At 67.2% G+C, this 55824-nt stretch carries 50 protein-coding genes, 2 tRNA genes and 2 pseudogenes (1 of these 54 only partly in view); 32 read left to right on the top strand and 22 right to left on the bottom strand.

The annotated features are described in order from the left end of the window. The 3 genes from C5F44_RS14720 to C5F44_RS14710 all read right to left on the bottom strand — a co-directional run. Positions 1 to 937: part of a tripartite tricarboxylate transporter permease coding region (locus C5F44_RS14720; RefSeq protein ID WP_107674306.1), annotated on the bottom strand (this coding region is incomplete at its 3' end). 379 nt of the annotated region lie to the left of the window's left edge; the window shows 937 of its 1316 annotated nt. 23 nt (positions 938 to 960) lie between these two features. After that, positions 961 to 1953: a type 2 periplasmic-binding domain-containing protein gene (locus tag C5F44_RS14715; RefSeq protein ID WP_146161960.1), complete on the bottom strand. Its 993-nt coding sequence runs from the start codon at positions 1951 to 1953 to the stop codon at positions 961 to 963. A gap of 24 nt (positions 1954 to 1977) precedes the next feature. Continuing rightward, positions 1978 to 3414: a class I adenylate-forming enzyme family protein gene (locus C5F44_RS14710; protein ID WP_107674304.1), complete on the bottom strand. Its 1437-nt coding sequence runs from the start codon at positions 3412 to 3414 to the stop codon at positions 1978 to 1980. A 148-nt stretch (positions 3415 to 3562) separates the two neighbouring features. Between C5F44_RS14710 and C5F44_RS14705 the strand changes: the two genes are divergently transcribed. After that, positions 3563 to 5002: an AMP-binding protein gene (locus tag C5F44_RS14705; protein ID WP_107674303.1), complete on the top strand. Its 1440-nt coding sequence runs from the start codon at positions 3563 to 3565 to the stop codon at positions 5000 to 5002. Between the two features lie 76 nt (positions 5003 to 5078). Here the strand turns inward: C5F44_RS14705 and C5F44_RS14700 are convergent, their stop codons facing one another. Continuing rightward, positions 5079 to 5678: an outer membrane beta-barrel protein gene (locus C5F44_RS14700; protein ID WP_164681883.1), complete on the bottom strand. Its 600-nt coding sequence runs from the start codon at positions 5676 to 5678 to the stop codon at positions 5079 to 5081. 181 nt (positions 5679 to 5859) lie between these two features. Beyond that, positions 5860 to 7347: a class I adenylate-forming enzyme family protein gene (locus tag C5F44_RS14695; protein ID WP_107674301.1), complete on the bottom strand. Its 1488-nt coding sequence runs from the start codon at positions 7345 to 7347 to the stop codon at positions 5860 to 5862. Positions 7348 to 7685: 338 nt separating this feature from the next. Here C5F44_RS14695 and C5F44_RS18180 point away from each other — a divergent pair, with 338 nt between their 5' ends. Further along, the gene (locus tag C5F44_RS18180; RefSeq protein WP_107674300.1) at positions 7686 to 9005 is read left to right on the top strand and encodes a divergent polysaccharide deacetylase family protein; all 1320 of its coding nucleotides are present in this window, start codon (positions 7686 to 7688) and stop codon (positions 9003 to 9005) included. A 227-nt stretch (positions 9006 to 9232) separates the two neighbouring features. Here C5F44_RS18180 and trpE read toward each other — a convergent pair whose 3' ends face one another. From trpE to fabI, 6 genes are all read right to left on the bottom strand, one after another. Then, the gene (gene trpE / locus C5F44_RS14685; protein WP_107674299.1) at positions 9233 to 10744 is read right to left on the bottom strand and encodes an anthranilate synthase component I; all 1512 of its coding nucleotides are present in this window, start codon (positions 10742 to 10744) and stop codon (positions 9233 to 9235) included. Further along, positions 10741 to 12609, bottom strand: a complete 1869-nt coding sequence (locus C5F44_RS14680; protein ID WP_107674298.1) for a peptidylprolyl isomerase — start codon at positions 12607 to 12609, stop codon at positions 10741 to 10743. Before C5F44_RS14680 ends, trpE begins: the two co-directional genes overlap by 4 nt. Before the next feature lie 111 nt (positions 12610 to 12720). Next, the gene (locus tag C5F44_RS14675; RefSeq protein ID WP_107674309.1) at positions 12721 to 13899 is read right to left on the bottom strand and encodes an aminotransferase; all 1179 of its coding nucleotides are present in this window, start codon (positions 13897 to 13899) and stop codon (positions 12721 to 12723) included. A gap of 78 nt (positions 13900 to 13977) precedes the next feature. Next, positions 13978 to 14502: a xanthine phosphoribosyltransferase gene (gene gpt, locus C5F44_RS14670; protein ID WP_107674297.1), complete on the bottom strand. Its 525-nt coding sequence runs from the start codon at positions 14500 to 14502 to the stop codon at positions 13978 to 13980. Positions 14503 to 14513: 11 nt separating this feature from the next. Next, a complete protein-coding gene (locus C5F44_RS14665; RefSeq protein ID WP_107674296.1) occupies positions 14514 to 15128 on the bottom strand; it encodes a LysE family translocator in 615 nt (204 codons plus the stop codon). Further along, a complete protein-coding gene (fabI, locus tag C5F44_RS14660; RefSeq protein ID WP_107674295.1) occupies positions 15125 to 15955 on the bottom strand; it encodes an enoyl-ACP reductase FabI in 831 nt (276 codons plus the stop codon). The genes C5F44_RS14665 and fabI overlap by 4 nt, the downstream gene beginning before the upstream one ends. Before the next feature lie 128 nt (positions 15956 to 16083). Between fabI and pdxH the strand changes: the two genes are divergently transcribed. The 5 genes from pdxH to C5F44_RS14635 all read left to right on the top strand — a co-directional run bounded on the left by pdxH (position 16084) and on the right by C5F44_RS14635 (position 18989). Next, positions 16084 to 16701, top strand: a complete 618-nt coding sequence (pdxH, locus tag C5F44_RS14655; protein ID WP_107674294.1) for a pyridoxamine 5'-phosphate oxidase — start codon at positions 16084 to 16086, stop codon at positions 16699 to 16701. 113 nt (positions 16702 to 16814) lie between these two features. Beyond that, entirely contained in the window at positions 16815 to 17384 is a 570-nt protein-coding gene (locus C5F44_RS14650; protein WP_107674293.1) for a cold-shock protein, read from the top strand. After that, complete coding sequence (locus C5F44_RS14645; protein ID WP_107674292.1) at positions 17381 to 17881, top strand: DUF192 domain-containing protein; 501 nt, start codon at positions 17381 to 17383, stop codon at positions 17879 to 17881. The genes C5F44_RS14650 and C5F44_RS14645 overlap by 4 nt, the downstream gene beginning before the upstream one ends. Before the next feature lie 78 nt (positions 17882 to 17959). Then, positions 17960 to 18036, top strand: a tRNA-Pro gene (locus C5F44_RS14640). A gap of 116 nt (positions 18037 to 18152) precedes the next feature. Beyond that, positions 18153 to 18989 (top strand): protein NO VEIN domain-containing protein, encoded by an 837-nt coding sequence (locus C5F44_RS14635; protein WP_107674291.1) that lies wholly within the window; start codon positions 18153 to 18155, stop codon positions 18987 to 18989. A gap of 48 nt (positions 18990 to 19037) precedes the next feature. Here C5F44_RS14635 and tdh read toward each other — a convergent pair whose 3' ends face one another. The 4 genes from tdh to C5F44_RS14615 all read right to left on the bottom strand — a co-directional run bounded on the left by tdh (position 19038) and on the right by C5F44_RS14615 (position 23442). After that, positions 19038 to 20063, bottom strand: coding sequence for an L-threonine 3-dehydrogenase (tdh, locus tag C5F44_RS14630; protein WP_107674290.1), 1026 nt, complete (start codon positions 20061 to 20063; stop codon positions 19038 to 19040). After that, positions 20063 to 21259 carry a glycine C-acetyltransferase gene (locus C5F44_RS14625; protein ID WP_107674289.1) on the bottom strand — a complete coding sequence of 399 codons (1197 nt, stop codon included), beginning with the start codon at positions 21257 to 21259 and terminating at the stop codon, positions 20063 to 20065. The genes tdh and C5F44_RS14625 overlap by 1 nt, the downstream gene beginning before the upstream one ends. Before the next feature lie 138 nt (positions 21260 to 21397). Continuing rightward, entirely contained in the window at positions 21398 to 21955 is a 558-nt protein-coding gene (locus tag C5F44_RS14620) for a helix-turn-helix domain-containing protein (protein ID WP_107674288.1), read from the bottom strand. Positions 21956 to 22011: 56 nt separating this feature from the next. Then, positions 22012 to 23442, bottom strand: coding sequence for a protein adenylyltransferase SelO (locus C5F44_RS14615; RefSeq protein ID WP_107674287.1), 1431 nt, complete (start codon positions 23440 to 23442; stop codon positions 22012 to 22014). Between the two features lie 422 nt (positions 23443 to 23864). Here C5F44_RS14615 and C5F44_RS14610 point away from each other — a divergent pair, with 422 nt between their 5' ends. From C5F44_RS14610 to hutX, 5 genes are all read left to right on the top strand, one after another. Then, positions 23865 to 25133, top strand: coding sequence for an OpgC family protein (locus tag C5F44_RS14610; RefSeq protein WP_235822639.1), 1269 nt, complete (start codon positions 23865 to 23867; stop codon positions 25131 to 25133). Then, on the top strand, positions 25130 to 26719 hold the full coding sequence (locus tag C5F44_RS14605) for an OpgD/OpgG family glucan biosynthesis protein (RefSeq protein WP_181318284.1): 1590 nt from the start codon (positions 25130 to 25132) through the stop codon (positions 26717 to 26719). Before C5F44_RS14610 ends, C5F44_RS14605 begins: the two co-directional genes overlap by 4 nt. Then, on the top strand, positions 26716 to 28455 hold the full coding sequence (gene mdoH, locus C5F44_RS14600) for a glucans biosynthesis glucosyltransferase MdoH (RefSeq protein WP_107674284.1): 1740 nt from the start codon (positions 26716 to 26718) through the stop codon (positions 28453 to 28455). Before C5F44_RS14605 ends, mdoH begins: the two co-directional genes overlap by 4 nt. A gap of 382 nt (positions 28456 to 28837) precedes the next feature. Then, positions 28838 to 30235: a heme anaerobic degradation radical SAM methyltransferase ChuW/HutW gene (hutW, locus tag C5F44_RS14595; protein ID WP_107674283.1), complete on the top strand. Its 1398-nt coding sequence runs from the start codon at positions 28838 to 28840 to the stop codon at positions 30233 to 30235. 2 nt (positions 30236 to 30237) lie between these two features. Continuing rightward, positions 30238 to 30747: a heme utilization cystosolic carrier protein HutX gene (gene hutX, locus C5F44_RS14590; RefSeq protein ID WP_107674282.1), complete on the top strand. Its 510-nt coding sequence runs from the start codon at positions 30238 to 30240 to the stop codon at positions 30745 to 30747. Between the two features lie 4 nt (positions 30748 to 30751). Here the strand turns inward: hutX and C5F44_RS14585 are convergent, their stop codons facing one another. Beyond that, entirely contained in the window at positions 30752 to 31537 is a 786-nt protein-coding gene (locus C5F44_RS14585) for an IclR family transcriptional regulator (RefSeq protein ID WP_107674281.1), read from the bottom strand. 147 nt (positions 31538 to 31684) lie between these two features. On the opposite strand from C5F44_RS14585, the gene C5F44_RS14580 reads away from it, so the two are divergent. The 7 genes from C5F44_RS14580 (at position 31685) to arsC (ending at position 36787) form a co-directional block, all read left to right on the top strand. After that, positions 31685 to 32449 (top strand): SDR family NAD(P)-dependent oxidoreductase, encoded by a 765-nt coding sequence (locus tag C5F44_RS14580; protein WP_107674280.1) that lies wholly within the window; start codon positions 31685 to 31687, stop codon positions 32447 to 32449. Beyond that, the gene (locus C5F44_RS14575) at positions 32446 to 33345 is read left to right on the top strand and encodes a 2-dehydro-3-deoxygalactonokinase (protein ID WP_107674279.1); all 900 of its coding nucleotides are present in this window, start codon (positions 32446 to 32448) and stop codon (positions 33343 to 33345) included. Before C5F44_RS14580 ends, C5F44_RS14575 begins: the two co-directional genes overlap by 4 nt. Further along, complete coding sequence (locus C5F44_RS14570) at positions 33342 to 33947, top strand: 2-dehydro-3-deoxy-6-phosphogalactonate aldolase (protein WP_107674278.1); 606 nt, start codon at positions 33342 to 33344, stop codon at positions 33945 to 33947. Before C5F44_RS14575 ends, C5F44_RS14570 begins: the two co-directional genes overlap by 4 nt. Further along, positions 33944 to 34798 (top strand): SMP-30/gluconolactonase/LRE family protein, encoded by an 855-nt coding sequence (locus C5F44_RS14565; RefSeq protein ID WP_107674277.1) that lies wholly within the window; start codon positions 33944 to 33946, stop codon positions 34796 to 34798. The genes C5F44_RS14570 and C5F44_RS14565 overlap by 4 nt, the downstream gene beginning before the upstream one ends. A gap of 224 nt (positions 34799 to 35022) precedes the next feature. Next, a complete protein-coding gene (locus C5F44_RS14560) occupies positions 35023 to 35346 on the top strand; it encodes an ArsR/SmtB family transcription factor (RefSeq protein WP_107674276.1) in 324 nt (107 codons plus the stop codon). After that, on the top strand, positions 35343 to 36362 hold the full coding sequence (gene arsB, locus C5F44_RS14555; protein ID WP_107674275.1) for an ACR3 family arsenite efflux transporter: 1020 nt from the start codon (positions 35343 to 35345) through the stop codon (positions 36360 to 36362). The genes C5F44_RS14560 and arsB overlap by 4 nt, the downstream gene beginning before the upstream one ends. Beyond that, positions 36359 to 36787, top strand: coding sequence for an arsenate reductase (glutaredoxin) (gene arsC, locus C5F44_RS14550; RefSeq protein WP_107674274.1), 429 nt, complete (start codon positions 36359 to 36361; stop codon positions 36785 to 36787). The genes arsB and arsC overlap by 4 nt, the downstream gene beginning before the upstream one ends. A 171-nt stretch (positions 36788 to 36958) precedes the next feature. Here the strand turns inward: arsC and C5F44_RS14545 are convergent. Beyond that, a tRNA-Ser gene (locus C5F44_RS14545) sits at positions 36959 to 37048 on the bottom strand. Positions 37049 to 37265: 217 nt separating this feature from the next. On the opposite strand from C5F44_RS14545, the gene C5F44_RS14540 reads away from it, so the two are divergent. The 8 genes and pseudogenes from C5F44_RS14540 to C5F44_RS14505 all read left to right on the top strand — a co-directional run bounded on the left by C5F44_RS14540 (position 37266) and on the right by C5F44_RS14505 (position 44961). Further along, a complete protein-coding gene (locus C5F44_RS14540) occupies positions 37266 to 38144 on the top strand; it encodes a DUF2059 domain-containing protein (protein ID WP_107674273.1) in 879 nt (292 codons plus the stop codon). A 235-nt stretch (positions 38145 to 38379) separates the two neighbouring features. Next, a pseudogene (gene rplU, locus C5F44_RS14535) lies at positions 38380 to 38751 on the top strand (50S ribosomal protein L21); the annotation flags it as partial. 147 nt (positions 38752 to 38898) lie between these two features. Beyond that, a complete protein-coding gene (gene rpmA / locus C5F44_RS14530) occupies positions 38899 to 39168 on the top strand; it encodes a 50S ribosomal protein L27 (RefSeq protein ID WP_107674271.1) in 270 nt (89 codons plus the stop codon). A 127-nt stretch (positions 39169 to 39295) separates the two neighbouring features. Then, the gene (locus C5F44_RS14525) at positions 39296 to 39853 is read left to right on the top strand and encodes a GNAT family N-acetyltransferase (RefSeq protein ID WP_107674270.1); all 558 of its coding nucleotides are present in this window, start codon (positions 39296 to 39298) and stop codon (positions 39851 to 39853) included. A gap of 150 nt (positions 39854 to 40003) precedes the next feature. Next, positions 40004 to 41029, top strand: coding sequence for a GTPase ObgE (obgE, locus tag C5F44_RS14520; protein ID WP_107674269.1), 1026 nt, complete (start codon positions 40004 to 40006; stop codon positions 41027 to 41029). Positions 41030 to 41040: 11 nt separating this feature from the next. Then, complete coding sequence (gene proB / locus C5F44_RS14515) at positions 41041 to 42159, top strand: glutamate 5-kinase (RefSeq protein WP_107674308.1); 1119 nt, start codon at positions 41041 to 41043, stop codon at positions 42157 to 42159. A gap of 79 nt (positions 42160 to 42238) precedes the next feature. After that, on the top strand, positions 42239 to 43498 hold the full coding sequence (locus C5F44_RS14510) for a glutamate-5-semialdehyde dehydrogenase (RefSeq protein ID WP_107674268.1): 1260 nt from the start codon (positions 42239 to 42241) through the stop codon (positions 43496 to 43498). A gap of 170 nt (positions 43499 to 43668) precedes the next feature. Beyond that, on the top strand, positions 43669 to 44961 hold the full coding sequence (locus tag C5F44_RS14505; RefSeq protein ID WP_107674267.1) for a DUF3422 family protein: 1293 nt from the start codon (positions 43669 to 43671) through the stop codon (positions 44959 to 44961). Positions 44962 to 44996: 35 nt separating this feature from the next. On the opposite strand, the gene C5F44_RS14500 is transcribed toward C5F44_RS14505, so the two are convergent. The 5 genes from C5F44_RS14500 to C5F44_RS14480 all read right to left on the bottom strand — a co-directional run bounded on the left by C5F44_RS14500 (position 44997) and on the right by C5F44_RS14480 (position 50802). Continuing rightward, positions 44997 to 45920 (bottom strand): ABC transporter permease, encoded by a 924-nt coding sequence (locus C5F44_RS14500; RefSeq protein ID WP_107674266.1) that lies wholly within the window; start codon positions 45918 to 45920, stop codon positions 44997 to 44999. After that, positions 45913 to 46920, bottom strand: coding sequence for an ABC transporter permease (locus C5F44_RS14495; RefSeq protein ID WP_107674265.1), 1008 nt, complete (start codon positions 46918 to 46920; stop codon positions 45913 to 45915). Before C5F44_RS14495 ends, C5F44_RS14500 begins: the two co-directional genes overlap by 8 nt. Before the next feature lie 96 nt (positions 46921 to 47016). Continuing rightward, positions 47017 to 48720 (bottom strand): peptide ABC transporter substrate-binding protein, encoded by a 1704-nt coding sequence (locus tag C5F44_RS14490; protein ID WP_107674264.1) that lies wholly within the window; start codon positions 48718 to 48720, stop codon positions 47017 to 47019. After that, positions 48717 to 49781: an ABC transporter ATP-binding protein gene (locus C5F44_RS14485; RefSeq protein WP_107674263.1), complete on the bottom strand. Its 1065-nt coding sequence runs from the start codon at positions 49779 to 49781 to the stop codon at positions 48717 to 48719. Before C5F44_RS14485 ends, C5F44_RS14490 begins: the two co-directional genes overlap by 4 nt. Further along, positions 49774 to 50802 carry an ABC transporter ATP-binding protein gene (locus C5F44_RS14480; protein WP_107674262.1) on the bottom strand — a complete coding sequence of 343 codons (1029 nt, stop codon included), beginning with the start codon at positions 50800 to 50802 and terminating at the stop codon, positions 49774 to 49776. The genes C5F44_RS14485 and C5F44_RS14480 overlap by 8 nt, the downstream gene beginning before the upstream one ends. Before the next feature lie 241 nt (positions 50803 to 51043). Here C5F44_RS14480 and argE point away from each other — a divergent pair, with 241 nt between their 5' ends. The 5 genes and pseudogenes from argE to C5F44_RS18175 form a co-directional block, all read left to right on the top strand. Next, the gene (gene argE / locus C5F44_RS14475; RefSeq protein ID WP_107674261.1) at positions 51044 to 52201 is read left to right on the top strand and encodes an acetylornithine deacetylase; all 1158 of its coding nucleotides are present in this window, start codon (positions 51044 to 51046) and stop codon (positions 52199 to 52201) included. Next, the gene (locus tag C5F44_RS14470; protein ID WP_107674260.1) at positions 52198 to 53541 is read left to right on the top strand and encodes an NAD(P)/FAD-dependent oxidoreductase; all 1344 of its coding nucleotides are present in this window, start codon (positions 52198 to 52200) and stop codon (positions 53539 to 53541) included. Before argE ends, C5F44_RS14470 begins: the two co-directional genes overlap by 4 nt. Positions 53542 to 53646: 105 nt before the next feature. Further along, a complete protein-coding gene (locus C5F44_RS14465) occupies positions 53647 to 54813 on the top strand; it encodes a M20 aminoacylase family protein (protein WP_107674259.1) in 1167 nt (388 codons plus the stop codon). Between the two features lie 65 nt (positions 54814 to 54878). Next, complete coding sequence (locus C5F44_RS14460) at positions 54879 to 55697, top strand: propanediol utilization protein (protein WP_181318282.1); 819 nt, start codon at positions 54879 to 54881, stop codon at positions 55695 to 55697. Next, a pseudogene (locus C5F44_RS18175) lies at positions 55697 to 55824 on the top strand (threonine-phosphate decarboxylase); the annotation flags it as partial. The gene C5F44_RS14460 and the pseudogene C5F44_RS18175, both read left to right, overlap by 1 nt.

Below are 55824 nucleotides of genomic sequence, written 5' to 3'. Positions count from 1 at the left end.
GCGATCCGCCTTCCTTGGCATTGTTGGCACTTTCGGGGGCGATCACGCCCCGGATATTGCCTTCGCCAAAGGCCGGCCCCTTGCCGGGGCGGCGGGCGGCATCGCCATAGGCCACCCATTCGATCACGGTCACGCCAATCCCCGGCACCGCGCCCAGCAAGGCGCCCAAGCCTCCGCTGCGCAAGACCAGCGGCAGGTTGCGCAACGTGTCGCCGATGCCGCGCCGCAACCCGCCGGGGTCTGTCGGCGCTCCTGCCGCCTGAATCCGGCCCTGTGCCAGCAGCCCGGCCAGTTCCGGCACCGCGAACAGGCCCAGAAACACAATCGCCGTCGGCACCCCGTCCCACAGATAGACCTCGCCAAAGGTCCAGCGCGCCACGCCTTCATAGGGGTCCAGCCCCGCAAAGGCGACCAGCGCCCCGACCAGCGCCGCCACCATCCCCTTCAGCGGGTCACGCCCGGCCAGCATCGCCACCAGCGTCAGGCCGAAGGCGGTGATGGCGAACAGGTCGGCAAAGTTCAGCAACAGCACCAGCGGCCGCATCACCGGCAGCGCCAGCGCCAGCAGCAGCGCCCCGAACAGCCCCCCGATGAGCGAGGCCGAATAGGCCGCCCCCAGCGCCCGCGCGGCCTGCCCCTGTTTGGCCAGTTGATGCCCGTCCACCACCGTGGCCGCCGCCCCCACCGTGCCCGGCACCCCGATCAGCACCGCCGGAATCGTGTCTGACGTGGTGGTGACAGAGGCCATGCCCAGAAGCAGCGCAAACGCCGCCACCGGGTCCAGCGTATAGGTCAGCGGAATCAGGATGGTCAGCCCGAACAGCCCGCCGATGCCCGGAATGACCCCGATCACCAGACCGAACACCACCCCGGCCACCAGCAACAGCAGCCGTGCCGGCTCCATCAACGCGCCAAGGGCGATCAGCAGCGCGTCCATCATCGGCCCCGCGCGGCCCGGCGCTACTGCACCAGCGCCCGCGCCCTGTCCTGCACCGCCGGATCGGTTGCCAGCAAGTCGCGGATCATCGCCTCGACCTCGGGGCCTTGCGTCATCATCAGCGTGAAGCCCTGCGCCTTGGCGGCGGCGATGAACGCGGCGTCGCCGGCCAGTGCCGCAAAGGCCGCGCGCAGATTGGCCAGCGCCTCGGGGCTGGTGGCGGGCGGGGCGATGAAGGGAATGTGGATCGTGCCCGAAGACAGCACCAGCGTCAGTGCCGCCCGCGTCGCCGCATCCGGGGCGCGGTCCAGCAGGAAGGGCACGCCCTCGATCTCATGCTTCGGTTCGGTCGCCAGTTCGACGATCACGTTGTAACGCTGCATCATGTCGCCCTTGAACAGCGTTGTCGTGCCAATGCCGCAGCGCGCCTGCACATCGCCGCGTTCCATCGCCAGATCAACCTCGGTCGCGCTTTCGAACCCGGTCACGATATCGAACTTCGCGCCCAGCCCGTTCCTGATCGCGGCCGGATAGGTATAGGTCGTGCTGTCCTTGCCTGTGGCGCCCACCTTGAAACTTTCGGTCAGGAACTTGTCCAGCGTGTCGATACCCGAAGCCTTGGGCGTGATGCAGTAGGACGCCGAATTGGTCATGCTGACCAGATAGGGCACCACCCGCGGATCAAAGGCGGTATTGTCGGGGTCGAACACCGGCAGCAGCGCCAGCGCCGAGCTGACGGTGGCAATCGTGCTGCCATCCGTCACCGGGCTTTGCATGATCATCTTCGCCAGCTTCAGACTGCCCGCACCGGGCACATTCTCGACCACCGCCGTCAGCGTGCCCGGCAGGTGGCGCCCGATATGGTCGGCCAGCAGCCGCGCCGCTTCGTCATAAGATCCGCCGGGCCCATAGCCAACCTGAAGGGTCAGCGTCTCGGCAGCGGCAAGGGTGGGCAATGTAATTGAGGGCAGGGCAAGGCAGAGGACACTGGCAAGAACCTTGGGGCCAATCGGCATGGTCGTTCCTCATCGGTTTGAAAATCAGCCCGGCGCAACACTCTCCGGGCTTTGTGAAACATGCTCGTCGCTCAATCGTCGCCGGTCGGTCTTGCCGGCGGGGGTGACGGGAATGGCGTCCCGCACCACCATGTCGAACGGGCAGCGGGCGCCCAGATGGACGGTCAGATGCGCGGCCAGCGCCGTGGCATCAAAGCCCGGGCCCGGCACCACCGCCAGCCCCAGCCGGTCACCGCCGCCCGGTTCGGGCAGCCGGAACGCCGCCACATCGGCCACGCCGGGAAAGCCGCGCGCCAGCGCCTCGAACAGATGCGGCGCGCGCTTGGTGCCGCCGATGTTCAGCAGCTCTGACCGGCGGCCCAGAAATTGCAGCCCGCCATCGGGCAGGATGCGGCACAGATCCCCGGTGGCCACCCAGCCTTCGGCATCGGCCAGCGGCCGGCCCGAGGGGAAATCGTGCAGCCGGATCGGCTCGGGCACCTGCAACCACAGCTCGCCCCCTGTCGCCGGATCGGCCGGACTGCCGTCCTCGGCGCACAGGCGGAACGCCATGTCGTCGTAAACCGGGCCCACATAGCCGGGCACATCACGATGCAGGGCAGGGCGGGTATGCGCGATCGACCCGGTCTCGCTGCTGCCATAGCCCAGCACCACCTCGGCCCCGAACAGCGCCTCGGCCCGCGCCGCCAGATCGGGCGCCACCTCGCCGCCGCCCACCATGATCCGCCGCAGGCTGCGGGGCCGCATCGCCCCCGCCTCGGCCGCCGCCACCATCCGGCGGAAGTTCCAGGGTGACAGGAACGCCGCCGTCACCCCCGCCGCCTCCATCAGCGCCAGCGAGGCCGCGTCATCGTCGCGCGGATGCACCTGCATCACCCCGCCCAGCAGCGCCCGCCCCATGTGGTTGAAGAACGGGCCTGATGGCGTGGCATAGCCGATGAAGACCGCGCCTTCCGGGCGACCGCGCCAGTCTGACCCGCGCGTGATGCGGGCCAGCAGCCCTTCATCGGTGATCCGCCGCAGCTTCGGCACCCCGGTCGTGCCCGAGGTGCTGCGGATCATCGCGCCGCCCGCCGTCGCCGGCACCCATCGCCGCGGCGACCGGACCCAGCTTCGCCCGACCGCGATGTCGCGCCCGCCGGTGGCGGCCGTGCCTTCGGTGATCAGGTGCCAGTCGGGGCGATAGCCTTCGCCGCCTTCGGGGGCGCAGCGCCCCATCGCGGTGGCGCCGATCCGCAGCAAGGCCAGCCGCAGCGCCGATCCGGCAATGGCATCGGTCACATGCACCGCCACCAGATCGCCCGGCCCGACACCCCGGTCCTGCAAGGCTTCGGCAAAGGCCATCATGGTGTAGAACAGGTTTTCGAAGCTGACCGGACCCCCTGCCGCGTCCAGCGTGGCGACACGGCCCGCATGGGCGCGGCTGCTCTCTTCAAAGGCCGTGGAAAAACTGGCGGTCATATGCCTCTTGCCTCGCGCGGCAGCTTAGGCGTGTCTCTTGCACGAAACAACACTTTCTGCGGGTGCATCGGCGGCCCCCGCAGGGGTTGACGCCTGTGCCCTGTCAGGCAACCTGTGCCTGCATGTCCCCTGCCGGAGCGCAACCGTGATGACCCTGATGTCCGCCTTTGCCCGCAGGGCGCGCGACAACCCGCAGAAGATCGCGCTGCTGACCGAGAAAAGCCAGATGTCCTATGATGACATCCTGCAACTGGTGCATCTTTTGGACGTTCAACTGACCACCCGCGGGCTGCGGCCCGGGCAGACGCTTGTCATGGCCAGCCGCCGGCCCGAACTGTGCCTTGCCCTGTGCCTGCTGCTGTCGCTGCGTGATCTGACCGTGATCTTTTCCGTGCCCGAACCCGTGCGGGCCGCCGGTCTGGCCTTCGACCGGGTGCTGACCACCGACCCCATCCCCGGCCTGCCCGAAGACCGGCAGTTCGTGATCGGGCCGGACTGGTTTTCCGACATGGGCACGCTGCCCTTGCCCGATTTCACCGCTGCCAGCGGGGGCGGGGGCATGTTCGTTTACCGCTCGTCCGGCACCACCGGCACGCCCAAGTTCATCCGCTCGACCGAGGCCGACCGGCTGGCCGATGCCGACCGCAGCGCCTTCTGGGGGGCGGTGGACCTGTCCTCGCGCCGGGTGCTGTCCACCCTGACTTGCCATTCGGGCTGGTCGATGTCGCTGATCTTGCAGACGCTTCTTTCGGGCGGCTCGGTCGTGGCGCTGACCGAAGGTTCGGGCAATGCGCTGCCCTGGATCGACCTTTACCATGTCGATACACTGGGAACCTCGCCCGCCGTGTTGCAGATGATGCTGGAACAGCCGCAGGTCGGCCAATACCTGCGCGGCCTGCGCGACATCCGCGTCGGCGGGGCGCAGGCCGGTGCGCAGCTTCTGGCCGCCTTTGCCGCGATCTGCCCCGCCCGGCTGCATCTGGGCTATGGCTCGGCAGAGCTGGGCCCCTGTTTCCGCTGGATCTACGATCCCGCCACCCCGCGCCCCGACAACTATCTGGGCGAATTCCGCCGCCCCGATCTGCAGATCGGCTTCTTCGACCATGACCTTACCCCCTTGCCGCAGGCCAGCGAAGGCGTTGTCGGGTTTCGTCCGGTCTCGGGCAGCCTGCCGCGCCAGTATCTCGCCGACAGCGACGACCGCCGCAGCGGCTTCATCGACGGCTGGTTCTTCCCGGGCGATATTCTGCGGCGGGAAGGCGACGCCTATTTCATCATCGGCCGCACCAAGGACATCGTGAATTTCGGCGGCAACAAGTTCTCGCTGGCCGCCGTGCGGCAGGTGCTGGCGCAGGCCTTTCCCGGCATGACGCCAGAGCCTGTGGTGCTGGCCGATGCCGGCGGTCTGGAACGTCTTGGCGTGGCCTATCGCGCGCCGCGCCCGGTGTCCGAGGCCGAGCTGACTGCCGCCCTGGCCCCCTTCAAGGGCCTGCGCGTCACCCGTGCGCTGCGCCTGCAGGAATTTCCGCTGACCGATACCGGCAAGATCGACAGCGCCCGGCTGCGGCGGCTGTTCCTGCAAGCCTAGGCGCGACGCGCAAGGAAAAGGGCCGCGCGAACCCCGCGCAGCCCTTCGATGTCATACCGCCCGCTTGTGGGGCAGGTCAGAAGCGGAAGCCCAGACGAACCGAGACGGTGGTCAGGTCAACGCCATCGACATATTCCGAAGTCGGGATTCCGTATTGACCGGACCCGGTCGGGTTCAGGTTGCGCTTGGTCACATCGCCGCCGATGAACCCGTTGTCGCTGATCGGCATTTCAAAGCCGGCCCCGATGCTGACGCCATCGACATCGCCATAGTCATAGCCGTATTCGTCCTCGATCGAGGTTTTCGAATAGCCAAGCGCGCCATAGACCAGCGTGGTGCCGAACACCTTGCCGACACGGGCCTTCAGGTCGATCGTGGTGCCCAGCTTGAACGTGTCGCTGTAATAGCTGTCGCCGCCAATGGTGCCGCCCTGGGTCAGCGCCAGTTCGCCGCCATAGACCAGACCGCTGCCGGTCACCACATTGTAGCCGCCGAAAATCGACCCCAGCGCGCCATTGTCGATGGAATAGGTATCGCTGCCGCCGTAGAACGTGCCGTCGCCCGAGGGCATGGAAATGCCCACACCGCCGTAAAAGCCACCCACATCCTGCGCCTGCGCCAGACCGGCAGAACCTGCAATCACTGCCGCGCCACTGGTGACAAGGCGCAGTGTCATTTCACTCTTTGACATCCTCAAACCCCTTTGTTTCTAAAAATATATTGGCAGCCTAGACCGCGAATCCGGTTCTGCAAAGGAAAATACCGTCAGGGTTGCGACAAGATCGCCCCACGCGACCCATGTGCAACAGCGCTTTTCCGGCCAAATTTCACACCGGAATCAGCTTTGATTTCACGGATCAAACTCCGGCCTCCGGTCTGCCGGCCCGGGCCTGCCGCAGCGCGCGCCCGCTTTCCACCATTGCCACGCAGGCGCGGCGGTCGGCCTTGCCATTGGCATTGCGCGGCAGCGTTTCGGCAAACAGGAACCGCTTGGGCACCGCCGGCAGCCCGCCCAGCTTCATCAGCGCCAGCCGCGCCCCGGCCAGAACCTCGGTCACATCCGCCGCCGGGTCGAGGCTGAGGAAGGCGCGCAGGGCCTCTGTCCCTTCATGGCCCGGCAGCATGAAGCAGATCGCATCGCGCACCCCCGGCACCGCCATCAGCGCAAAGTCCATCAGCGGCGCGTTCAGCTTCTGACCGCCAAGGTTGAACTGTTCGTTCACCCGCCCCGAAATGTGGAACCCGCCCGCCGCATCCCACAGCCCCAGATCGCCCGGATGGAACCAGCCATCGCGGAAACTGGCGGCCGTGGCTTCGGGCGCGTTCAGATAGCCCGGCGCCAGAAAGGGATTGCGCACCCGGATCTGGCCTTCCTGCCCGTCGGGCAGCGGCTGGCCCGCGGCATCGACCACCTCGATCCGCACCCCCGGCGCAAGCTCGGTGCGGCTTGCGATCTGCCCGTCCGGCCCCAGCGTCTTGATGTTCGACAGCGCATTGAACGCCTCGGTCGACCCATAGCCGACCCAGACCTCCTCGAACGACCGCAGCAGCGCCAGCACCAATGCCTCGGGGGCAGGCCCGCCCGAAAGCTGCACCTTCGGCAGCCGTCGCGGCAGCGTCAGCCCCGCCAGCATCCGCTGCGCCTGCGCGGGCGAGGCCAGCGCAAACCCCACCCCCGCCGCGGCCCAGCCCTCGGGCGGCGTGGCGGCCAGCACCGATCCGCCGTGCAGCAGCGTGGTCAGCGCATAGGTCAGCCAGATCGGCGCGGCGACCGGAAACAGGCTGGCCAGCCGCAGCCCGCGCCAGTCCAGCCGCGCGGCATTGGCCTCGATCCGCGCGACCAGCACCCGGTTCGGCAACCCCACCAGCTTGGGCGTGCCCGTGGTGCCCGAGGTCTGGCTGATCATCCAGATGTCCTCGGGGTCGCGGAAGCCGTCGAACGGCAACCGCCCGCCGCCGCCCGTCCGGGGCGCGAACCAGCCCGCCTCCAGCATCACCGCACCCTTCGGCGCTGCGCCCTCCAGACTGCCGTCATCCAGCACCATGTTGATCGGCAACCGCCCGCTTGTGACCAGATCGCCCTGCGCAAACACCCAGCGGGCCCCCAGCATGGCGGTGGCCAGCAGCGTGGCCAGCGCCACAGCGGGATCGGCGGTCCGCACCGCCAGCGTGGCGCGCGCGCCAAGGCCGCGCTCCTGCAGCCCCAGCGCCACCGCCAGCGCCGCCTCGGCCAACTGGCCATGGCTGACCGTCGCCTCGCCCCCCAGAACGGCGGGTGTCTCGGGGGCCGCCGCAACGGCGCGCAGATAATGCAGGCCGACATTGAAGCGGGGCGAAAGCGGCATGGCGAAATGACCTGTCTGCAACCGGAATGCGCCGTCAGCCTGACCCGCTTCCACCCCCGGCGTCAATCGCCCGTGCGGGCACGGCACAGGGCGGCGAATGCAACACCTCGGCGGAACCGCACCGTCCGGGGTGTCGCAGGGTGGGAAAGTGGGTGAAGCGGCGCCCGGCGCAGGCTATAAGGGGCTGTCGGTCTTGCGATGCCTGCGGCACAACCCGGCAACGCAGGCCCGGAACGGACCAAAGCCGATTCGGCGGGGCCAGCCCGCGGGTCAGGCAGGATCGCGGTAACAAGTGTCCGGCGCCGGGGCAGGCGCATCAGGCAGGAACGGAGGCAGGGGTGATCGGACGGTTTCTTCAGGGCGCAGCGCTTGGTGGCCTGCTGGGTGCGGCGCTTCTGGCGACCGCTTCGCTGACCTCGCCCCGTCCGGCAGGCGGGTCCGCGACCGCGACCACCCCGCCGGCCCCCCCGCTGCCCGATACGGCCGCCCTGACCGAAAGCCCCGCCGAAGCCCCCGCGGCGACGCCCCCCGCAACGCCGCCGCAGCCTTCATCGCAGCCCGCAGCGCAACCGGCCCCGCCTGCCGATCTTCCGGCCGCGCCCGTGCCTCCCGCCGCCGCTGACCCCGGCGTTCCGGTTCCCGACCCCGCCGATCCCGGTTCCATTGCCGCCACGCCGCCCGCCGGTCCGGCGTCGCCGCAGGCCGAAGTCGCGCCGCCCGCGCCCGATCTTCCGGCCCCGCCGCCCCTGACGCCCGAGGAAGAGAAGATGCTGGCCGATGGTGCGGCCCCCGAAACCGCCCCCGAACCGGCGCCTGAACCGGCACCCGCCGCAACCGACACGCCCGCCGACACCGCCCCTGTCGGGCAGGGCACCCTGGCCCCGGCACCAGCCTTGCCCGGCGCCGAGGGCATCGCGACCGACCGCCTGCCACGCATTGGCGATCCCGCGCCTTCCGCAGCCGCCGCGCTGGCGGACGGGCCGCAGCCGCCGGTCCGCGCCTTTGCCCGGCCCTTCGACAACCCCGCCGGCAAGCCCGCGCTGGCCATCATCCTGATCGACACGGGCGAACCCGGCCTTGACCGCGCCGCGCTGGCCGCGCTGCCTTTCCCGGTGACCTTCGCGCTGGACCCGATGGCCGAAGGCGCCGCCGACCGCGCCGCAACCTACCGCGCCGCCGGGCAAGAGGTGATCCTTCTGGCCACTGCCTTGCCCAAGGGCGCCGTGCCAAGCGATGTCGAACAGGCGTTCCAGGTGATGGGGCAGACGCTGCCCGAAGCGGTGGCGGTGATGGACCTGCCGGGCCGCAGCTTCCAGTCTGACCGCACCCTGGCCGCCGCCGTGGTGCCGGTGCTGGGCGCGCAGGGCAGGGGCCTTGTGACCTGGGACGAAGGGCTGAACGCCGCGGATCAGGTGGCCCGGCGCGAGGATGTGCCGGCGGCGGTGATCTTCCGCAGCCTCGATGCCGCCGGGGAACCCACCCCGGCCATCCGCCGCGCCCTTGACCGCGCCGCCTTCAAGGCCGCGCAAGAGGGGCGGGTCACGGTCGTCGGCCACACGCGTCCCGAAACCGTGGCCGCGCTGCTGGAATGGGCGGTGGAAGGCCGCGCCGCCACGGTGGCGCTGGCCCCGGTCACGGCCGTTCTGACGGTCGACTGACGGGCTGATCCTGCGGGGCGGCGCATCTGGCTGGCCTTCGCGGGGGGCGCTGCCCCCGCACCCCCGGGATATTTAAGGACAGATGAAAGGGGATGGTGCGCGCCCCGGTCTTTCATCTGTCCGAAAACATCCCCGCCGTAGGCAGGCCCGAGCCGGTTGCGCGCTTGCGCGCAGAGGCGAGATGAAAGGACTGCGGCCTACTGCGGCCGCGCATCAAGGATCACGGGTCAGGCGTTGCCGCGGCGGACGAACAGGCCCGCATCCTCGGCAGCGCGGCGCAGGGCGTTGGATTTGTTGACAGATTCCTGATACTCGGCTTCCGGGTCGCTGTCATAGACCACGCCGCCGCCGGCCTGGATATACAGCGTCTCGTCCTTCAGCACCGCCGTCCGCAGCGCGATGCAGAAGTCCATCTCGCCATTCGCCGCGAAATAGCCCACGCCGCCGCCATAGACGCCGCGCTTTTCCGGCTCCAACTCGTCGATGATCTCCATCGCCCGCACCTTGGGCGCGCCCGAGACGGTGCCCGCGGGCAGGCCCGCCAGCAGGGCCGATAGCGCGTCCTCGCCCTCGCGGATCTCGCCCACCACGTTCGATACGATGTGCATGACGTGGCTGTAGCGTTCGATGATGAATTTCTCGGTCGGCCGCACCGTGCCCATCTTCGCCACCCGGCCCACATCGTTGCGGCCCAGGTCCAGCAGCATCAGATGTTCGGCCAGCTCCTTCTGGTCGGCCAGCAGATCGGCCTCCAGTGCGCGGTCCTCTTCCTCGGTCGCGCCGCGTTTGCGGGTGCCGGCAATGGGGCGGATCGTCACTTGCCCGTCGCGCAGACGCACCAGGATTTCCGGGCTGGCGCCCACCACCTGAAAGCCGCCGAAGTTGAAGAAGAACATGAAGGGCGAAGGGTTGGTCCGCCGCAGCGAACGATAGAGCGCAAACGGCGGCAGGGCGAAATCCATCGCCCAGCGTTGGCTGGGCACCACCTGGAAGATATCGCCGGCGCGGATGTAATCCTTCGCCTTCTCGACCGCGGCCTTGTAGCCGTCATGCGTGAAGTTCGACCGCAGGTTGCCCACGCGCGACGATTCGCCCAGATCGCGGCTGGCGGCCGCAGGGGCGCGGTCCAGATCGCGCAGCGCGTCCATCACCCGTTCCGCCGCCTGCGCATAGGCCGCCCGCGCCGACAGGCCCGACCCGGCCCAGGCCGGGGCGACCAGCGTCACGTCGCCCTTCACCCCGTCCAGCACCGCAATGACCGAAGGCCGCATCAGCACCGCATCGGGCAGGCCGACCGGATCGGGGTTCACATCGGGCAGGTGTTCCACCAGCCGGATCATGTCATAGCCCAGATAGCCGAACAGCCCCGCCGATACCGCCGGCAGCCCCTCGGGCATGTCGATCCGGCTTTCGGCAATCAGCGCGCGCAGCGTGTCCAGCGGGTGACCGTCCAGCGGGCGGAAGGCGCCGGAATCGAACCGCGCCTCGCGGTTGATCTCGCTTTGCGTGCCGTTGCAGCGCCAGATCAGGTCGGGCTTCATGCCGATGATCGAATAACGCCCCCGCACCTCGCCGCCGGTGACGGATTCCAGCACGAAAGTATCGGCCCGCGCTTCGCCCAGTTTCAGCATCAGGCTGACCGGCGTATCCAGATCGGCTGCCAGCCGGGTCCAGACCAACTGGTTCTTTCCTTCGGCCCAGGCTTTTTCAAAGGCGTCGAAGGAGGGCAGCATCGTCATTGCAATCTCGCATTCACGGCGTTGATGGCGGTCTGGTCAAGGGTAATGCCGGCCTCTGCCGAAACAGCCGTGGCAAAGGCGGAAAAGGCATCCTGCGAGATCGCCTGTTCGATCTGCGCCCGCAGTGCTGCGCGCAGGGCATCGGCCTCTTCGCCGGTGGCCTCGGCCGGTTTCACGGTTTCCAGCCGCAGCAGCGCGATGAAATCGCCCTCTTCGATCACCCGTACCTCGCCTTCGGCCATGGTGAAAACCGCCGGCAGCAGCGATTGCGGCGCGCCTTCGACAAAGCCATCACGCGAAATTTCCGGCGTCTGGTCGACAATCCCCAAGCTGCCCAGGCTGGCACCGCCTTCCACCGCCGCCTTGAAGGCAATGGCCTGTGCCGATAGGGCCTTCTTCACCTCGGCCTCGCGCCAGCTTTCGGCAACCTTCTCTTTCGCCTCGTCAAACGGAATCGGCGCCGCCGGCACGGTTTCCAGGAATTCCAGCGCCACGACGCCGCCGTCTTCCAGAACCACGGCCTCGGCGAAATCGCCGTCCTTCACCTTGTCGGCCGCCGCCCGGAACGCCTGATACCCCTCCAGCGGGGCCTCGCCCTGCTGTCCGACCACATGGTCCAGCGTCGAATATTCCATGCCCGTCTCGCGGGCGAGGTCTTCCAGCGAGGTGCCGCCGGCCAGAAGGTCGTCGATCTCTTCCACCTTGTCCGAAATCGCCCGCCGCGCCGCATCCATCCGCAGCTCTTCCGACAGGCCGTCCTTGGCCTCGTCAAAGCTGGTCTCTTCGCCGTCCAGCACCCCGTTCACCCGGAAAAGCGCCGGGCCAAGGTCGCTTGTCGCCGGCACCACGCTGCCCACGGCCGCGGCAAACACCGCGTCGCCCGCCGCGCCAAGGTCCGGCTTCGACACATCGCCCATGTCGACCGCATCCATCGTCAGCCCGCGCTCGGCCACCAGCGAGTCGAAGGTGGCGCCGCCATCCAGCTTGGCCTTGGCCGCATCGGCCGCCGCCTGATCGGGATAGACCAGCCGTTCCACCAGCCGCCGCTCGGGGACCACGAATTCCGAAATCCGCTGGTCATACATCTTGCGCACCGCGGCCTCGTCCACCGGCTGATCCTTGGCGATCATCTCGGGCAGCAGCGCGGCATAGGCAATGCGCTTGGCCTCGGGGTGGGTGAAGGCCGCGATATTGGCGTCGTAATAGGCCTTGAGCTGGTCATCCGTCGGCGCCGGGACCGGGGCGGCCAGATCCGCCTCGGTCAGGCGGATCATCGCGAAGCCGCGCCGTTCGGCAATCCATTTGTACAGCGTTTCGGTCAGCGCCTCGGGCGCGGCAAAGCCGCCGGCGACCGCGCCCTGCAACAGGCTGCGCGCCACGTCGCGCCGCACGCTTTCCTCGAAAGCCGCCTCAGTCAGACCTTCGCGCTGCAACACCTGGCGATAGGCGGCACGGTCGAAGGTGCCGCTCGTGCCCTGAAAGGCGCTGATCTTCAGCACTTCGGCCGCAACCGTCTGGTCGCCAACCGACAGCCCCATCTTCAGCGCCGCGTCATCCAGCGCGGCCCGTGTCACCAGCCCCTGCAACGCCTTGCGGTCCAAGCCAAAGCCGATGGCCTCGGACACCGGAATCTGACTGCCAAGCTGGGCCGAGAAGGCCGCCACTTCCTGCCGCACCGCGCGGGCATAGTCATCGACCGACAGCGTGATGTCCCCGACCGACCCGATCGAGCTGACATTGCCGCCGAAATTCGTCACGCCAAAGCCGCCAAGGCCCAGGATCAGCATCCCGGTCATCAGCCAGGCCGCCGTTTTCTGGCCGCGGCTGACGGGTTTCTTGGCTTCGTCGTCGGTGGTCTTGGCCATGGGATGCGCCTGTGCGGGAAACTTTGCCCGCCTGTCTAGAGGGAAGGGGGGCGCGGGGCAAGATGGCCGGGCGGCGCAATCCCGGCCCCGTGACCCGGTGGTGCGCCGCCGTCAGGCGCGGAACGCGGCCAGACGGCGGAACATCTCGGCAATGCCGGCGGCATCGACATTGGCAAAGGCAATGCGGATCTGCCGCCGCCCCGCCGCGCTGCCCTCGGGCTGGAACATGGTGCCCGGCAGCATCAGCAGCGCGCAGTCATCCACCAGGCGCTTGCACAGCGCATCGCTGGCCATGTCGAACGGGTGTTCGACATAGGCGAAATAGGCGCCGCAGCCCAGAAGTTTCCAGCCGGACAGCGCATGGAACCCTTCGACCATCGCCTTGCGGCGGGCCAGAATCTCGTCTCGCTCGCCCGCCACCCATTGCGACAGGTTCCGCATCCCCCAAAGCGCTCCGATCTGGCCCAACTGGCTGGGGCAGATCGCCACGGTGTCCAGGAACTTCTCCACCTCGGCCAGCCGCGCCGTGCCGGCAACCACGGCGCCGACCCGGTGCCCGGTCAGGCGGTAGGCTTTGGAAAAGCTGTAAAGCTGGATGAAATCCTCATCCCAGTCCGGCGCGGTGAACAGGTCATGCGGGCGGCCGCTGCGGCTGTCGAAATCGCGATAGGTTTCGTCCACGATCAGCGCCAGACCGCGTGCGCGGGCCAGATCGCGGAAGGCGGCCAGCGTTTCGGCCGGATATTCCACGCCGCCGGGGTTGTTCGGGCTGACCAGCACGATGGCGCGGGTGCGCGGCGTGATCAGCGCCTCTGCCGCCGCGGCCTCGGGGATCAGCGTCGCGCCGGTGTCCAGCGGCACCGTGGTTACGGATGCCATGTCCAGCCACATCTTGTGGTTGAAATACCACGGCGTCGGCAGGATCACCTCATCGCCCGGACCGGCCAGCGTGGCCATGACGGCGGTGAAGGCCTGGTTGCAGCCTTGGGTGATCGCCACCTGATCGGCGCGGATCGTGCCGCCATAGGCTGCCGACCATTGCGCCGCGATTTCCTCGCGCAGCGCGGGCAGGCCCAGAACCGGGCCATACAGATGCGCGGCAGGGTCGTTCAGCGCCGCCTCGGCAATCGCCTGCCGCAGGGGCAGGGGTGGGCTGTCCACCGGCGCCGCCTGGCTGACATTGATCAGCGGGCGGTCGGGCGCAAAGCTCTTGCCGGCGATCCAGCGCCGCGCCTCCATCACCGGCGGGGGTTCCGTGGCAGCAAAGGCGGGATTCAGGGGCAGGGACATCATGCACTCCTCGTGCGCTGCGCGTCTTGTCCTGGGGTCTGCGCCCGCGACGGGCGCCCGACAGGCGACAGGAAGCGGTCAGTCCGCGCCGCGGAAGGGCTGGACGTATTGCAGCGCCATGTCCCAGGGGAAGAAGATCCAGGTGTCCTGGCTGACGCTGGTGATATAGGTATCGGCCTGTTTCTCGCCCTCGGGCTTGGCATAGACGCAGGCGAAATGCGCCTTGGGGTAAAGGCCGCGGATCAGTTCCAGCGTCTTGCCCGAATCCACCAGGTCATCAACGATCAGGATGCCGGTGCCATCGCCCATCAGCTCGGGGTTCGGCGCCTTGATGACCTGTGCCTCGCGCCGCTGGTCCGCCTTGCCGCCGCCCGAATGGTAGGACTTCACGCTGATGGAATCGACCATGCGGATGTCCAGCTCGCGGCTGACGATCATCGCGGGAACCAGCCCGCCACGGGTGATGCCGACCACCGCCTTCCATGTGCCGCCTTCGCCCGGTCCCTTGCCATCCAGCCGCCAGGCCAGGGCGCGGGCGTCGCGGTGAATCTGGTCCCAACTGACGTGAAAACCCTTTTCGTGCGGCAGGCGTTCGGCGGACATGGGCGCTCCTCTCAGGGGACGGCGATCTTCACCCCGAGAAGTGCCAGGCACCCCCCGAAGGCGCGGTCGAGAACGGTTTTCAGGCTGATATAGGCGCTGCGAGTCCGGTCAAGCGAGAAGACGCGCGCGACGGCGGTGTTCCAGACGGTCTCGTTCAGGAAGACAACCGTCAGCAGCGCGGCATAGACCCAGACCGGCGTGCCCTGCGGCACGGTGCCAACAAAGATGGCGGAAAACAGCACGGCCGGCTTGGGGTTGGCCAGTTGCGTCATCACGCCCAGCCGGAAGGCCGAAGCCGCCGACCGCGGCGGCCGGCCAGAGGCCGACAGGTCCAGCGGCTCGGCCGCGTGGCGCCACATCTTCCAGCCCATCCACAACAGATACAGCCCGCCGACGATCTTCAGCGTCCACAGCAGGGCAGGGGCGGCCTGAAACACCAGGTTCAGCCCGAACAGCGCCGCCATGGCCCAGATCACCCCGCCCAGGCCAATGCCGCAGGCCAGAAAGAAGCCCGTCCGCAGCCCCTCGGTCACGCCGGTGCGCGCCGCCATCAGCACGGCCGGGCCGGGGCTTATCGCCGCCATCAGATGCAGCAGGGCCACTGCAAGGAAGGCGGCAAGGGTCACTGGCCGGCGTCCTTCTTGCCGGTCACGATGTCGATGTCGGGCGCGTCGATCGCCTTCATGCCGACCACATGGTAGCCCGCATCGACATGCAGGTTCTCGCCCGTGGTGCCGCTGCCCAGATCACTCAGCAGGTAAAGCGCGGCCTTGCCCACCTCCTCCTGCGTCACATTGCGGCGCAGCGGGCTGTTCAGCTCGTTCCAGCGCATGATGTAGCGGAAATCGCCAATGCCGCTGGCCGCCAGCGTCTTGATCGGCCCGGCCGAGATCGCGTTCACGCGAATCCCGTCGCGGCCCAGATCCTCGGCGATGTATTTCACCGATGCCTCCAGCGCGGCCTTGCACAGGCCCATCACATTGTAATGCGGCATCACCTTTTCGGCGCCGTAATAGGTCAGCGTCAGCAGGCTGCCGCCCGGCCCCATCATCGCCGCCGCGCGCTGGCAGACCGCGGTGAAGCTGTAGACCGAGATGTCCATCGACATCAGGAAGTTGCTGCGGCTGGTGTCCACATAGCGCCCGCGCAATTCGTTCTTGTCGGAAAAGCCGATGGCATGGACCACGAAATCAAGCTGGCCCCATTCCGCCTTCAGGCTTGCGAACAGCGCATCCAGGCTTTCCTCGCTGGCCACGTCGCATTCGAACAGCACGGGCTTGCCCAGGCTGGCCGCCAGCGGTTCGACCCGCTTCTTCAGCGCCTCGCCCTGATAGGAAAACGCAAGCTCTGCCCCCTGCGCCGCAACCGCCTGGGCAATGCCCCAGGCAATCGACTTGTCATTGGCAAGGCCCATGATCAGGCCCCGTTTTCCTGCCATCAGTCCGGTTGACATACGCAGTTCCTTGCACACTCTTGCGGTTCTTTGCGAAAGACGTGTAGGGCGAAAGCAGCTTTGCCGCAAGGGCAGCAGCAGCCACTCCGGCAGGTGATCAGAGGGCGCAGGATTTGGGAGAGCGGGCGATGGACCGGACCGGCATCTTTGCGGGCGACGACCCGTTCGTGATCGCGCGCCGCTGGCTGGCCGAGGCCGAGCCGCTGGAGCCGAACGATCCCAACGCCATCGCGCTGGCCACCGTCGATGCCGACGGCCTGCCCAATGCCCGCATGGTGCTGCTGAAGGAAATCGAATCGTCCGGCAATGGTGACGGGGCGTTCGTCTTTTACACGAACTACGGTTCGGCCAAGGGGCGCGAGATCGCCGCCACCGGCAAGGCCGCCTTCGTGCTGCACTGGAAGTCGCTGCGCCGGCAGATCCGCGTCCGCGGCGTGACGTCGCGCGAAGAGGGTCCGCAGGCCGATGCCTACTATGCCAGCCGCAGCCTGAAGTCGCGCCTGGGGGCCTGGGCCAGCAAGCAGTCCGAACCGCTGTCGTCGCGGGAAGCCCTGATGGCCGAGGTGGCAAAAGTCACGCTGCAGCAGGGGCCTGTGCCGAAACGCCCGCCCTTTTGGGGCGGAATCCGCATTCATCCGGTCGAGATCGAGTTCTGGGCCGATGGCGCGTTCCGGCTTCATGACCGCTTCCGCTTTACCCGAGGTTCCCCTCAGACGGGCTGGACCTCTGTGCGTCTCAACCCTTAGACAGTATCAACTGTAAACGATTCAGTTCGCATAGTAACGATTCCGCTTGAATCCGCGCCCGCTTGAGCTGCATGTGTAGCGCCGGGCTAATTGCTGGGGAGCTGGCTCTGGGAATGACAGAAGAAGACAAGGCCGTGCAGGTTGTGCAGGGCCGGGTGAAATGGTTTGATCCGGCAAAGGGATTTGGTTTTATCGTCTCTGACAGTACGACCGCCGACATCCTCCTTCATGCCAACGTGCTGCGCAATTTTGGGCAAAGCTCGGTGGCAGACGGGACGGGGATCACGGTCCGGATACAGACCACGCAACGCGGTGTGCAGGCCATTGAGGTCGTAAAGATCGAACCGCCGGAAGGCAGCATCATCCCTCTGGGGGAAGATGCCGGTGTTCATTCGCCGGAAGAACTGCTGGCGTTGCCGCTGGAACCCGCAAGGGTCAAGTGGTTCGACAAGGCCAAGGGTTTCGGGTTCGCCAACGTGTTTGGCCGCCCCGAGGATGTGTTCATCCATGTCGAGGTGCTTCGCGTCTCGGGCTTTGCCGATCTCGCCTCGGGCGAGGCGGTGTCGCTGCGGGTCGTCGAAGGGCGCCGTGGCCGGATGGCCGTTCAGGTGCAAAGCTGGGAATCGGCTCTGCGCAGCCATGCCCATGGCGGCGATGAAAACGGGGCAGGCGACGACGAATGACGGCGAAGTCCACAAGCGAGCAGCGCCTGCCAGCCCTTCTGGCGGCGGCTGTTCTTGTGGCCATTCTTCCGTTCGGCGCCGCACGCGCCGAAGCGGCCTGTTCTGCATCGCGGATCGACCTGCGCACCCCGGACGGCAAGAAAACCTTCGCGGTTGAAGTCGCCGATGATGCCGCCGAGCGGGCGCAGGGTCTGATGAACCGCAAGACCCTTGCGCCGGATGCCGGTATGCTGTTCGTCTATGACACCGCGCGCCCGGTGCAGTTCTGGATGAAGAACACGCTGATCCCGCTGGACATGATCTTTGCCGATGCGGCGGGGGTGGTGACGCGGGTGCATGAAAACGCGGTCCCGCTGGATCTGACGCCCATCCCGGGCGGCACCGCGCGGTTTGTTCTGGAAATCAACGGTGGTCTGGCCCGCCGGCTGGGCATCGCGCCCGGCACGGTTCTGCGCCACCCGGCCATCACCCCGGATGCCGCCTGGCCCTGCAACTGACGGCGCTGCCAGCCTTTTGCCAGCCTGCGCCCCAAACGGCTTTCCCTTCCCGCCAATCCGCGCTATCTGGTCGCGCGTCGGGGCGTAGCGCAGTCTGGTAGCGCGACGGTTTTGGGTACCGTAGGTCGGAAGTTCGAATCTTCTCGCCCCGACCAATCTTGCAAGACAGGTCCAGCCATGTTGCGCCCTGCGGGGCCGCCGCCGCGTTATGCTGCGGCCTCGGACATTCGGCAGGGGTGACAGGCGTGGCCGGGCCTGGCACTGTGCCGCCATGGCGCAAGAGGCATGGTCAGACTTGGAAAACGAAGCCATCGTCGCGGATTACTTCGCGATGCTGGCGGCTGAACTTGCCGACCGGCCCTACAGCAAGGCCGCCCACCGCCGCGCCTTGCAGCCGCTTCTGGCCGGGCGCAGCGAAGCCGCCATCGAATTCAAGCACCAGAACATCAGCGCCGTGCTGATGGGGCTGGGTGCCCCGCGCATTGCCGGCTACCTGCCGGCGCAGAACTTTCAGGCCGCGCTGGCCGGCCCGGTGAACCACTGGCTGGAACGCCACCCGGACTTTGCCGCACCAGCAACCGGCACGGCGGCGGCAGGCGTTTCCGAAGTGGCCCCGCTGCCGTTCGACACGCCGCCAACCCTGCGCAACGAACCCGCCCCGGCCTTTGCCGAAAAGCTGCGCGCCATCGCCCTGCGCTTTGATGTGGCGGCGCGCGATGACCGCAACCGCAGCCTTGGCCGGGCCGGTGAAGAACGGGTGCTGGCGCATGAACGCGAAACGCTGCGCCGGGCGGGCCGGCACGATCTGGCCCGCCGCATCGTCTGGGTCTCGCAGGAACGCGGCGATGGGGCAGGCTATGACATTGCCAGTTTCACCCCCGAAGGGGCCGAGCGGCTGATCGAGGTGAAAACCACCAACGGCGCCTGGGACCGGACGCCCTTCCACATTTCGGCCAACGAATTGCGCGTGGCCGACGAACGCCGCGCCGACTGGCGGCTGGTGCGGGTGTTCAACTTCGCCCGCAGCCCCCGCGCCTTCGAACTGCGCCCGCCGCTTTCGGCCCATGTGGCGCTGACCGCCACCAGTTTCCGCGCCGATTTCGGCTGAACGGCGGGGCAGGGCGCTGCACAGGCCGCGCCCTGCCGGGGGGCGGCGTCAGCCCCAGTCCAGCACCACCTTGCCGCTGGTGCCCGACCGCATGGCGGCGAAGCCCTCTTCGAACCTGTCGGCGGGGAAGCGGTGGGTAATGACCTTGCCGATGTCCAGCCCGTTTTCCAGCATGGCAATCATCTTGTACCAGGTTTCAAAGATCTCGCGGCCATAGACGCCCTTGATCGTGATCGCCTTGAACACGATCCGGCTCCAGTCCACCGCCGACCGGCCCGGCGGGATGCCCAGCATCGCGATGCGGCCCCCCATCACCATGGCCTCGACCATCTGGTCGAACGCGGCCGGGCTGCCCGACATCTCCATCCCCACGTCGAAGCCCTGCACCAGTTTCAGCCGGCCCATCACCTCGCGCAGGTCTTCCGTCGCCACGTTGACCGGCACGATGTCGGCCACCTCGGCCGCCAGCCGCAGCCGGTCCGGGTTCACGTCGGTAATGACCACATGCCGCGCCCCCACATGCCGCGCCACGGCCCCCGCCATGATGCCGATCGGCCCCGCGCCGGTGATCAGCACGTCCTCGCCCACCAGATCGAAGGACAGCGCGGTATGAACTGCATTGCCCAGCGGATCGAGGATCGCCCCGATCTCGTCGGGAATCGTGTCGGGCAGCGGCACCACGTTGAAGGCGGGCAGCCGCAGGTATTCGGCAAAGGCCCCGGGTTCGTTCACGCCGATGCCACGGGTTTCCGGGTCCAGATGGAACCGCCCCGACCGCGACTGCCGGCTGTGGGTGCCGATCAGATGCCCCTCGCCACTGCACCGCTGGCCGATGGCAAGGTCGGTCACGTTGCGGCCCAGTTCCACGATCTCGCCCGCGAATTCGTGGCCCGTCACCAGCCCGACCGGCACGGTTTTCTGTGCCCAGTCGTCCCAGTTCCAGATGTGAACGTCGGTACCACATATGCCTGTCTTGCGTACCTTTATCAGCACGTCGTCTGCACCTATCGCAGGCACCGGCCGCTCTTCGGCCCAAAGCCCCGGCTCCGCCTTCGCCTTTACCAGACAGCGCATCAGATCACCCCCACGTCACGGCCCGCTTCGGCAAAGGCCGACAGCGCGAAATCCAGATCCCCTCGCGTCAACCGCGCATTCATCTGCGTGCGGATGCGCGCCTGCCCCTTGGGCACCACGGGGAAGAAGAAGCCCGCGACATGCACCCCCCGCTCGGCCAGGGCCGCCGCCATCCGCTGCGCCAGCACCGCATCGCCCAGCATGACCGGCACGATGGGGTGTTCGCCCGGCAGCAGCCGGAACCCGGCGGCCGTCAGGCCGGCCCGCCAATAGGCGGCGTTCTCGAAAAGCTGCGCGCGCAGGTCATCGGCCGCCTCGATGATGTCCAGCGCGGCCAGCCCGGCGCCCACCACGGCCGGCGGCAGCGCGTTCGAGAACAGGTACGGCCGCCCGCGCTGGCGCAGCAGGTCGATCACCACCTTCGGCCCGGCGACATAGCCGCCCAAAGCCCCGCCAAGCGCCTTGCCCAGCGTGCCGGTCAGGATGTCCACCGCAACCCCGGCGCGCGACGGCGTGCCCGAACCCTTCGCCCCGACAAAGCCGGTGGCGTGGCAGTCGTCCACCATCACCAGCGCGCCATAGGCATCGGCCAGCCGCCGCACCTCGGCCAGCGGCGCGAAATAGCCGTCCATCGAGAACACGCCGTCGGTCGCCACAAGGATATGCCGCGCCCCTTCGGCCCGCGCCGCCTTGAGCTGCGCCTCAAGGTCGGACATGTCGCCATTGGCGTAACGATAGCGACGCGCCTTCGACAGGCGGATGCCGTCGATGATGCTGGCGTGGTTCAGGCTGTCGGACACCACCGCATCCTCGGGGCCAAGCAGCGGTTCGAACACCGCGCCATTGGCATCGAAACAGGCGGCGAACAGGATCGAATCCTCCATGCCCAGAAACCCGGCCAGCCGGGTTTCCAGCTTGCGGTGCATTTCCTGCGTGCCGCAGATGAACCGGACCGAGGCCATGCCATAGCCCGCCTCGTCCATTGCCGCCTTGGCCGCCGCCACCAGCCGCGGGTCATCGGCAAGACCCAGATAGTTGTTGGCGCAAAGGTTCAGCATCCGCCGGCCGTCCATGGTGACCCAGGCACCCTGCGGCCCTTCGATCGCCCGCTCGGACTTCCACAGACCTTCGCCCCGGATGCCGTCAAGCACCCCGGCCAGGTGCCCCAGAAACGCCGCCCCACCCGTATCCGTCATGAAAGATTTCCTCCGTTTTAACGGAATTACCGCATCGCTGCCGGATCTGTCAATATGGCGGATATGTGTCCGTCAAGACGGATTCCGGGGTCTTCCTTCCGCAAATCACCTTCGGCGCCGGCGGTCCGGCCTCCGGCTTCAGCTTCCCTGAACGATCAGAATGGCGCGCGCCGGGGCGGACCCTTCGGCGCCGATCTCATGGTCGCGGTCCGCGGCATAGCGGGCCACGTCGCCGGCCCCCAGCCGTTCGTCCTCGTCGCCTGAACGCACCCGAAGCTGACCGTCGATCACCGTCAGATGTTCTCGGCAGCCCGGCGAATGGGGCTCGGACAGCAGCCGCGCGCCGGGGCTGAATTCAAGATCATAGACCTCGTTTTCGCCCACGGCCTCGGGCGGCGACAGGATGCGGATGCGCACGCCGCCCCGGTCGATCACCGGGGCCGCATCGGCGCGGGTGATCTCGATCCCCGGCCGTGGCTTGCCTTCCAGCAACCCGGCGAAATCCACCTGCAAGGCCTGGGTCAGGTTCCACAGCGTGGCCACCGTGGGCGAGGATTCGCCCCGTTCGATCTGGCTGACCATGCTGCGCGACACGCCCGACAGCTTGGCCACGGCATCAAGGCTCAGCCCGCGGGCGCGGCGGGCTTCGCGCAGGGAAGAGGCCAGGCGGTCATGAATGTCGGAGCGGTTTGACATGCGCGCAGCAAACCCCGCCCGATGCGCGGCGTCAACGCCTGTCGCAGAACGCCGGGTCAGGTGCCGCAGAAGGTGACATAGGGGCCAAAGCCCGAAGGTGGTGGCAGCATGTACGCCTCGCGCTCGACAAACGGTTCGCGCAGGGCCTGCAGCAGGGCGTCGAAGGGGGCCATGTCGCCACCTGTGGCGGCGGTCAGCGCCTCTTCCACCCGGTGGTTGCGCGGGATCACGGCGGGGTTCACCGCCAGCATCCGGGCGGCGGCGTCGGGGGCAAGCCGGGCCTGCCAGCGCGGCAGCCAGCCCTGCATAAGGGTGAAATCGGGAAACAGCGGGCGCAGGGCGGCTGTGTCGCCTGCGGCGGCCCCGGCAAGGCGGCGGAAGGTCAGCGTCCAGTCAGCCCCCTGCATCGCGGCCAGCAGTTCGTCGATCAGGGCGCCGTCCGTCGCATCCTCGCCCGCAAGCCCCAGCTTGGCCCGCATCACGGCCAGCCATTCGCTGCGGTAAAGCGCGGCAACCCGGTCCAGCCGGTCATTCGCCGCCGCGACCGCCGTGTCGCCGTTCGGGTCGATCAGCGGCAGCAGCGCCTCGGCCAGACGGGCCAGGTTCCACAGCAGGATGCGCGGCTGATTGGCCCAGGAATAGCGCCCCTGCCGGTCGATCGAGGAAAACACCGTGTCGGGGTCGAAGGCATCGAGAAAAGCGCAGGGGCCATAGTCGATGGTTTCCCCCGACAGTGCCATATTGTCGGTGTTCATCACCCCATGCAGGAAGCCAAGGCCCATCCATTGCGCGATCAGCCGGCACTGGCGGGCGGCGGCGGCATCGAACAGCGCCAGTGCGGGCGTTTCCGCTGCCGGGGCATCGGGGTAGTGGCGGGCCAGCGTGTAGGTGGTCAGCGCCTGCAGCTTGTCGGTCTCGCCCCGGGCAGACAGGAACTGGAAGCTGCCAACCCGGATGTGGCTGGCGGCAATCCGGGCCAGCACCGCGCCGGGCTGGCGGCCGCTGTCGCGCCAGATGCCTTCGCCCGTGGTGGCCACGGCCAGCGCGCGGGTGGTGGGCACGCCAAGCGCGGCCATCGCTTCGGACACCAGCGCCTCGCGCAGCATGGGGCCAAGCACGGCCTTGCCGTCGCCGCCGCGCGAGAACGGCGTTTTCCCCGAACCTTTCAGTTGCAGGTCATAGCGGCGGCCGTCCGGGGCAAGGTGTTCCCCCAACAGATGCGCCCGGCCGTCGCCCAGAACGGGCGAGAAGCCGCCGAACTGGTGGCCGGCATAGGCCAGCGCGACCGGATCGGCGCCGGGCGGCAGGGCGGCACCCGAGAACCAGGCGGCCCCTTGCGCGGCCAGATCATCAGCGTCGAGGCCCAGATCGGCCGCAAGCGGGCGATTCAGGAAGACCAGTTCCGGCGCAGGAGCCGCGTCAGGGGCAAGCCGCAGGAAGGTGCCCGGCAGGTCGCGGGCCCAGGTATTGTCAAAACGGAAGGTCATGGCCGGTCCCCCTTTGCCCTGCGCAGCATATGGGGCCGCCAGACAACGGGGCAAGTGGTCCACGAAGGCCCCCGGTGGCAAAGGGCATCAAGGCCGATGCCGCATCTCTTGCCGGGCAGGGCAGGGGCGTTCTGTTTGCGCAAGCGGCATCCACCTGCGGGAACGGGGCGCGACGGTGGAATTTCATCCGCTATTTGCCTGTTTTTTGAGCGTATCGGCGGATAGCTGCCGGCACGCCTGCGCTAACCCGCCAAAATCACGATCTTTTCAGTCGTGCCCGGATTGAAGCCAAAGCTGCATAGAGGTATCCGGGCGGCTTGGAATGATGCTGCGCCTGCAGAATCGCTGGCAAGGCAGACGAACGCAACAGATGCCTGACAGAGCCGGGTTCTTCCACCGGTCGGGCGAGACAGGAATGACGGGTGGCTGAAGTGTATGCAGGCCCCGCAACCACGATGACCCCGGCCCCGCGGCCGCGTGATCTGCGGCTGGATTTCTTCCGCGGCGTTGCGATGATTGTCATCCTTGTCGCCCATATCACCGACAACCCCTGGGCGCTGTTCATGCCCGGCCGTTTCGGGTTTTCGGATTCGGCCGAGATTTTCGTGTTCTGCTCGGGCATGGCTTCGGCGCTGGCCTTCGGCACGCTGTTCGCCCGCGCGGGCTGGCTGCTGGGCACGGCGCGCATCGCGCACCGGATCTGGCAGGTCTACTGGGTGCATATCGGTATCTTCCTGCTGACGCTGGCGCTGATGGTGGCGATAAATGCCACCGGGCTGTTCCCGCGCGACGTGGTGTCGGGGCTGAACCTCAAGCCGTTCCTGAATGAAACCGGGCCGAACCTGCTGGGCCTGCTGACGCTGACCTATGTGCCGAACTATTTCGACATCCTGCCGATGTATATCGTGCTGCTGGCGATGCTGCCGCTGTTCCTGCTGCTGGCGCGGGTTGACCGCAGGCTTGCAATGGCGGTCAGCGTGGCCCTGTGGACGTTGGCGCAGTTCGGCCTGCTGAACCTGCCGGCCGAGCTGTGGTTCGAGCGTGGATCGACCCGGGCCTGGTTCTTCAATCCCTTTGCCTGGCAACTGGTGTTCATGACCGGCTATGCGCTGATGGCGGGCTGGCTGCCGGTGCCGCCGGTGCGGCGCGGGCTGGTGGTGCTTGCCTTGGCGATTGTTCTGGTGACGGTGCCTTTCGCCTGGCATGTGACGCTGGGCGCCTTTGAGGGGCTGCGCTCGCTGCGGGGTGACTGGTGGTTCCTGTTCGAAAAGACCACGCAGGGCGCGCTGCGCTATGTGCATTTCCTGGCGCTGGCCTATCTGGCCTGGGTTGCCGTTGGCCCCAAGGGTGCCTGGCTGACCCAGGGCACGCGTCGGGTGCCGGTGGTGCAGGCGGTGTCGCTGGTTGGTCGGCAGTCGCTGGCGGTCTTCGCGGTGTCGATGGTGATCGCCCGCGGTCTTGGCGCGCTGCTGGATCTGTTCGGACGCGATTTCGCGGCAACCGTGGCGGTCAACCTGCTGGGGCTGGGGCTGCTTTATGCGACCGCCGTCGTGGTCACATGGTTCAAGTCCAGCCCGTGGAAGGCGCCGGTGCGGCCGGCCGGTGTGGCCTCGGTGCCGCGCGCCGGTCGTGCGATGCCCGAAGGCCCTGTGTCGGCAATGCCTGTTTCCGGGCCGGAGGTGCGGGGATGAGCGGTTCCGTGATGTCACGCCGGGCGCTTCTGGGCACCCTGTCGGCCCTTGGGCTGATGCCGCAACTGGTGCGGGCCGAGGGGGAAGCCGCGACCGCCGCCGCCGAAGGCGCCACGGTGATCGAACCCAAGACCTTCGGGGTGAAACTGGGCGACCCGCTGCCCTTCAGCCGCGCCACGCTTGAGGCCGAGGCCAAGGCGCTGGCCGCGGCGGATTATGTGCCGCCGCCGGAAGTGTCGTCCGAATGGCGCGACCTGACCTATGACCAGTTCCGCGAGATCTGGTTCGATACCCGCAACGGCCTGTTCCGCGACAGCGACAGCGCCGTCCGGGCCGACCTGTTCATCGCCGGCCTCTATCAGACCCATGAGGTCGAGGTGAATGCGGTCAAGGACGGGATGGCGCGGCGCGTGGCCTTCGATCTGGGGCTGTACGACACAACCGACCGTTTCCCGCAGCTTGATCCGGCCGGAACCGGCTTTTCCGGTATCCGCCTTTTGGGCGAACTGGTCGAACCGACGGTGTTCCAGGAATATGCGGTGTTCCAGGGCGCGACCTATTTCCGTGCCATCGGCAAAGAGCAGATCTACGGTCTGTCGGCGCGTGGGCTGGCCATCGGCACCACCGGGGCGAACGGCCCCGAGGAATTCCCGCTGTTCCGCGCCTATTGGGTGGAAGCGGCCGCCGCCGGCTCTGCCGAGGCGGTGGTTCATGCCCTGATGGACGGCCCTTCGGCGACCGGGGCCTATACCTTCCGCATCCGCAAGGGCCTGCCCACGGTGATCGAGGTCGAGGCGACGGTGTACCCGCGCGTCGAACTGACGGATTTCGGCATCGCGCCGGAAACATCGATGTTCCTGTTCAACGATCTGAACCGCATCAAGTTCGACGATTTCCGCGAAGGCGTGCATGACAGCGACGGGTTGCAGATCGCCAATGGCGCGGGCGAAATCCTGTGGCGGCCGCTGCGCAACCCCGAGCGGGTGGAGATGAGCGGCTTTGGCGACACCGGCCTGCGCGGCTTTGGCCTGATGCAGCGCGCGCGCGATCCCGAGTCCTATCTGGATTTCGAAGCCAAGTATGAACGCCGCCCCAGCCTGTGGGTGGAACCCCTGGGCGACTGGGGCAAGGGCCGGGTCATGCTGATGGAAATTCCGGCTGACAAGGAAATCTACGACAACATCGTGGCCTACTGGCAGCCGGATGCGCCAATGGCGGCGGGCAGCGAACAGAAATTCAGCTATCGTCTTTACTGGGGCGAGGATGCCCCGGTGGACGGTCTGGTGGCGCGGGTGCAGGGCAGCCGCACCGGCGAGCGGGTCTTTGAAGAAGGCCGCATCTTCACGATTGACTACGCGCCCCATCCGGCGCTGGGCGAGGACATCTCTGCGTTGGAGGCGCGGGTGTCCACATCGTCCGGTGAGGTGAAGGGCGTGCAAGTGAAACCCAACCCCGCGACGGGAGGCGTCCGGGTTGCGGCAACTTTTCTGATGCCCGAGGGCATTCCGGCCGAATTGCGCGTCGAGTTGTGGCGTGATGCGGTCCGGGTAGGGGAAGTTTGGCTTTACAGGTGGTTTGGCGCATGACGCAGCTTCTTCGTCCGTTGACGGGCTTCCAGCCCGTTGGCTTGCCGGCAAGCCTTCTTATGCCGGATCAGAACCTGAAACTGCCGTTCCATGACCCGGCAGCGCCGGCGACCGGCCCGCGCCGGACGCACGCGCGGCGGGTGCGGCTGGCGGTGCTGGGGCTGCCGCCGCTGGTGGCGCTGGCCTTCGGGCTGGCCACGGCGCAGGTGCTGACGGTGGATGGCCGGCTTGGCCCGGCCGAAACCGCCCTGGCGGTGCTGTCGGGCTTTGCCATCTACTGGCTGGCGCTGTCCACCGTCACCTCGGCGATCGGGTTCTTCCGCCGTCCGCGCCCGCAGGCCCATGCCGCGGCGCCGGGGCTGCGGATTGCCATCCTGCTGCCGATGTATGGCGAAGACCCGCAGGAAACCATCGGTCGCGCCGCCGACCTGCTGGCAGCCCTGAAGGGGCCGGGACACGCCCACCGATTTTCGCTGCATGTCCTGTCCGACACCCGCGATCCGCGTGCGGTGCTGACGGAAACCGCGACCGTTGCCGCCATCAGCGAGGCGCGGCCCAACCTGGTGATCCGCTATCGCCACCGGCTGAAGAACCGTGACTACAAGCAGGGCAATATCCGCGACTGGATTACCCGTCAGGGCTCGGCCTATGACGCGGCGCTGATCCTGGACGCCGACAGCCGCATGGGCCGCCGCACCGTTCTGACGCTGGCCGATGCGCTGGTGGCCGATCCGGGCTGCGCGCTGGTGCAATCCTTGCCGCTGGTCGATGCCGGCGAGACGGTCTGGCAGCGTCTGCAAAGTTTTGCCAACCGGGTGTATGGCGGGCCGCTGGGCCGTGGCTATGCAAGCTGGACCGGGTCGGACGGCAACTTCATGGGCCACAATGCCATGGTGCGGGTCAAGGCCTTCGCCACCTGCGCCGGGCTGCCGCAACTGTCGGGCCCGCGCCCGCTGGGCGGCGTGATCCTGAGCCACGATTTCGTGGAAGCCGCGCTGTTGCGCCGTGCCGGCTGGGGTGTGCGTATCCTGCCCGAAGCGGCAGACAGCCATGAAGAGGCGCCGTCGTCGCTGGTGGGCCATATCAAGCGCGACGCCCGCTGGTGCCAGGGCAACCTTCAACACGTCCGCCTGCTGTTCGGCGCGGCGGGGCTGAACCCGATTTCCCGGTTCCACCTGTTCTCGGGCGCCATGGCCTATCTTGGCGCCGTGGTCTGGGCCGCGATCCTGATCCTCTGGGCCTCGGCCGGGTCGGAAGAAGTGTATTTCCTGACGCCAGGCACCGGCAACGGTGCGGGCTGGCTGATGGTCACCGTGCTGGCGCTGCTGTTCGCGCCCAAGCTGATGGGGATTGCCGACCATATCCTGCGTGTCGGCCTGCCGCGCGGGCGCCGTCTGGCCTTTGCCGGTGCGGTGCTGACCGAGACGCTGGTTTCGGCGCTGGTGGCGCCGGTGATGATGGTGCAGCACCTCAAGATCATCCTGCGCGCGCTGACCGGGGTGGATACCGGCTGGCCGCAGCATGGCCACGGCCCGATTCCGTGGCGCGACCTCATCCGGTTCCATGCGGTGGAAACGGTTCTTGGGCTGATCCTGCTGGCGGCGATCATTGCCGGGGGGCTCAGCCTCTGGGCGCTGCCGGTGGCGGTGGGGTTGGTGCTGTCGGTGCCGGTGTCCAAGCTGGCGGCATCGGACGGGCACTGGATTCCCGTCGCCTCGACCGGCCGGCTGCGCTGAAGGCGCTGACGCGCTGACGCGCGGGCACAACCTGGCACTTACACGACATGGCAAACCCCGGCCCGCAAGGCGCCGGGGTTTTCGTTTGGGCGTCTGGTGCGGAGGGCTTCAAAAGCCGCGGCGCGAAGCGTCTGCCTGCCTGCCAGACTCTTGCACAGCCATGTTGTTGATTATTTTTATCGGAAATTGATCTGAATCAAATCCTCCGTCCGCCCGGTTGCCCTAACACCGGCAGGCGTTCCACTTACCCAGCCTTTGCCAGGTCGCGGACCCTTTCTACGAACTGGCAAGGGAAGTTCTGCATGACGTTCTTGGCACACCTTCCCGGCGGGCGGAAGGAAGGGGCCGCGACCGGCGCCTTTTGGGCAGCGGGGGGCGGGCAATGACGCAGGTCTTGCGCAATCTGCCGGGTGCCGCGATCCGTGATCAGGCCACCCCCACCTTTGAGGCCTTCTTCGCGGCGATTGGCGGCGATCCCCTGACCTCGGCCTTTCCGCCCAAGCGCGGGGCGCATCCGGCGGCGGCCATGACGGCGGTGCCCGATGCCCATGTGCCGGACCTGTGGCGCCAGATCCATTCCCGCCCGCGAGAGGCGCGGGCGGTCGGCTATGTGCATATCCCGTTCTGCGAAAACCACTGCCTGTTCTGCGGCTTCTACCAGAACGCCTGGCGGCCGACCGAGGGGCCGGCCTATGTCGATGCGGTGATCGCGCAGATGGCTGCCTTTGCCGAAACTCCCGCCCGGGACGGGCCGCCCCTGCAGGCGGTCTATCTGGGGGGCGGCACGCCAACCGCCCTGGCCGCACGCGATCTGGCCCGGCTGGTCGAGGCGATCCGCCGCCACCTGCCGCTGGCCCCCGATTGCGAGATCACGCTGGAAGGGCGGGTCCATTCCTTCGGTCTGGACAAGGCGCGGGCGGCTTTCGGGGCCGGGGTGAACCGGGTGTCGCTGGGGGTGCAAAGTTTTTCCGAGGCAATCCGCCGCCCGCTGGGCCGCAAGGCAAGCCGGGCCGAGCTGATTGCCACGCTGGAGGGGCTGGTTGCGCTGGACAGCGCCGCCATTGTGGTTGACCTTATCTATGGCCTGCCCCGGCAGACGCCGGCGGATGTGGCGGCCGATGTCGCGATGTGCGCGCAGATCGGGCTGCACGGGCTGGATCTGTATTCGCTGAACCTGATCCCCGGCACACCGCTGCTGACGGCGATGGAGAAGGGCAAGATGACGCCCGCCGGGCCATCCGATCTGGGCCGGTTCTTCGCGGCCGGAGAAGAGGCCGCCGAGGCAGAGGGCTGGACGCCGATCTCGACCAGTCACTGGCAGGGCGGGCTGCGTGAACGCAATGTCTACAATCTGGCGGTGAAGACCGGGGCGGAATGTCTGGCCTTCGGTGCGGGGGGCGGCGGGTCGCTGCGGGGCCTCAGCTACCGCAACACGCCGGTCCTGACCGAATTCGCCACCGCCCACGGGGCCGGGCTGGTGCGCGGCCTGATGCGGCACGCGCGGTCGGCGCCGGTGGTCAATGCGGTCAAGGCGGGGATGGAGCGTGGGCGGCTGGACCTGCGCCCGGTCGAGGCGGCCTTGCGGCGGCTTTGCGGGGCGCCCTCCCGCACGATTGAGGCCCATCTGGCCCCGCTTCTGACGCAATGGGCCGAAGCCGGGCTGTTGCAACCCGAACATGGCGCCTGGCGGCTGACGCGGGCCGGGCGGTTCTGGCAGGTGCCGATGACCGCACGCCTGACCGGCTGCCTGGGCCAGCACCCCGATCTGAAGGAGACCTGAAAATGACACTGATCGACACCCGTCCCACCCTGGCCGAGGCCCTTGCCGCCCAGCCGATGGCCGCGCTGGAAGATATTGCCCGCAGTGCCGGGGTCACCCCGCTGGACGTGTTGAAAGCCCTGCCGCCAGGCGAGGTGACGCTGCTGCCGGGCCGCCATATGGTGGCCGCGCTGGATGACATCGCCGCTTGGGGCGAGGTGACCTTCATCGTCAACACCGGGCCGGTGATCCTTGAGGTCAAGGCGCCCTTGGGCGGCGGCACGGTTGCGCAGGGCATGTACAACTTCAGGGGCAAGCCCACGAGCGGCCATCTGCACCTGGCGACGGCGGCCCATGTGGCCTTTGTCCGGCGCCGGCTGTTCGCGTCGGAAACGCGGTCGGTGCAGGTCTATGGCCAGGATGGGGCCTGCCTGTTCAAGGTCTATCTGGGCCGCGATGCGCAGCGCCAGTTGATCCCGGCCCAGATTGCCGCCTTCGACGCGCTGGAGGCGCGGCTTCTGGCCGGGGGCTGACGGGTCAGCCGGCTTCGGGGAACTGCCAGTCTTCGGCGGCGGCGGCGATCTGCGCCGCCACCTCGCGCAACCGGCCGGCCCCGGCGGCAAGGGTTTCCAGCGTGCTGCGCGCGGTGGTCGAGGTGACGGACAGCGCCCCGATCACCCGCCCGCCGCGCGTCAGGATCGGTACCGCGCAGCAGATGATGCCGGGCTCATGCTCTTCGCGGTCGAAGGCGTGGCCGCGGGTCCGGATTTCCGCCAGTTCGGCGGTCAGCTTCTCGGCGCTGTCCAGCGTGGCCGGCGTGAAGCGGTGGAAACTTTGCCGCGCCAGCACGCCGGGCAGGGCGGCGGGCGGCAGGAAGGCCAGCATCGCCTTGCCAACCCCGGTGCAATAGGCCGGGCCAACCTTGCCTGCCGAGGAATACATCTCGACCGGGCGCGCGGCATTGCGCTTGTCCACATACAGCACCTGTCCCTGATCAAGCTGCGCCAGATGGACCGTCTCGCCGGTTTCCATGGCCAGCGTGTCCAGCCAGGGCCGGGCAATCGGCGCAAGGGATGCGGTTGCCCAGGCCGCATGGGCCAGCCGCAGCAGGCGCAGGCCGGGGCGGTAGCTGCCGGTGGCATCGTCCTGCGTCAGCAGCCCCTGATGCACCAGCGTCTGCAGCAGGCGGTAAAGCGTGGCCTTGGGATAGGCGCTTTCGGCCAGCAGGTCCGAAAACCGCACCGGGCGGCCATGGGCGGCAACCCTGTCCAGCACCTCAAGCGCCTTGCCGACCGTTCCATCCGCCCCTGCGCCGCTTGCCATCGCCCTGTTCCCCCTGGCCCGTTGACAGGGCCAAGTCTGTGCGGCATGGTTTCAATATTCAAGAATTAGTTTCAAATAATGGAACTTCGGACCGGGGCCGGATGCGCCCCAGACCCGATGCCGCCTGCTGACATGGGAGAGCCAGCGATGACCCCGATCTACCCCGACCTGAGCGGCGCTTCGGTCTTTGTCACCGGCGGCGGGTCCGGCATCGGGGCGGCGCTGACCGAGGGCTTCCTGCGGCAGGGCGCCCGGGTGGCCTTCTGCCAGCGTCGCGACGGCGCGGCGTTTTGTGATCGGATGGCGCAGGAAACCGGCAACCGCCCCCTGTTCCTGCCCTGCGACATCACCCATCTGGCGGCCTTGCGCGGGGCGCTGGATCAGGCCGCCGCCGCCCATGGCCCGATCACCGTGCTGGTGAACAACGCCGCCAATGACCAGCGCCACAAGACGCTTGAGACCGACGAGGCGTTCTTCGATTGGTCCATCGCCATCAATCTGAAGGCCTATTTCTTTGCCGCGCAGGCGGTGATTCCCGCTATGCAGGCAGCCGGGGGCGGGGCGATCATCAACTTCTCCTCGATCAGCTACATGATGGGGAACGCGGGTTATCCGGTCTATACGGCGGCGAATTCCGCCATCAACGGCCTGACCCGCAGCCTTGCCCGCGAATTCGGCCCCGACCGGATTCGCGTCAATGCGCTGGCCCCCGGCTGGGTGCTGACGCAGAAGCAGAAGGATCTTTGGGTCACGCCCGAAGGGCTGGCGGCGCATCTGGCGCGGCAATGTCTGCCCGATGCGCTGGAGCCCGAGGATATGGTCGGCGGCTGCCTGTTCCTTTCGTCTTCCGCCTCGAAGGCGATGACGGGGCAGGCGCTGGTGATCGACGGCGGCGTGGTGGTGACCGGATGAAAGCAGACTGGATCGCGGTTGACTGGGGCACCACGCGGTTGCGCGCCTGGGCCATGGGGCCGGACGGCGTGCGCGCCGAAGCCGCCTCGGACGAAGGCATGGGGCGGCTGGACCGGGCCGGGTTCGAACCGGCCCTGCTGCGGCTGATCGGGGGCTGGCTGGGGTCCGGTGTCACGCCAGTGCTGGCCTGTGGCATGGTGGGCAGCCGGCAGGGCTGGCACGAGGTGCCCTATCGGCAGGTGCCCTGTGCGCCGGTGGCGGCAGGGGCGCTGGCGGCGGTGCCGGTGCAGGACCGGCGGATCGCTGTCCAGATCGTGCCGGGGCTGGCGCAGTCCGTGCCGGCCGATGTGATGCGCGGCGAGGAAACCCAGATCGCCGGGGCGCTGACGCTGCATCCGGGGTTCGACGGCGCGGTCTGCCTGCCGGGCACGCATTCCAAATGGGCGCAGGTCAGTGCGGGCGAGGTGGTCAGCTTCCAGACCTTCCTGACGGGCGAGCTGTTCGCGCTGCTCAGCGAACAGTCGGTGCTTCGCCATGGCCTTTCCGAAGGTTGGGACGACAGCGCCTTTGATGCCGGCCTTGCCGAAGGCGCCAGCCGCCCCGAGCGGCTGATGGCGCTGCTGTTCCGGCTGCGGGCCGAAGGGTTGCTGTCCGGGCTGTCCGGTGCGGCGGCGCGGTCGCGGCTGTCCGGGCTGCTGATCGGCGCCGAACTTGCGGCGGCACGGCCTTGGTGGCTGGGCCTGCCGATCCTGCTGATCGGGGCTGACCGGCTGTGCGGGCTTTACGCGCGCGGGCTGGCGGCACAGGGCGCCACGGCGCGGGTGCTGCCGGCCACCGATTGCACCCTTGCCGGGCTGGCGCTGGCCTCCGGCGCGTTGAAAGGAGCAGCCGCATGACCCGCCCGATCATCGCCATCCTGCGCGGCCTGCCGCCCGAAGATGCCCTTCCGGTGGCCAGTGCGCTGATCGAGGCCGGGATCGCCACGATCGAGGTGCCGCTGAATTCGCCGCAGCCGGTGTCGTCCATCGCCGCCATGGCGCGGGCCTTTGGCGAGGTTGCGCTGATCGGCGCGGGCACGGTGCTGACGCCCGCCCAGGTGGCCGAGGTGGCGGCGGCAGGCGGGCGGATCATCGTCTCACCCAATACCGATGCGGCGGTGATCGCGGAAACCCGCCGTCTGGGCCTGCAAAGCTGGCCCGGCGTGATGACCCCGACCGAGGCTTTTGCGGCGCTGGCCGCCGGGGCAACCGGGCTGAAGCTGTTTCCCGGCAACCTGATCGGCCCCGAGGGGTTGAAGGCACTGCGCGCCGTGCTGCCGCCGGCCACCCCGCTTTATGCCGTGGGCGGGGCAGGGGCCGGAAATCTGGGCCTGTGGCTTCAGGCCGGGGCCGACGGCTTCGGCATCGGCACCGCGCTTTACACCCCCGGACTGTCTGCCGCCGAAGTGGGCCAGCGCGCCCGCGCCCTGGTCGCCGCTTATGACGAGGCCCTGCGATGATCTTCGATTCCCGTCCTTGCGAACTGGGCGAAGGCCCGCTCTGGCACCCCTTGCGCGGCCAGTTGTTCTGGTTCGACATTCTGGGCCGCCGCCTGCTGACGCGCGATGCCGATGGCCCGCGCGACTGGGTCTTTCCCGACCTGGTGTCCGCCGCCGGCTGGCTGGACCGTGACAACCTGCTGATCGCCAGTGAACGGGCGCTCTTCCGCTTCGATCTTGTCAGCGGCGACAGCCAGCCCGTGGTGGATCTGGACGCGGGCAATGCCAAGACCCGCTCGAACGATGGCCGGGCCGATCCGCAGGGCGGCTTCTGGATCGGCACCATGGGCAAACGGGCGGAAGCCGGGGCAGGGGCGATCTGGCGCTGGTTTCGCGGCGAACTGCGCTGCCTGTTCCCGCGGATCACCATCCCGAACGCGATCTGCTTTGCCCCCGACGGCCGTAGCGCCCGCTTTGCCGATACGGTGACCGGACAGGTCATGCGCGTGGCGCTGGATGCCGAGGGCTGGCCCTCGGGCCGGCCAGAGCTGTTTCTGGACCTGACCGCCGAGGGGCTGAACCCCGATGGCGCGGTCATCGACGCCTCCGGGGTGATGTGGCTGGCCGAATGGGGCGCGGCCCGCGTCTCGGCCTATGCGCCGGACGGTAGCCGCCTGCGCAGCGTGGGCTTTGACGCGCCGCACACCAGTTGCCCGGCCTTCGGCGGCGACACGCTTTATTGCACCACCGCCTTGCAGGACATGGACGCCCCCGCCCGCGCCACTTACCCGGCGGCAGGGCAGACCTTCATGGCGAAGGGCATCGCCAGGGGGCAGACCGAACATCGGGTGATCCTGCCGCCCGCGCGCTGAAGAGCGGACGGCAATTCATCGGTCGTGCGGAAGCAGAAAGTTTCCGTGCAGGGCGCTTCGGGGCGAACGGCAGAGAGGGTGGGCCTTCTCTGCCGCTGCTCATGTTTTGTCATGGCACCGAAAGGCGCCCTGCGGGTTCATCCGCTTGTGACCGTCTGCCGGGAAAGCTGTTGCTCAAGTGCAAATAATCGTCTATCGTCGATTTACGATAAAAAGGACGAACCATGCCGTATAGTGACAATGAAATCGCGGAACTGGCGAAGGCGCTGGCGCATCCGGCGCGTCTGCGCATCCTTCGCCTGCTGCTGTCGACACCCGGCTGCATGGGAGGGGACATCGTGGATGCCGTCGGTCTGGCGCAGTCCACGGTGTCGGAACACCTGCGTATCCTCAGGGCCGCGGGGATCATCACCGGCGAGATCGACGGACCCCGCGTCTGTTACGCGCTGAACCCGTCCTCGCTGATTCCTCTGACAACATTCGTTGCCACCCTGAAATCCCCCCCTGGCGATGCCTGCTGTGTGCCCGGGCAAAAGGAAACCACATGAGCCTGTTCGAACGCTGGCTGACCCTATGGGTCGCGCTCTGCATCCTTGCGGGGCTGTTGCTCGGCAATCTGATGCCCGGCCTTTTCGTGTCCCTGGCCAGCCTTGAGTACGCCTCGGTCAATCTGGTCGTTGCCGTGCTGATCTGGGCGATGGTCTATCCGATGATGATCGCCATCGACTTCGGCTCGCTCAAGGATGTCGGGCGGCGGCCGAAGGGGCTGGTGATCACGCTGGTCATCAACTGGCTGATCAAGCCCTTCACCATGGCGGCCTTGGCCGTGCTTTTCTTCAACCATATCTTCGCCGGCCTGATCGACCCGGCGAAGGCCCCGGAATACATTGCGGGCCTGATCCTGCTGGGCGCGGCGCCCTGCACGGCCATGGTCTTTGTCTGGTCACAACTGACGAAGGGCGATCCGAACTACACGCTGGTGCAGGTCTCGGTGAATGATCTGGTCATGGTCGTGGCCTTCGCGCCGATCGTTGCCTTCCTGCTGGGTGTCACCGACATCACAGTGCCCTGGGAAACGCTGATCCTGTCGGTTGTCCTTTACATCGTCATCCCGCTGATCGCCGGAGCGCTGACACGCCGGGCCCTGATGGCGCGCGGCGGCACGGCGGCGGTGTCGGGTTTCACGGCGCGGATCAAGCCCGGCTCAGTCCTTGGCCTCTTGCTGACGGTGGTGCTGCTTTTCGGCTTTCAGGGGCCGATCATCCTTGCGCAGCCGCTTCTGATCGCGCTGCTCGCCGTGCCGATCATCCTGCAGTCCTATGGCATCTTCGCGCTTGGCTATGCCTGGGCCTTTGCCTGGAAACTGCCGCACAAGGTGGCGGGCCCTTGCGCGCTGATCGGGACTTCGAACTTCTTCGAACTCGCGGTGGCCGTGGCCATCGGCCTTTTCGGCCTCAACTCCGGTGCTGCACTGGCCACCGTTGTCGGTGTGCTGGTCGAGGTGCCGGTCATGTTGTCGCTGGTCGCTTTTGTCAACCGCACACGGAACAGGTTTCCAGCATGAGCTTTCCCGTTGTCATCCACCACAACCCCGATTGCGGCACATCGCGCAATGTCCTCGGGATTCTTCAGGCCGCCGGATATACGCCGGTCGTCATCGACTACCTGAAAGAGGGCTGGACCCGGCCGCAGCTTCTGGCGCTGTTTGCCGCCGCCAATGTCACACCGCGCGAGGCATTGCGCATCTCACGCACCCCGGCCGAGGAGATGGGCCTGACTGCGGCAGGCGTAACCGACGACCAGCTTCTGGCCGCCATGGTGGCGCACCCGATCCTGGTGAACCGCCCCATCGTCTGCACACCAAAGGGCGTGCGGTTGTGCCGCCCCTCGGAGGTGGTGCTGGACCTGCTGGACCGGACTCCGCCCGGTCCACTGGCAAAAGAGGACGGACAACTGATCATCGACGCCGAGGGCAGGCGCCTATTCTGACACAGCGGGGGATGGACGACGCCCTGTCGTCTCATCGCGCGTATCCCGCAAGGAACAGAACCGTGCCCAATCGAAACAACACGAAGGAAGGCAGCGCCCGACAATCCGCACGCAGGACAAACCTATTGCCGGCAAGCAAGCTGTTATTCGACCGTCAACGATGGGAAGGAATGGCGGAGAGGGTGGGATTCGAACCCACGGTGGGCGCAAACCCACAACGGTTTTCGAGACCGCCCCGATCGACCACTCCGGCACCTCTCCGCGCTTTCTGGGGGTCGTCGTGGCGGGGATTTAGCGGCCCTTGGGGGCAAGCGCAACCCCGTTTCTCATCCGGATTTGCTGCGGTGCGTTTCCGGCCCCACGCAGCCGTGACGGGGGCGGGGCTTGGCGGCGGGCGCGCGGCGTCCTAGGCTGCGGCGAAGGCTGGTGTTCCGGCCCGCCGGCGCGGGTGCGTGGCCGGCCCCGGTGGAGACCCGCGATGCGCCGATCTGTTACCCTTCTGACCCTGTTGGCTCTGACCGCGCCGCTGCCTCTGGCGGCCGAAGGCACGGCGCCCGGTGCCGCCTTGCCCGCCCCAACGGCCGAAACCGGGAAGGCGGATGCGGCGGCTCTGGCTGCTGTCTTGCAGCTTGATCCGACCTTTGCCCTTCTGGCCGAAGAGGCGCGGCCGCAGGCCGATGCCCTGGAAGAACAGTTCTTTCCCGGGCGCGGCGGGGCGGCCTGGGCCGCCGAGGTGGCAGCCCTTTACGATCCGGCGGTGCTGCGGCCGCGCTTCGACGCGGCCTTTGCCCAAGCCCTGGCCGGGCAGGGGGATGTGATTCCTGCCGCGCTGGCCTTCTACGGTTCGGATCTTGGCCAGCGCATCCTGACGCAGGAAATCGCGGCGCGGCGCGCCATGCTGGATGTGGCCGCAGACGAGGCGGCTGAGGTCGCGGCACAGGACATGCGCGACGCGCGCAGCCCGCGCCTGCGGCTGATCCGCGACCTGATCACCGCGGGCGATCTGCTGGAAAGCGGCGTTGCCGGTGCGCTGAGTGCCGAACTGGCGTTTTCCGACGGGATGGCCGCCGGCAGCCCCGCCGGGGTGCCGCCGCCGCGGGACGAACGGATGCGGCAGGTCTGGGCGGAAGAGCCGTCGATCCGCGGCGAGGTGGGGGCCTGGCTGGTGCGGTTCCTGGTGCTGGCCTATACGCCCCTTAGCGATGAGGAACTGAAACGCTACCTGACCTTCAGCGAAACGCCGGAAGGCCGCGCGGTGACGGCCGCGATCAACGCCGCCATGACCGAAACCATGACCCCGGTGTCCGAGGCGATGGGGCGGCTGACGGCGCGGTTCGCAATCAGCCAGCAGATCTGACCCTGCGGAGGGGGCGCGGCAGGGCGGCGCGCCCGTGCAATGCCTGCTTGACTTCGCCGCCCCCCGACCCGATAAGCGCGCATCTTGCCCGGGGTGCGAATCCCGGGCGGATTTTGTTTTGACACTCGCCCCGGACCGGGGCGCGCTGTCCGAAGGCGGGGCCGGCTGCAAAGGCAGGCCCCCGGAACGCCGGAAACGGGGCCGAAGGACGCGGACGAAGGAAAGGATACGACCCATGTTTGCGGTCCTCAAGACCGGCGGCAAGCAATACAAGGTGCAGGCGGGTGACGTTCTGCGCGTGGAAAAGCTTGACGCTGCCGCTGGCGACAAGATCCAGTTCAACGATATTCTGATGGTGGGCTCCACCGTCGGCGTGCCCTTCGTGGCCGGCGCTGCGGTTCAGGCCGAAGTGATCGACCAGATCAAGGGCGAGAAGACCATCCACTACGTCAAGCGCCGCCGGAAGCATTCGTCGCAGCGCACCAAGGGCCACCGCCAGCACCTGACGCTGGTCCGCGTGACCGACGTGCTGGAAACCGGCGCCGACAAGTCGGGCGTCAAGGTTGCGACCGGCACCGCCGACGCGCGCCGCACCGCGCACGAAGCCCCCGGCGCCGCCAAGGCCGCCGCGAAACCGGCCAAGGCCGCCAAGGCCCCGAAGGCCGAGGCTGCTGTCGAGGCCGTGGCCGTCGAGGCGCCCGCCGAGAAACCGAAGCGCGCCCGCAAGGCCGCGGAAGCGAAGGAGTAATCTCCCATGGCACACAAGAAAGCAGGCGGTTCATCCCGCAACGGTCGTGACAGCGCCGGTCGTCGCCTGGGCGTCAAGCTCTATGGCGGTCAGGCTGCCATTCCGGGCAACATCATCGTGCGTCAGCGCGGCACCACCTTCTTCCCGGGGCAAGGCGTGGGCATGGGCACCGACCATACCATCTTTGCCGTCGTCGAGGGCAAGGTGACCTTCAAGAAGGGCCTCAAGGGCCGCACCTTCATTTCGGTTCTCCCGGTTGCGGAGGCTGCCGAGTAAGCCGAACCTTTACATTCGGAATGTATCGGGGGGATCGGCTGCAAGGCCGGTCCCCCCGGTCATTCTGCCCGAACGCTCTGGCACAGCGGGGACAGGAACCCCACATGTGCTGCCAAGGAGGGACGTCATGGTTGTTGATACGGTTTCGGGTTCCGAAGGGCAGATCGCCGCGGGTCGTTTCATCCTGCGCCCGATGCGGACATCGGATGCGGGGCTGATTGCCCATCATGCCGCTGACCGCCGCGTTGCCGAGGCGACGCAGAACATTCCGCATCCCTTTCCCCCCGGTGCGGCCGAGGCTTTTGTCGCCCGTGCCATCACCCATGAACGCCCCGGGTCCGTCTGGGTGATGGACGGGTCGAAAACCGGGCTGAGCGAGCTTCTGGGGGTGATCAGCCTCAAGCCGATGGAGCCTGCCCGTGGCAAGGCCGGGCAAAGCGAGGTGGCCTATTGGGTGGCGCCGGCCTTCTGGAACACCGGCATCGCATCCGAGGCGGTGCGCGCGCTGGTCGCGGCCAACCCGCTGGCCGACTGCACCTATTTCGCCGAGGTTTTTCAGGACAACCCCGGCAGCGCCCGCGTGCTGACCAACGCAGGCTTCCAGTATCTTGGCGATGCCGAGGCGTTTTCGGTGGCCCGCAATGCCCTGGTGCCAACCTGGACCTATGTCCGCAAACTGGACTAAGGCCGCGCGCGGGGCCGGGCGTGCCCGATTTCCATGGCGAAATCGGCACCATTCCCGACCCGCGCGCCTCTTGTGCGAAATGCGGCACCGCTTGAGACTTTGCCCCTGTTCCTGTATCGCCGCAGCGATCACACCCGAAAGCCCTGACCGATGAAATTCCTCGACCTTGCCAAAGTCTATATCCGCTCGGGCGGGGGCGGGGCCGGTTGCGCCAGCTTCCGGCGCGAGAAGTTCATCGAATTCGGCGGACCGGATGGCGGCGATGGCGGCCATGGCGGTTCGGTCTGGGCCGAGGCGGTGGAGGGGCTGAACACCCTGATCGACTATCGCTACCAGCAGCATTTCTTTGCCAAGAACGGCCAGCCCGGCATGGGCAGCCAGAAGACCGGCCGCAGCGGTGAAGACATCGTTCTGAAGGTGCCGCTGGGAACCGAGATTCTGGACGAGGATGAGGAAACCGTTCTGGCCGACCTGACGGTGGTGGGCCAGCGCATCCGTCTGGCCGAAGGCGGCAACGGCGGCTGGGGCAACCTGCGCTTCAAGACCAGCACCAACCGCGCCCCCGCCCGCGCCAATCCCGGCCAGCCCGGGGTCGAGCGCACGATCTGGCTGCGGCTGAAGCTGATTGCCGACGCCGGGCTGGTTGGCCTGCCGAACGCCGGCAAGTCCACCTTTCTGGCCGCCGTGTCGAACGCCCGGCCCAAGATCGCGGATTATCCCTTTACCACGCTGGTGCCGAACCTGGGCGTCGTGGGCGTGGATGGGCACGAATTCGTCATGGCCGACATCCCCGGCCTGATCGAAGGCGCTTCGGAAGGGCGGGGGCTGGGCACCCAGTTCCTGGCCCATGTCGAACGCTGCAAGGTGCTGCTGCATCTGGTGGACGGCACGTCCTCGACCATCACCAAGGATTACCGCACCATCGTCACCGAGCTTGAGGCCTATTCCGATGTTCTGGGCGACAAGCCGCGGATTCTGGCGCTGAACAAGACCGATGCCATGGACGCGCGCCAGATCAGCGACCGCCGCCGCGCGCTGGAAAAGGCCAGCGGCGGGCCGGTGCATGTGATCTCGGGCGCGGCGGGCAAGGGCGTGCAGGATGTGCTGCGCGCCATCTATGCCCAGATCAAGCGCGAAGACCCCAAACCTTCCGAGGTGCGGCCGTGGCAGCCCTGACGGAAACCCGCATGTCCGCCCCCCAGTCGCCCGATGTACGGGCGGCGCGGCGGCTGGTGGTCAAGATCGGCTCGGCCCTGCTGGTGGACCGCAAGAGCGGGCTGAAACAGGGCTGGCTTTCGGCGCTGGCGATGGACGTGGCCGAGGCCAAGGTGCGCGGCACCGATGTGGTTCTGGTCTCGTCGGGGTCAATTGCGCTGGGGCGCAAGGTGCTGGGTCTGCCCGAAGGCGTGCTGACGCTGGAGCAAAGCCAGGCCGCGGCGGCCGTGGGCCAGATCCGCCTGGCCCGCGCCTATGAGGAAGTGCTGGCCCCGCATGGCATCACCACCGCGCAGGTGCTGGTGACGCTGGAAGACACCGAGGACCGCCGCCGTTACCTGAACAGCCGGGCCACGATGGAAACGCTGCTGGGCCTGGGTGTCGTGCCGATCGTGAACGAAAACGACACGGTGGCCACCGATGAAATTCGCTTCGGCGACAACGACCGTCTGGCCGCCCAGATCGCGGTGACGGTGGGCGCCGATCAGTTGATCCTGCTCAGCGATGTGGACGGGTTCTACACCGCCAATCCCAAGGAAGACCCGACCGCGACCCGCTTCGATCTGGTTGACACCATCACCCCCGAGATCGAGGCGATGGCGGGCGACCCGATTTCCGGCCTGTCCAAGGGCGGCATGAAAACCAAGCTGCTGGCGGCCAAGACGGCGGTTGCCGGAGGCTGCGCCATGGCGGTCATGGAAGGCTCGACCCTGCGGCCGCTGACCGCGCTGGCGCAGGGCGCCAATCGCACCTGGTTTGTAGCTGGCGCCGATCCGCAGCTTGCCCGCAAACGCTGGATCAACGCGATGAAGCCCAAGGGCGAATTGCTGCTGGACGCCGGCGCCGTGACGGCCCTGCGCGCCGGCAAAAGCCTGTTGCCCGCCGGGGTGACGCGCGTCACCGGAACCTTCGGCCGGGGGGAACCCGTGGCGATCCTGTCACCGGAAGGGGCGGTGCTGGGCAAGGGGCTGGTGCGCTATACCAGTGCCGAGGCGAAACAGATCGCCGGTCACCGCTCGGGCGAGATCGAGGCGATCCTGGGCTATCAGGGCCGTGCGGCGCTGGTGCATCGGGACGACATGGTGGTGTGAAGGGCAAATTCCTTCGAAGGAATTTGCAAAAATCTTCGAAGATTTTTGCGGCCAGACGATCAGGCCGGGGAGTGCGGCGATGGACGGGCAATTCGCAGACCTGATGGCGGAAATCGGCGCCAAGGCGCGTGCAGCGGCGGCCGAACTGGCCTTTGCCTCGTCCGAACGCAAGTCGGCGGCGCTGGTTTCGGCGGCCGCCGCGGTGCGCGACCGCGAACAGGAAATCCTGGACGCCAACTGCCTTGATCTGGACTATGGCCGCGACAAGGGTCTGTCGCCCGCGATGATGGACCGGCTGAAGCTGGATTCGCACCGCCTGCGCGGCATCGTGGACGGGCTTCTGGCCGTCGCGGCGCAGAAAGACCCGGTCGGCCGCGTTCTGGCCGAATGGGACCGGCCCAACGGCCTGCATATCCAGCGTGTCGCCACGCCACTGGGGGTGGTTGGCGTGATTTACGAAAGCCGGCCCAACGTGACCGCCGACGCAGGCGCCCTGTGCCTGCAATCGGGCAATGTCGTCATCCTGCGCGGCGGCAGCGAAAGCTTCCATTCGTCCGAGGCGATCCATGATTGCCTGCAACAGGGCCTGCGCGAAGCCGGCCTGCCCGAAGCGGCGATCCAGCTTGTTCCCACCCGCGACCGCGAGATGGTGACCGCGATGCTGCGCGCCACGGACTATATCGACGTGATAGTTCCCCGGGGCGGCAAGGGTCTGGTCGGGCTGGTGCAGCGCGAGGCGCGGGTCCCCGTGTTCGCGCATCTGGAAGGCATCTGCCATGTCTATGCCGACAAGGACGCCGATCTGGAAAAAGCCCGCCGCGTGGTGCTGAACGCCAAGACGCGCCGCACCGGCATCTGCGGCTCGGCAGAATGTCTGCTGATCGACTGGCGGTTCTACACCCAGCATGGCTCCGTGCTGATCGAAGATCTGCTCAAAGCCGGGGTCGAAGTGCGGACCGAGGGCGAACTGCTCAAGATCCCCGGCACCGTCAAGGCCGCGCCCGACGATTTTGGCCGCGAATTCCTGGACATGATCATCGCCGCGAAACTGGTGGATGGCGTGGATGAGGCGATTGCCCATATCCGCAAATACGGCAGCCAGCACACCGAGGCGATCCTGACCGAGAACGACGCCACCGCCGCGCGGTTCTTCGAACGGTTGGACAGCGCCATCCTGATGCGCAACGCCAGCACCCAGTTCGCCGATGGCGGCGAATTCGGCATGGGGGCCGAGATTGGCATCGCCACCGGCAAACTTCATGCGCGCGGCCCGGTGGGGGCCGAACAACTGTGCAGCTTCAAGTATCTGGTCACCGGCAACGGCACCATTCGCAGCTAGGCAAGGCATCGGCGCGGTTTTATGGCCGCCTGATTTCACGGCACTTCCCACCCGCCAGGGCGGGGCAAACCGGCAACACCGTTGCTGCATACCCTTGTATTCCAAGAAAGCTCTGGTCCCCGTGCGGGTGCGCCCCTACCTCATGCTGCACAGCCGCAAGGAAGACCGACATGCCTCCGATCGAGGATCACCCGCAACGCTATGCCACCGTGAACGAGTTGCACGCGCGGCCGTTCCCGTCGCTGACCGTGCCCTGCACGGCGGTGCTGCTGGCGATCAAGCAGCCGGGCAATGCCGCCGGGCGTGACCGGGCGCTGGACCGGATACATCTTCTGGACCTGCTTGCCCGCGAAGGCAGCCCGCAGCCGGCGCCCGAGGCGACGCATTTCTTCGGCACGCTTGGCCGCGCCTCGATGAAATGGGAAAGCCATACCGAGTTCGTCACCTATACCGCCTTCAGCCCCGGCGTTTCGGCCCGCCCCTTCGACCCTGCCGAAGTTGATGTCTTCCCCGAGGACTGGCTGGCCCAGGCCCCCGGCAAGCGGCTGACTTCGGCGGTGATCCGCGTCGAACAGATGCCCGAGGACGAACATGAGATGGTGCGTCAGGCCGAGGCCTGGTTCGTGCCCGAAAGCCTGGCCATGGCCTGGGTGGTGGATCGGACCGCCGTGGTGGCGGGCGATTTCCGCATTGATGCCGCAGGCCAGATCCGCTTTGCCGTCTTCGTGCGGCCGGGCACCAGCGGCCGCCGCGTCGGCCGCATCGTCCAGCGCCTGTGCGAGATTGAAACCTATCGCGCGGTGTCGATGCTGGGTCTCTTGCAGGCCCGCAGCCTGACCTCATCGCTGAACGCGCTTGATCCCAAGCTGTCGGGTCTGGTGCTGGGGCTGGATCACGCCGAACCCTCTCCTGAGGCGGCGTTGCATGATCTGCTGGGTATTTCCGCGGAACTGGAAAGCCTTGCGGTGAAATACACCTTCCGCTTCGCCGGGACGGCGGCCTATGAGGCGATCCTGACCCAGCGGATTCAGGCCCTTCGCGAAGAGCGGATCGAAGGCAAGCAGACCTTCGCCGAATTCATGATGCGCCGCTATGATCCGGCTATGCGCACCGTGCGCGCCACCGAACGCCGCCTTGGCGCGATGGCGGAACGGGCGCAGCGGGCGGCGGAACTGCTGCGGACGCGGGTGGATGTGGAACGCAGCGCCCGCAGCCAGCAACTGCTGAAAAGCATGGACCGCCGGTCCGACCTGCAACTGCGGCTGCAACGCACGGTCGAAGGCCTGTCGGTGGTGGCGATCAGCTATTACGCGGTCAGCCTGCTTGCCTATGCCGCCTATCCGCTGGGCAAGCTGGCTGGGCTGTCGAAGGAAATGCTGACGGCGCTTCTGGTGCTGCCGGTGATCCTGGGCGTCTGGCTGATGGTGCGCCGCATCCGCGACCACCTGCACGACGACGACTGAACCGGCGGGGCAGGGGCCGAAAGGGGGGGCGCGCCTCAGCGCCCCCGGATTCGCGGGTCCAGCGCGTCGCGCAGACCGTCACCGATGTAGTTCACACTGAGCACCGTCAGCGAGATCGCGATGCCCGGCCAGATCACCCGGCTGGGATAGGTGGTCAGGCTGACGTAGCCTTCGTTCAGCAGGCCGCCCCAGGTGGGAAAGTCGGGCGGGAAGCCCAGCCCCAGGAAGGACAGCACGGATTCGGTGATGATCGCGCCGGCAATGCCCAGCGTTGCCGCCACCATCACCGCCGAAACCACGTTCGGCAGGATGTGGCGCAGGATGATCCGCCGTGCGGGCGTGCCGATCGACCGCGCCGCCAGCACGAATTCGCGTTCCTTCAGCGCCAGCACGCTGCCGCGCACGATCCGGGCCGAATGCATCCAGCTTGTCAGCCCGATCCCCAGCACCACCAGAAGGAAGGTGCCCAGCTCGGGCCCGAAGGCGCGCTTCACCAGATTGCCGTAAAGGAACATCAGCACCAGCAGCAGCGGCAGCAGCGGCAGCGACAGGAAAAGGTCTGTCATCCGCATCAGCAGCCCGTCCAGCCGGCGGAAATAGCCTGACAGTACGCCCACCGTGGTGCCGATGAAGATCGACACCAGCATGGCCACCAGCCCCACCGCCAGGCTGACCTTGCCGCCCAGCATCATGCGGGCCAGCATGTCCCGGCCCACCTGATCGGTGCCCAGCGGGTGCGCCCAGCTTGGCGGCTTGTTGCGGCCCAGGATCATCTTGGCGGCGTCCGGGTCAATGTAGGTGCCATCGACGCGCCAGACGAAGGGGCCGATCACCACGAAGGCCACGATCAGCAACAGCACGCACAGACCGGCCATCGCCCCCTTGTGGTGGCGGAACTGGTCCCAGACATCGCGCCATTGGCTGCGCGGGGCCTCGATCACTTGCGTCGCGTCAGTCATAGCGGATCCGCGGGTCAAGGACGCCATACAGGATGTCGGCGATCAGGTTGAAGGTCACGATCAGGATCGCGGTGATGAAGGTGATGGTTTGCACCATCGGCAGATCATTGGCATGGATCGCGCCGATCAGCGCCGCCCCGATGCCGTTGATCTTGAACACCTGCTCGGTCACGATGGCGCCGCCGAAGACGCCAGGCAGCCCCAGCGCGATGATCGTCACGACGGGGATCATCGAGTTGCGGGCGACGTGTTTCAGCACCACCACCCGCTCGCTCATCCCCTTGGCCCGCGCGGTGCGCACATAATCCTGGCTCAGGTTTTCCAGCATCGACGACCGGGTATAGCGGCTGATCTCGGCGGCGTTGTAAAGGCCGAGAACCGCCACCGGCAGGATCATCTGGTGAATCTGCTTCCACAGGCTGCCCCAGTCGGTGATGCGCAAGGTTGTGTCATAGATCGAAGGGAACCATTGCAGCTTGACCGCGAAGATCACGATCAGCACCACCCCGGTAAAGAAGGTGGGTACCGAATAGCCCACCATCGAGACGAAGGTGCCAAGCTGGTCAACCCAGGAATATTGCCGATAGGCCGAATAGATGCCGATGGGCAGGGCGATCAGGATCGCCACCGCATAGGCCGTGCCGATCACCGTCAGTGTCTGCGGCAACCGCTCGATGATGATGTTGAACACGGGCGAGCGCGACGAATAGCTGATGATCCGCTGCGCGCCTTGTGCGTAATCGGTGCCGAAAAGGTAGTCGATGGCATACATCGGCTCGACCCAGAAGAACTGCTTGAGCCAGAGCAGGTAGCGCACATGGAAGGGGGCGTTCACGCCCAGCGATTCCAGGATCTTCGCGCGCACCTCGGGGGGCACGGTCAGAGGAATTTCCGACGCGGGCGAGCCCGGCGCCAGATCGACGAGAAAGAAGATCACCACACTGATCAACAGAAGCGTCGGGATCGCGATGAATAGCCGTCTGAGCACATAAGTCAGCATGGGCGGCGCCTCTGGTCAGCAGTCTGGATGGCCGGAAAAGGATGAAACACGGGGTGCGGAGGATTTCCCCCGCACCCCGCAGGAGATCAGGTCAGATCACTTGATGCGATACCAGTCCGAGGCATTCCACAGCTCGGAATCCCAGGTGTTCAGCACCGCGCCGCCCAGCGTGTTGGACGCCGCCGACAGACGGCCACGGTCCACCAGCGGAACCACGACATAGCTGTCCTTGGTCAACATCTCGTTCAGCTTCTTGGCGATCTCGCCGCGCTTGGCCATGTCGGCGGTCACCGACAGTTCCTTCACCAGCGCGTCATAGGCCGGGTCGCAGAAGCGGTTGATGTTTTCGCCCTGCCACTGGTTGTCCGGGCCCGGGATCTTGTCGCACAGGTATTGCGCCAGATAGGGCTCGGGATCGGTGCCGTCGAAGTTGTTGGCGTACATTTCCACGTCGGCATAGAACTTCTGGAAGGTATCGGGCGAACCCGCATCGCCGCCGAAGAAGACCGAAGCGTCAACCTGTTTCAGCTCGACTTCCACGCCGATGGATTCCCACCAGGACTTGATCACGGCCTGGAAGTCCTGACGGACCGGGTTGACCGAGGTCTGATACAGGATGTGCAGCTTCTTGCCATCCTTGTCGCGGATGCCGTCGCCGTCGGTGTCCTTCCAGCCGGCTTCATCCAGCAGCGCCTTGGCGCCTTCGATGTCCTGCGCGATGCAGTCGGTGTTGGCGCTGGCATAAAGCTCGGGCGCGGGCACCAGGTTGCAGGTGGCGCGGCCGGCCTTGCCATAGCCGATGTCCACCAGCGTTTGCCGGTCAATCGCCATCGACAGCGCCTTGCGGACGCGGATGTCGGTCAGGAACGGGTGCGGATGCTTGGTGGTCGAACGCTCACCCTCGGCCAGGTCGGGCGAGGGGTCGGTCAGGTTCATCTCGACCCGCTCGACCAGCGTGCCATAGCCGTTCAGGAACACGCCCTTGCCGCCGGCAGCCATCTGTTCCTGCTGCTCGGGGTTGATCTGGGTGTTCCAGGCATAGTCGAACTCGCCGGTTTCCATCACGGCGCGGGCCGCGGCCTGCGCATCGCCGCCACCCTTCACCGTCATCGTGGCGAAGGCGGGCTTGGCCGGATCGCGGTAGTTCGGGTTGGCTTCCAGTTGCACAACGTCGTTGACCTTGAAGTCAACAACCTTGAACGGGCCGGTGCCGATGGGCTTGAAGTTCTGCTCGGTGCAGGTCGACGCGGCGGCGCCAAGGCAGTTGGCGAATTGCGCGGCCTGCAGGATGGGCGAGGTGGCGCCGACAAAGGCGGTATAGGGATTGGGCTTCGGATCGGTGAAGTTGATGACCACGGTCAGGTCATCGGGCGTCTCGATCGAGGCGATGCCTTCATAGCGCGCAGCCTGGGCGCAGCCACCGTCGGGATGGGTGCAGTATTCGTAGGTGAACTTGGCATCCTTCGAGGTGACGGCGGTGCCGTCCGACCACAGCAGGCCCGGCTTCAGCTTCCAGGTGATCTGCTTCAGGTCTGCGGACACGCCGCCGTTTTCGACGGTCGGGATGCTTTCCACGAGACGGGGAATGACTTCGCCCTTCTCGTTGAAGCCAGCCAGGCCTTCCAGCACCAGCGAGCCGACTTCAACGTCCTTGGTGCCGGACGAAAGATAGGCGTTCAGGGTCGAAGGCGCCTGCCAATAGAGCACGTTCACATGGCCATCGGCACCGCGCTCCGCAAAGGCGGCGGGCGCAAAGGCCACAAGTGCGGCAGCGCCCAGAAGGGCGGTTCTCATCTTCATTTCGAAGCTCCTTGTTGGTTGTGCTCGATTCTTGCCTCGGGCACGCCGGTTGTCCCAGCGGTCGTCTTGTCGCTGAACAGGTGGCAGGCGACGAAACGCCCGGGCTCCACCTCTTGCAGATCGGGCTTCACTTGCCGGCACAGGTCAAAGACCCTGGGGCAGCGGGTGCAGAAATTGCAGCCTTGCGGCGGATTGGCGGGCGATGGCACATCGCCCTTGAGAATGATGCGGTTGCGCCGCGCGGCCAGTTCGGGATCAGGCTCGTTCACCGCCGAAAGCAGCGCCTCGGCATAGGGGTGCAGCGGACGGGAATACAGGTCTTTCGAAGGCGACAGCTCGGCGATGCGGCCCAGATACATGACCGCCACGCGGTCGGCCAGGTGGCGCACCATCGACAGGTCATGGCTGATGAACAGATAGGTCAGCCCCAGCCGTTCCTGCAGGTCTTCCAGCAGGTTCACCACCTGCGCCTGGATCGACACGTCCAGCGCGGCAATGGGTTCGTCGCAGACAATGAACTTGGGGTTCAGCGCCAGCGCGCGGGCAATGCCGATGCGCTGCCGTTGTCCACCGCTGAATTCGTGCGGATAGCGGTTGGCGAAGCGGCGGTTCAGCCCGACCTGATCCATCAGCTCATAGATCCGCTGGGTCTTTTCGGCGCGGCTCATGCTGGTGTGTTCGTCAAGCGGCTCACCTATGATGCCGGCCAGTGTCATCCGCGGGTTCAGGCTGGCCTGCGGGTCCTGGAACACCATCTGCATGGTCGGCCGCTTCTGGCGCAGCTTTTCGGCCGACAGATGCGCCACATCCTCACCGTCGATGATGACGCGGCCGGCGGTCGGCTCGTACAGCCGCAGCAGCGCGCGGCCCACGGTCGATTTTCCGCAACCGGATTCGCCCACCAGCCCCAGCGTTTCGCCAGGAAGGATGTCGAAGCTCACCCCGTCCACCGCCTTCACGTCGCCGGTATGGCTGCGGAACAGGCCGGTGTAGATCGGGAAGTGCATTTTCAGCCCTTCCACCCGCACCAGCGGTTCAGGTTGCCGGGATGCGTCAAGCATGGGCGGTCTCCCGTGCAGCGGGGGCAGGGGCCTGCCAGTGACAGGCCACGTCATGGCCCTGACCCACCTCGCGCCCGTCCACCGCGCGGCGCAGCGGGTTTTCGGCATTGCAGCGGTCGTGCCGGTATTCGCAGCGTTCGCGGAACGGGCAGGCCGAAGGTGCGGCCGACAGCATGGGCGGCTGCCCCTCGATCACCTTCAGCCGGGCCTCGCGTTCGCCGCTGATCTTGGGAATCGTCTTCAGCAGCGCGCGGGTATAGGGGTGCTGCGGGTTGGCGAACAGCTCACGCACAGGCGCCTGTTCCACCACCTGCCCGCCATACATCACCATCACCCGGTCCGCGATGCCGGCGATCACGCCCAGATCATGGGTGATCCAGATGATGGCCATGCCCAGCTTGGCGCGCAGTTCCTTGACCAGTTCCAGAATCTGCGCCTGGATCGTGACATCCAGCGCCGTGGTCGGTTCGTCCGCGATCAGAACATCCGGGTCGCAGGCCAGCGCGATGGCGATCATCACCCGCTGCCGCATCCCGCCGGAAAACTGATGGGGAAAGGCCTTCAGCCGCTTGCGGGCATCGGGGATACCCACCAGTTGCAGCAGTTCCACCGCCCGCGTTTCGGCTGCTGCCTTGCTCAGGCCCATATGCTTGCGCAGGGCCTCGGTGATCTGCATTCCCACGGTGAACACCGGGTTCAGGCTGGTCATCGGGTCTTGAAAGACGAACCCCACCTTGCCGCCACGCACATCGCGCAGTTCGTCTGCCCCCATCTGCAAGAGGTCGCGCCCGTTCAGCAGCACCTCGCCCGCCCGAATTTCGGCAGGCGGCGCCGGCAGAAGACGCAGGAGCGACATCATGGTGACCGACTTGCCGGAGCCGCTTTCCCCCACAACGCCCAAAAGCTCACCACGTTGAAGGTGAAAGCTCACGTTGTTTACCGCATGAACCTCACCCGTCCGGGTGCGGAACACGGTCTTGAGGCCCCTGACTTGAAGGACAGGCTTCGCCCCATTGGGCATGGACAACTCCCCAGACACGTCTTGTTATTGTTTTTTATATCGTTTTTCGGCAGGGCAATGCGGTAGGGCATCGCCCGTTCCGCCAACCTTTCCCGATTTTCGAATTGGTATCAATCCCGTTTTCGGGGAACGTTTCCAGCATTGATTGCGGGCGTTTTGCAAGGTTTGCCCTGCACAATGCCAGATATTGACACTTCCATTCCCGCTGGCGAGGGTGACCACCATATATGGGAGTCTCAGGATGGATGAGCTGACGCCACGTCAGATTCTTGACCAGTTGGTTGCGTTTCCCACGGTGTCCACAAGCTCGAATCTCGCGCTGGTCGACTGGCTGGAAGGCTATCTGACCGCGCAAGGGGCGCGCTGCTTCCGGCACTGGAACGAAGATCACACCAAGGCCGCGCTGATCGCGCACGCCGGACCGTGGGTTCCGGGGGCCGTTGTGCTGTCGGGTCATTCCGATGTCGTGCCCGTCGAAGGCCAGCCCTGGACCTCGGACCCCTGGACCGTGACCGAACGGGACGGGCGGCTTTATGGGCGCGGAACCTGCGACATGAAGGGCTTTGTCGCCCTTGCCGCCTGGGCCGTGGCCCGCGCGGCGCGCAACGGAACGCTCCGCCCGCTGCAACTGGCGCTGAGCTATGATGAGGAGATCGGCTGCACCGGCGCCCCGCCGATGATCCGCACCATGCAGGAGGTGGTGCCGAAAGGCAGCGCGGCCATCATCGGCGAACCCAGCCTGATGAAGCTGATCACCGGCCACAAGGGGGGCGTCGGCTTCCATGTTCATGTCAAGGGCTTCGAGGTTCACTCCTCGCTCCTGCCCGAAGGTGTCAGCGCGGTGATGGAAAGCGCGCATCTGATGCAGTGGGTCAATGCGCGCAACGCCGAAATCCAGGCCGCGGTGCCCAGCCCGGTTGCCGGCCAGTTCCGCCCGCCCTTCACCACCCTGCACATCGGCCAGATCCACGGCGGCACGGCGCATAACATCACCGCCGCAGATTGCCGCTTCGCGGTGGAAATGCGCGTTGTGCCGGACGAAGACCTTGAAGCCCATGCTGGTGCGTTCACCGACCGGGCAGAAGACCTGCACGCCACGCTGAAGTCCCGCCGTCCCGAGGCCGGCGTTTCTGTGGAAAGGTTTTTCAATGTGCCCGCGCTCAAGCCGGAAGACGGGGGCGAGGCGGAAATGCTTGTTCGCAGCCTGACCGGCGACAATGCCACGGGCGTGGTCAGTTACGGCACCGAGGCGGGGCAGTTTCAGGCCGAGGGGTATTCCGCCGTGGTCTGTGGTCCGGGCGACATTGCCCAGGCCCACCAGCCCGATGAATATCTGGAACTGTCCGAGTTCGAGGCCGGCAAGGATTTCATGGACCGCCTGCTTCTGGCCTGCGCATGACCTTTCCCATCCACGACGCAAGCCCCGTCCGCTTTCCGGGCCCGCTGCCCGCCGCCGCCGATGTCGTCATCATCGGCGGCGGCGTCGTGGGGGTGATGACGGCCTGGTTCCTGGCCGAGCGCGGGCTGAGCGTGACGCTGTGCGAAAAGGGCCGCATCGCCGGAGAACAGTCCAGCCGCAACTGGGGCTGGGTGCGCCAGCAGGGCCGCGATCCGGGCGAATTGCCGATCATGGTGGAATCGCTGCGCCTCTGGAAATCGCTTGCGCAGGAACTGGGGCAGGGCTTGGGCTTCCGGCAGACCGGCGTTCTTTATCTTGCCGACACCGCCGAAGAGATGGCCGGGTATGAGGGCTGGTTGACCCATGCCCGCGCCCATGACGTGGACAGCCGCATCCTGAGCCGTGAAGAGGTGGCCGCGATGATCCCGCAGGCGGCGGCAGGCTGGAAGGGCGGACTCTGGACGGCCTCGGACGCCCGGGCCGAGCCTTGGGCGGCGGTGCCGCTGCTGGCCGAAGGCGCGGTGCGGCGGGGCGTGACCATCGTGGAAAACTGCGCCGTCCGCGCGCTGGACATCGCGGCCGGCCGGGTGGCGGGGGTTGTCACCGAACGGGGCCGTATCCGGGCGGGCCGGGTGCTGGTCGCCGCAGGCGCCTGGTCGCGGCTGTTCCTTGGCGCGCATGGGGTGAAGATTCCGCAACTTGCGGTGCTGGCCTCGGTTGCCGCCACGGCGCCGCTGCCGATGGTGTTTGACGGCGCAGCCTGCGATTCCCGCTTTGCCTTCCGCCGCAGGGCCGATGGCGGCTATTCGATCGCGCCCTCGGATCACCATGATTTCTTCCCCGGTCGCGATGCCTTTGCCAGCCTGCGCAGCTTCCTTCCGGTGCTGCGTCAGGATTTCCGCACCACCCGCTTCCGCCCCTTCGCGCCGAAAGGGTATCCTGATGCCTGGGGCACGCCGCGCCGCTGGTCGCCCGACGAGGTTTCGCCGTTCGAACGGATGCGGATCTTGAACCCCGCGCCCAATGCCGCCGTGGTGGAGCGGCTGCGTGACGATTTCGCCCGCACCTTCCCGGCGCTGGGCCGCCCGGACCTGACCGCCGCCTGGGCCGGCATGATCGACACCATGCCCGATGTGGTGCCGGTGGTGGACCACATCGCCGCCATTCCCGGCCTGACGGTTGCCACGGGGATGAGCGGGCATGGTTTCGGCATCGGCCCCGGCATGGGGCGCGTGGTGGCCAGCCTTGTGGCCGGCGATGCCCCCGGCCACGATCTGTCGCGCTTCCGCTTCTCGCGCTTTTCCGACGGTACGAAGCTGGCACCAGGGCCCAGTCTGTAACACGGCAGTGGCCCGGGCCGCTGCGCGCCCCGGATTTTGCGGCTTCCCCCCTTGCCGTGGGGCTGTGGCCGGTTCAACCTTGCCCTGCAAAAGGAGACACGCCCCATGCCCGTCAAGAACCGTTTCGCCGAACTGCTGCCCGAAATCACCGCCTGGCGCCGCGACTTTCACGAACATCCCGAACTTCAGTTCGATGTGCATCGCACCGCCGCCCGCGTGGCCGAGTTGTGCCGGGGGTTCGGCTGCGACGAGGTGGTCGAAGGTGTGGGGCGCACCGGCGTGGTGGCGGTGATCAAGGGGAAAACCGACAGCAAGGGCCGCGTCATCGGCCTGCGGGCGGATATGGACGCGCTGCCGATCATTGAACAGACCGGCTTGCCCTATGCCTCAAAAACGCCGGGCAAGATGCACGCCTGCGGCCATGACGGCCATACCGCCATGCTGCTGGGCGCGGCCCGCTATCTGGCCGAGACACGCAATTTCGATGGCACGGTCGTCTGCATCTTCCAGCCCGCCGAAGAGGGCGGCGGCGGGGGCCGCGAAATGGTGGCAGATGGCATGATGGACCGCTGGAACGTGCAGGAGGTGTACGGGATGCACAACATGCCGGGCATCCCGGTCGGTCATTTCGCCATTCGCCCCGGCTCGCTCATGGCCGCCGCCGACCAGTTCGAGATCACCGTCACCGGCAAGGGCGGCCATGCCGCCAAGCCGCATGAATGTATCGACTCCACCGTTGTTGCCGCCCATATCGTGGTGGCGCTGCAAACCATCGCAAGCCGCAACGTGGACCCGATGAAGCAGGTTGTCGTCTCGGTCTGCACGGTGGAAACCGACAGCCCGGCGCATAACGTGATTCCGCAGACGGTGAAGATGCGCGGCACGGTGCGGACGCTTGACCCCAAGGTGCAGGATTTCGTGGAAACCCGGCTGGGCCAGATTGTCGAAGGCACGGCGCTGGCCCTGGGCGCACGGGCCGAGGTGGCCTATACCCGGGGCTATCCCGTCACCGTCAACGCCCCCGAGAATACCGCCTATGCGGTCGAGGTGGCCCGGGCCGTGTCGGGGCAGGTCGATCCCGACACGCCGCCGCTGATGGGGGCCGAAGACTTCAGCTTCATGCTGAACGCGCGGCCGGGTGCCTATATCTTCCTTGGCAACGGCGATACGGCCAGCGTCCACCACCCGGCCTACAACTTCGACGACAATGCGATTCCGTTCGGGGCAAGCTGGTATGCGGGCATGGCCGAGGCGCGGATGCCGGCGGCCTGATCGGGCGTTCTGACGCGCAGGCATGGGCTTGGCCGCGCCGCGCCGTGGGCCTAAGAGGCGCGGCCATGGCCATGCGCGAACCGATCACCGTTGCCGGACATTTCGGCGAACTGCTGCAAGGCCGGCTTGGGCCGGCGGGGCGCGTGGCGCTGATCACGCTGCCATGCCCGGTGCTGGTTGCGCAGGTGTCCTGCGGACCGGGCCCGTTCGGCCTGCACCGGCCCGCCTGCGCCGCGCCGCTTTCGCTGTCGGCGGCGCGGCGGCTGCTGGCCTCGGTCGGCCGTCCGTTACGCGGTCGCTACGTTCTGCGCTGCACGATGCCGCTGGGGGCGGGGGCCGGCGCCTCGACCGCGGTACGGGTCGCGCTGCTGCGGGCGGCGGGCGAAACCGATCCATTGCGCATCGCGGCGGCCTGCTTTGCCAGTGAAGGCGCATCGGACCCGCTGATGTTCGACGCGCCCGAACGGCTGCTTTGGGCCTCGCGCGAGGGGCATGTGCTGGCGCGGGGGCCAGCCCTGCCGCGCATGGCCGTGATCGGCGGCTTCTTCGGCCCGCCCCGCCGCACTGATCCGCGCGATATGGCGTTTCCCGACATCACCGATCTGGTGCAGGGCTGGGGGGCGGCATCGGGCGATCTGCCCGCGCTGGCACGGTTGGCCAGCCAGTCCGCCGCGCGCTGCCTGGCGCTGCGCGGCCCCGCCGAAGATCCGACGGCGGCGCTGGCCCTGCGATTGGGCGCCTTGGGCTGGTCTGCGGCGCATACCGGCTCGGCGCGGGCGCTTCTGTTCGGGCCGCGTGGCGTGCCGCCAGGGGCCGAGGCGGCCTTGCGCGCGGCCGGTTTTGGCGGGATCACCCGCTTCACCATTGGCGGACAGGGGCACTGATGCGCGATCACGGTGGAAATCTGGATGCGGCCAAGGCGCGGTTCGGCGGCACTGGCCCCTGGGTGGACCTGTCCACCGGAATCAACCGGCTGCCCTGGCCGATGCCCGCGCTGACCGCTGACGCGCT

The organism is Fuscovulum blasticum DSM 2131, assembly GCF_003034965.1.
Taxonomy (GTDB): Bacteria; Pseudomonadota; Alphaproteobacteria; order Rhodobacterales; family Rhodobacteraceae; genus Pseudogemmobacter; species Pseudogemmobacter blasticus.
The sequence above is the reverse complement of the archived record's forward strand: the minus strand, read 5'-3'. Positions and strand labels throughout refer to the sequence as shown.

What these genes read in the sequence shown, in the direction of transcription:
- C5F44_RS14715 (WP_146161960.1), bottom strand. Translation starts at nt 1,953, where the DNA reads ATGCCGATTGGCCCCAAGGTTCTTGCCAGTGTCCTCTGCCTTGCCCTG.
- C5F44_RS14710 (WP_107674304.1), bottom strand. Translation starts at nt 3,414, where the DNA reads ATGACCGCCAGTTTTTCCACGGCCTTTGAAGAGAGCAGCCGCGCCCAT.
- C5F44_RS14705 (WP_107674303.1), top strand. Translation starts at nt 3,563, where the DNA reads ATGACCCTGATGTCCGCCTTTGCCCGCAGGGCGCGCGACAACCCGCAG.
- C5F44_RS14700 (WP_164681883.1), bottom strand. Translation starts at nt 5,678, where the DNA reads ATGACACTGCGCCTTGTCACCAGTGGCGCGGCAGTGATTGCAGGTTCT.
- C5F44_RS14695 (WP_107674301.1), bottom strand. Translation starts at nt 7,347, where the DNA reads ATGCCGCTTTCGCCCCGCTTCAATGTCGGCCTGCATTATCTGCGCGCC.
- trpE (WP_107674299.1), bottom strand. Translation starts at nt 10,744, where the DNA reads ATGACGATGCTGCCCTCCTTCGACGCCTTTGAAAAAGCCTGGGCCGAA.
- C5F44_RS14680 (WP_107674298.1), bottom strand. Translation starts at nt 12,609, where the DNA reads ATGGCCAAGACCACCGACGACGAAGCCAAGAAACCCGTCAGCCGCGGC.
- C5F44_RS14675 (WP_107674309.1), bottom strand. Translation starts at nt 13,899, where the DNA reads ATGTCCCTGCCCCTGAATCCCGCCTTTGCTGCCACGGAACCCCCGCCG.
- gpt (WP_107674297.1), bottom strand. Translation starts at nt 14,502, where the DNA reads ATGTCCGCCGAACGCCTGCCGCACGAAAAGGGTTTTCACGTCAGTTGG.
- fabI (WP_107674295.1), bottom strand. Translation starts at nt 15,955, where the DNA reads ATGTCAACCGGACTGATGGCAGGAAAACGGGGCCTGATCATGGGCCTT.
- pdxH (WP_107674294.1), top strand. Translation starts at nt 16,084, where the DNA reads ATGGACCGGACCGGCATCTTTGCGGGCGACGACCCGTTCGTGATCGCG.
- C5F44_RS14650 (WP_107674293.1), top strand. Translation starts at nt 16,815, where the DNA reads ATGACAGAAGAAGACAAGGCCGTGCAGGTTGTGCAGGGCCGGGTGAAA.
- C5F44_RS14645 (WP_107674292.1), top strand. Translation starts at nt 17,381, where the DNA reads ATGACGGCGAAGTCCACAAGCGAGCAGCGCCTGCCAGCCCTTCTGGCG.
- C5F44_RS14635 (WP_107674291.1), top strand. Translation starts at nt 18,153, where the DNA reads ATGGCGCAAGAGGCATGGTCAGACTTGGAAAACGAAGCCATCGTCGCG.
- tdh (WP_107674290.1), bottom strand. Translation starts at nt 20,063, where the DNA reads ATGCGCTGTCTGGTAAAGGCGAAGGCGGAGCCGGGGCTTTGGGCCGAA.
- C5F44_RS14625 (WP_107674289.1), bottom strand. Translation starts at nt 21,259, where the DNA reads ATGACGGATACGGGTGGGGCGGCGTTTCTGGGGCACCTGGCCGGGGTG.
- C5F44_RS14620 (WP_107674288.1), bottom strand. Translation starts at nt 21,955, where the DNA reads ATGTCAAACCGCTCCGACATTCATGACCGCCTGGCCTCTTCCCTGCGC.
- C5F44_RS14615 (WP_107674287.1), bottom strand. Translation starts at nt 23,442, where the DNA reads ATGACCTTCCGTTTTGACAATACCTGGGCCCGCGACCTGCCGGGCACC.
- C5F44_RS14605 (WP_181318284.1), top strand. Translation starts at nt 25,130, where the DNA reads ATGAGCGGTTCCGTGATGTCACGCCGGGCGCTTCTGGGCACCCTGTCG.
- mdoH (WP_107674284.1), top strand. Translation starts at nt 26,716, where the DNA reads ATGACGCAGCTTCTTCGTCCGTTGACGGGCTTCCAGCCCGTTGGCTTG.
- hutW (WP_107674283.1), top strand. Translation starts at nt 28,838, where the DNA reads ATGACGCAGGTCTTGCGCAATCTGCCGGGTGCCGCGATCCGTGATCAG.
- hutX (WP_107674282.1), top strand. Translation starts at nt 30,238, where the DNA reads ATGACACTGATCGACACCCGTCCCACCCTGGCCGAGGCCCTTGCCGCC.
- C5F44_RS14585 (WP_107674281.1), bottom strand. Translation starts at nt 31,537, where the DNA reads ATGGCAAGCGGCGCAGGGGCGGATGGAACGGTCGGCAAGGCGCTTGAG.
- C5F44_RS14580 (WP_107674280.1), top strand. Translation starts at nt 31,685, where the DNA reads ATGACCCCGATCTACCCCGACCTGAGCGGCGCTTCGGTCTTTGTCACC.
- C5F44_RS14575 (WP_107674279.1), top strand. Translation starts at nt 32,446, where the DNA reads ATGAAAGCAGACTGGATCGCGGTTGACTGGGGCACCACGCGGTTGCGC.
- C5F44_RS14570 (WP_107674278.1), top strand. Translation starts at nt 33,342, where the DNA reads ATGACCCGCCCGATCATCGCCATCCTGCGCGGCCTGCCGCCCGAAGAT.
- C5F44_RS14565 (WP_107674277.1), top strand. Translation starts at nt 33,944, where the DNA reads ATGATCTTCGATTCCCGTCCTTGCGAACTGGGCGAAGGCCCGCTCTGG.
- C5F44_RS14560 (WP_107674276.1), top strand. Translation starts at nt 35,023, where the DNA reads ATGCCGTATAGTGACAATGAAATCGCGGAACTGGCGAAGGCGCTGGCG.
- arsB (WP_107674275.1), top strand. Translation starts at nt 35,343, where the DNA reads ATGAGCCTGTTCGAACGCTGGCTGACCCTATGGGTCGCGCTCTGCATC.
- arsC (WP_107674274.1), top strand. Translation starts at nt 36,359, where the DNA reads ATGAGCTTTCCCGTTGTCATCCACCACAACCCCGATTGCGGCACATCG.
- C5F44_RS14540 (WP_107674273.1), top strand. Translation starts at nt 37,266, where the DNA reads ATGCGCCGATCTGTTACCCTTCTGACCCTGTTGGCTCTGACCGCGCCG.
- rpmA (WP_107674271.1), top strand. Translation starts at nt 38,899, where the DNA reads ATGGCACACAAGAAAGCAGGCGGTTCATCCCGCAACGGTCGTGACAGC.
- C5F44_RS14525 (WP_107674270.1), top strand. Translation starts at nt 39,296, where the DNA reads ATGGTTGTTGATACGGTTTCGGGTTCCGAAGGGCAGATCGCCGCGGGT.
- obgE (WP_107674269.1), top strand. Translation starts at nt 40,004, where the DNA reads ATGAAATTCCTCGACCTTGCCAAAGTCTATATCCGCTCGGGCGGGGGC.
- proB (WP_107674308.1), top strand. Translation starts at nt 41,041, where the DNA reads ATGTCCGCCCCCCAGTCGCCCGATGTACGGGCGGCGCGGCGGCTGGTG.
- C5F44_RS14510 (WP_107674268.1), top strand. Translation starts at nt 42,239, where the DNA reads ATGGACGGGCAATTCGCAGACCTGATGGCGGAAATCGGCGCCAAGGCG.
- C5F44_RS14505 (WP_107674267.1), top strand. Translation starts at nt 43,669, where the DNA reads ATGCCTCCGATCGAGGATCACCCGCAACGCTATGCCACCGTGAACGAG.
- C5F44_RS14500 (WP_107674266.1), bottom strand. Translation starts at nt 45,920, where the DNA reads ATGACTGACGCGACGCAAGTGATCGAGGCCCCGCGCAGCCAATGGCGC.
- C5F44_RS14495 (WP_107674265.1), bottom strand. Translation starts at nt 46,920, where the DNA reads ATGCTGACTTATGTGCTCAGACGGCTATTCATCGCGATCCCGACGCTT.
- C5F44_RS14490 (WP_107674264.1), bottom strand. Translation starts at nt 48,720, where the DNA reads ATGAAGATGAGAACCGCCCTTCTGGGCGCTGCCGCACTTGTGGCCTTT.
- C5F44_RS14485 (WP_107674263.1), bottom strand. Translation starts at nt 49,781, where the DNA reads ATGCTTGACGCATCCCGGCAACCTGAACCGCTGGTGCGGGTGGAAGGG.
- C5F44_RS14480 (WP_107674262.1), bottom strand. Translation starts at nt 50,802, where the DNA reads ATGCCCAATGGGGCGAAGCCTGTCCTTCAAGTCAGGGGCCTCAAGACC.
- argE (WP_107674261.1), top strand. Translation starts at nt 51,044, where the DNA reads ATGGATGAGCTGACGCCACGTCAGATTCTTGACCAGTTGGTTGCGTTT.
- C5F44_RS14470 (WP_107674260.1), top strand. Translation starts at nt 52,198, where the DNA reads ATGACCTTTCCCATCCACGACGCAAGCCCCGTCCGCTTTCCGGGCCCG.
- C5F44_RS14465 (WP_107674259.1), top strand. Translation starts at nt 53,647, where the DNA reads ATGCCCGTCAAGAACCGTTTCGCCGAACTGCTGCCCGAAATCACCGCC.
- C5F44_RS14460 (WP_181318282.1), top strand. Translation starts at nt 54,879, where the DNA reads ATGGCCATGCGCGAACCGATCACCGTTGCCGGACATTTCGGCGAACTG.